Origin of the sequence: Cupriavidus neocaledonicus, from assembly GCF_000372525.1 — a bacterium.
Lineage (GTDB): Bacteria > Pseudomonadota > Gammaproteobacteria > Burkholderiales > Burkholderiaceae > Cupriavidus > Cupriavidus neocaledonicus.
This window is the reverse complement of record NZ_AQUR01000089.1, coordinates 1-56,162: the sequence shown is the minus strand read 5'-3', so window position 1 is coordinate 56,162 and position 56,162 is coordinate 1. Positions and strand designations below refer to the sequence as shown.

At 67.1% G+C, this 56,162-nt stretch carries 54 protein-coding genes, 1 tRNA gene and 1 riboswitch (1 of these 56 running past the window's edge); of the genes, 22 read left to right on the top strand and 33 right to left on the bottom strand.

The genetic code is table 11. The annotated features are described in order from the left end of the window. The 18 genes from nuoK to A3AG_RS0110940 all read right to left on the bottom strand — a co-directional run. A protein-coding gene (nuoK, locus tag A3AG_RS0111025) for an NADH-quinone oxidoreductase subunit NuoK (protein ID WP_018005450.1) crosses the window boundary here: on the bottom strand, positions 1–244 show its 5' portion. Its footprint begins 62 nt before the window's first position; 244 of the gene's 306 nt are visible here — the first part of the coding sequence; its start codon is at positions 242–244; its stop codon lies off the left edge, out of view. A 17-nt stretch (positions 245–261) separates the two neighbouring features. Beyond that, positions 262–906 carry an NADH-quinone oxidoreductase subunit J gene (locus A3AG_RS0111020; protein WP_026164102.1) on the bottom strand — a complete coding sequence of 215 codons (645 nt, stop codon included), beginning with the start codon at positions 904–906 and terminating at the stop codon, positions 262–264. A 199-nt stretch (positions 907–1,105) separates the two neighbouring features. After that, positions 1,106–1,597 carry an NADH-quinone oxidoreductase subunit NuoI gene (nuoI, locus tag A3AG_RS0111015; RefSeq protein WP_018005448.1) on the bottom strand — a complete coding sequence of 164 codons (492 nt, stop codon included), beginning with the start codon at positions 1,595–1,597 and terminating at the stop codon, positions 1,106–1,108. Positions 1,598–1,668: 71 nt separating this feature from the next. Next, positions 1,669–2,733, bottom strand: a complete 1,065-nt coding sequence (nuoH, locus tag A3AG_RS0111010) for an NADH-quinone oxidoreductase subunit NuoH (protein WP_018005447.1) — start codon at positions 2,731–2,733, stop codon at positions 1,669–1,671. Between the two features lie 20 nt (positions 2,734–2,753). Further along, positions 2,754–5,117 (bottom strand): NADH-quinone oxidoreductase subunit NuoG, encoded by a 2,364-nt coding sequence (nuoG, locus tag A3AG_RS0111005; protein WP_018005446.1) that lies wholly within the window; start codon positions 5,115–5,117, stop codon positions 2,754–2,756. A gap of 12 nt (positions 5,118–5,129) precedes the next feature. Next, positions 5,130–6,425, bottom strand: a complete 1,296-nt coding sequence (nuoF, locus tag A3AG_RS0111000) for an NADH-quinone oxidoreductase subunit NuoF (RefSeq protein ID WP_018005445.1) — start codon at positions 6,423–6,425, stop codon at positions 5,130–5,132. Between the two features lies 1 nt (position 6,426). Then, the gene (nuoE, locus tag A3AG_RS0110995; RefSeq protein ID WP_026164101.1) at positions 6,427–6,924 is read right to left on the bottom strand and encodes an NADH-quinone oxidoreductase subunit NuoE; all 498 of its coding nucleotides are present in this window, start codon (positions 6,922–6,924) and stop codon (positions 6,427–6,429) included. Positions 6,925–7,108: 184 nt separating this feature from the next. Continuing rightward, positions 7,109–8,362 carry an NADH-quinone oxidoreductase subunit D gene (locus tag A3AG_RS0110990; RefSeq protein WP_018005443.1) on the bottom strand — a complete coding sequence of 418 codons (1,254 nt, stop codon included), beginning with the start codon at positions 8,360–8,362 and terminating at the stop codon, positions 7,109–7,111. Positions 8,363–8,371: 9 nt separating this feature from the next. Further along, a complete protein-coding gene (locus A3AG_RS0110985; RefSeq protein ID WP_018005442.1) occupies positions 8,372–8,971 on the bottom strand; it encodes an NADH-quinone oxidoreductase subunit C in 600 nt (199 codons plus the stop codon). Between the two features lies 1 nt (position 8,972). Continuing rightward, positions 8,973–9,455: a NuoB/complex I 20 kDa subunit family protein gene (locus tag A3AG_RS0110980; protein ID WP_011297145.1), complete on the bottom strand. Its 483-nt coding sequence runs from the start codon at positions 9,453–9,455 to the stop codon at positions 8,973–8,975. Positions 9,456–9,461: 6 nt separating this feature from the next. Further along, on the bottom strand, positions 9,462–9,821 hold the full coding sequence (locus A3AG_RS0110975) for an NADH-quinone oxidoreductase subunit A (protein ID WP_010809131.1): 360 nt from the start codon (positions 9,819–9,821) through the stop codon (positions 9,462–9,464). Positions 9,822–9,987: 166 nt separating this feature from the next. Further along, a tRNA-Leu gene (locus A3AG_RS0110970) sits at positions 9,988–10,072 on the bottom strand. Between the two features lie 187 nt (positions 10,073–10,259). Next, positions 10,260–10,634 carry a preprotein translocase subunit SecG gene (gene secG, locus A3AG_RS0110965; protein WP_018005441.1) on the bottom strand — a complete coding sequence of 125 codons (375 nt, stop codon included), beginning with the start codon at positions 10,632–10,634 and terminating at the stop codon, positions 10,260–10,262. A gap of 51 nt (positions 10,635–10,685) precedes the next feature. Further along, positions 10,686–11,429 (bottom strand): triose-phosphate isomerase, encoded by a 744-nt coding sequence (gene tpiA / locus A3AG_RS0110960; RefSeq protein WP_018005440.1) that lies wholly within the window; start codon positions 11,427–11,429, stop codon positions 10,686–10,688. A gap of 69 nt (positions 11,430–11,498) precedes the next feature. Then, positions 11,499–12,503: an NAD(P)H-quinone oxidoreductase gene (locus tag A3AG_RS0110955; protein ID WP_018005439.1), complete on the bottom strand. Its 1,005-nt coding sequence runs from the start codon at positions 12,501–12,503 to the stop codon at positions 11,499–11,501. A gap of 144 nt (positions 12,504–12,647) precedes the next feature. Then, a complete protein-coding gene (pnp, locus tag A3AG_RS0110950; RefSeq protein WP_018005438.1) occupies positions 12,648–14,822 on the bottom strand; it encodes a polyribonucleotide nucleotidyltransferase in 2,175 nt (724 codons plus the stop codon). A gap of 443 nt (positions 14,823–15,265) precedes the next feature. Further along, entirely contained in the window at positions 15,266–15,535 is a 270-nt protein-coding gene (gene rpsO, locus A3AG_RS0110945; RefSeq protein WP_010809136.1) for a 30S ribosomal protein S15, read from the bottom strand. A 160-nt stretch (positions 15,536–15,695) separates the two neighbouring features. Beyond that, a complete protein-coding gene (locus A3AG_RS0110940; RefSeq protein WP_018005437.1) occupies positions 15,696–16,952 on the bottom strand; it encodes a branched-chain amino acid ABC transporter substrate-binding protein in 1,257 nt (418 codons plus the stop codon). A 205-nt stretch (positions 16,953–17,157) separates the two neighbouring features. Here A3AG_RS0110940 and A3AG_RS0110935 point away from each other — a divergent pair, with 205 nt between their 5' ends. Continuing rightward, a complete protein-coding gene (locus A3AG_RS0110935) occupies positions 17,158–17,688 on the top strand; it encodes a hypothetical protein (protein ID WP_018005436.1) in 531 nt (176 codons plus the stop codon). Positions 17,689–17,812: 124 nt separating this feature from the next. Here A3AG_RS0110935 and A3AG_RS0110930 read toward each other — a convergent pair whose 3' ends face one another. From A3AG_RS0110930 to A3AG_RS0110900, 7 genes are all read right to left on the bottom strand, one after another. Further along, positions 17,813–19,354, bottom strand: coding sequence for a 2-isopropylmalate synthase (locus tag A3AG_RS0110930; protein ID WP_018005435.1), 1,542 nt, complete (start codon positions 19,352–19,354; stop codon positions 17,813–17,815). A 323-nt stretch (positions 19,355–19,677) separates the two neighbouring features. Then, on the bottom strand, positions 19,678–20,181 hold the full coding sequence (lysM, locus tag A3AG_RS0110925; protein ID WP_018005434.1) for a peptidoglycan-binding protein LysM: 504 nt from the start codon (positions 20,179–20,181) through the stop codon (positions 19,678–19,680). A 119-nt stretch (positions 20,182–20,300) separates the two neighbouring features. Beyond that, on the bottom strand, positions 20,301–21,182 hold the full coding sequence (gene pssA, locus A3AG_RS0110920; protein ID WP_018005433.1) for a CDP-diacylglycerol--serine O-phosphatidyltransferase: 882 nt from the start codon (positions 21,180–21,182) through the stop codon (positions 20,301–20,303). A 24-nt stretch (positions 21,183–21,206) separates the two neighbouring features. Then, positions 21,207–21,857, bottom strand: coding sequence for a phosphatidylserine decarboxylase (locus tag A3AG_RS0110915; protein WP_018005432.1), 651 nt, complete (start codon positions 21,855–21,857; stop codon positions 21,207–21,209). 260 nt (positions 21,858–22,117) lie between these two features. Then, entirely contained in the window at positions 22,118–23,134 is a 1,017-nt protein-coding gene (gene ilvC / locus A3AG_RS0110910; RefSeq protein ID WP_018005431.1) for a ketol-acid reductoisomerase, read from the bottom strand. A 121-nt stretch (positions 23,135–23,255) separates the two neighbouring features. Beyond that, entirely contained in the window at positions 23,256–23,747 is a 492-nt protein-coding gene (gene ilvN, locus A3AG_RS0110905; protein WP_012352317.1) for an acetolactate synthase small subunit, read from the bottom strand. Then, on the bottom strand, positions 23,747–25,510 hold the full coding sequence (locus A3AG_RS0110900; RefSeq protein WP_018005430.1) for an acetolactate synthase 3 catalytic subunit: 1,764 nt from the start codon (positions 25,508–25,510) through the stop codon (positions 23,747–23,749). Before A3AG_RS0110900 ends, ilvN begins: the two co-directional genes overlap by 1 nt. Positions 25,511–25,891: 381 nt before the next feature. Here A3AG_RS0110900 and A3AG_RS0110895 point away from each other — a divergent pair, with 381 nt between their 5' ends. The 10 genes from A3AG_RS0110895 to A3AG_RS0110850 all read left to right on the top strand — a co-directional run bounded on the left by A3AG_RS0110895 (position 25,892) and on the right by A3AG_RS0110850 (position 33,450). Next, the gene (locus A3AG_RS0110895) at positions 25,892–26,461 is read left to right on the top strand and encodes an RNA polymerase sigma factor (protein WP_018005429.1); all 570 of its coding nucleotides are present in this window, start codon (positions 25,892–25,894) and stop codon (positions 26,459–26,461) included. Then, positions 26,458–26,889 (top strand): DUF3619 family protein, encoded by a 432-nt coding sequence (locus A3AG_RS0110890; protein ID WP_018005428.1) that lies wholly within the window; start codon positions 26,458–26,460, stop codon positions 26,887–26,889. Before A3AG_RS0110895 ends, A3AG_RS0110890 begins: the two co-directional genes overlap by 4 nt. A 1-nt stretch (position 26,890) precedes the next feature. Further along, positions 26,891–27,691 carry a DUF3106 domain-containing protein gene (locus tag A3AG_RS0110885; protein WP_018005427.1) on the top strand — a complete coding sequence of 267 codons (801 nt, stop codon included), beginning with the start codon at positions 26,891–26,893 and terminating at the stop codon, positions 27,689–27,691. Positions 27,692–27,813: 122 nt separating this feature from the next. Beyond that, positions 27,814–28,350: an RDD family protein gene (locus A3AG_RS0110880; RefSeq protein WP_018005426.1), complete on the top strand. Its 537-nt coding sequence runs from the start codon at positions 27,814–27,816 to the stop codon at positions 28,348–28,350. Beyond that, complete coding sequence (locus A3AG_RS0110875) at positions 28,347–29,327, top strand: esterase/lipase family protein (RefSeq protein WP_018005425.1); 981 nt, start codon at positions 28,347–28,349, stop codon at positions 29,325–29,327. The genes A3AG_RS0110880 and A3AG_RS0110875 overlap by 4 nt, the downstream gene beginning before the upstream one ends. Before the next feature lie 117 nt (positions 29,328–29,444). Next, a complete protein-coding gene (locus tag A3AG_RS0110870) occupies positions 29,445–30,422 on the top strand; it encodes a UDP-2,3-diacylglucosamine diphosphatase (protein ID WP_018005424.1) in 978 nt (325 codons plus the stop codon). 86 nt (positions 30,423–30,508) lie between these two features. Next, positions 30,509–31,648, top strand: a complete 1,140-nt coding sequence (locus A3AG_RS0110865; protein WP_018005423.1) for a glycosyltransferase family 4 protein — start codon at positions 30,509–30,511, stop codon at positions 31,646–31,648. Continuing rightward, the gene (locus A3AG_RS31575) at positions 31,575–32,060 is read left to right on the top strand and encodes a diacylglycerol kinase (protein WP_081610720.1); all 486 of its coding nucleotides are present in this window, start codon (positions 31,575–31,577) and stop codon (positions 32,058–32,060) included. The genes A3AG_RS0110865 and A3AG_RS31575 overlap by 74 nt, the downstream gene beginning before the upstream one ends. Positions 32,061–32,170: 110 nt before the next feature. Then, positions 32,171–32,869, top strand: a complete 699-nt coding sequence (locus A3AG_RS0110855) for a TetR/AcrR family transcriptional regulator (RefSeq protein WP_018005421.1) — start codon at positions 32,171–32,173, stop codon at positions 32,867–32,869. After that, on the top strand, positions 32,866–33,450 hold the full coding sequence (locus tag A3AG_RS0110850; RefSeq protein ID WP_018005420.1) for an LOG family protein: 585 nt from the start codon (positions 32,866–32,868) through the stop codon (positions 33,448–33,450). The genes A3AG_RS0110855 and A3AG_RS0110850 overlap by 4 nt, the downstream gene beginning before the upstream one ends. Before the next feature lie 46 nt (positions 33,451–33,496). On the opposite strand, the gene A3AG_RS0110845 is transcribed toward A3AG_RS0110850, so the two are convergent. From A3AG_RS0110845 to A3AG_RS0110825, 5 genes are all read right to left on the bottom strand, one after another. After that, entirely contained in the window at positions 33,497–34,093 is a 597-nt protein-coding gene (locus A3AG_RS0110845; RefSeq protein ID WP_018005419.1) for a DUF924 family protein, read from the bottom strand. Between the two features lie 44 nt (positions 34,094–34,137). Next, complete coding sequence (locus A3AG_RS0110840) at positions 34,138–34,554, bottom strand: group II truncated hemoglobin (protein WP_018005418.1); 417 nt, start codon at positions 34,552–34,554, stop codon at positions 34,138–34,140. Positions 34,555–34,590: 36 nt separating this feature from the next. Next, positions 34,591–37,206 carry an ABC transporter permease gene (locus tag A3AG_RS0110835; protein ID WP_018005417.1) on the bottom strand — a complete coding sequence of 872 codons (2,616 nt, stop codon included), beginning with the start codon at positions 37,204–37,206 and terminating at the stop codon, positions 34,591–34,593. A gap of 86 nt (positions 37,207–37,292) precedes the next feature. Further along, positions 37,293–37,892, bottom strand: coding sequence for a DUF4126 domain-containing protein (locus tag A3AG_RS0110830; RefSeq protein ID WP_018005416.1), 600 nt, complete (start codon positions 37,890–37,892; stop codon positions 37,293–37,295). A gap of 151 nt (positions 37,893–38,043) precedes the next feature. Beyond that, positions 38,044–39,141 carry a substrate-binding domain-containing protein gene (locus tag A3AG_RS0110825; protein ID WP_018005415.1) on the bottom strand — a complete coding sequence of 366 codons (1,098 nt, stop codon included), beginning with the start codon at positions 39,139–39,141 and terminating at the stop codon, positions 38,044–38,046. 144 nt (positions 39,142–39,285) lie between these two features. On the opposite strand from A3AG_RS0110825, the gene A3AG_RS0110820 reads away from it, so the two are divergent. Then, complete coding sequence (locus A3AG_RS0110820; protein WP_018005414.1) at positions 39,286–40,107, top strand: ABC transporter substrate-binding protein; 822 nt, start codon at positions 39,286–39,288, stop codon at positions 40,105–40,107. Between the two features lie 24 nt (positions 40,108–40,131). On the opposite strand, the gene A3AG_RS0110815 is transcribed toward A3AG_RS0110820, so the two are convergent. Then, on the bottom strand, positions 40,132–41,079 hold the full coding sequence (locus A3AG_RS0110815; RefSeq protein ID WP_010809162.1) for a LysR substrate-binding domain-containing protein: 948 nt from the start codon (positions 41,077–41,079) through the stop codon (positions 40,132–40,134). 219 nt (positions 41,080–41,298) lie between these two features. Between A3AG_RS0110815 and xdhA the strand changes: the two genes are divergently transcribed. The 7 genes from xdhA to A3AG_RS0110780 all read left to right on the top strand — a co-directional run bounded on the left by xdhA (position 41,299) and on the right by A3AG_RS0110780 (position 51,092). After that, on the top strand, positions 41,299–42,801 hold the full coding sequence (xdhA, locus tag A3AG_RS0110810; RefSeq protein WP_018005413.1) for a xanthine dehydrogenase small subunit: 1,503 nt from the start codon (positions 41,299–41,301) through the stop codon (positions 42,799–42,801). Positions 42,802–42,827: 26 nt separating this feature from the next. Beyond that, positions 42,828–45,188 carry a xanthine dehydrogenase molybdopterin binding subunit gene (xdhB, locus tag A3AG_RS0110805; RefSeq protein WP_018005412.1) on the top strand — a complete coding sequence of 787 codons (2,361 nt, stop codon included), beginning with the start codon at positions 42,828–42,830 and terminating at the stop codon, positions 45,186–45,188. A 155-nt stretch (positions 45,189–45,343) separates the two neighbouring features. Further along, complete coding sequence (gene xdhC / locus A3AG_RS0110800) at positions 45,344–46,333, top strand: xanthine dehydrogenase accessory protein XdhC (protein WP_018005411.1); 990 nt, start codon at positions 45,344–45,346, stop codon at positions 46,331–46,333. Positions 46,334–46,388: 55 nt separating this feature from the next. Further along, positions 46,389–47,444 carry an adenosine deaminase gene (locus tag A3AG_RS0110795; RefSeq protein WP_018005410.1) on the top strand — a complete coding sequence of 352 codons (1,056 nt, stop codon included), beginning with the start codon at positions 46,389–46,391 and terminating at the stop codon, positions 47,442–47,444. A gap of 76 nt (positions 47,445–47,520) precedes the next feature. Beyond that, positions 47,521–48,843, top strand: a complete 1,323-nt coding sequence (gene guaD / locus A3AG_RS0110790; RefSeq protein ID WP_018005409.1) for a guanine deaminase — start codon at positions 47,521–47,523, stop codon at positions 48,841–48,843. Between the two features lie 187 nt (positions 48,844–49,030). Next, positions 49,031–50,203, top strand: coding sequence for a fatty acid desaturase (locus A3AG_RS0110785; RefSeq protein WP_018005408.1), 1,173 nt, complete (start codon positions 49,031–49,033; stop codon positions 50,201–50,203). Positions 50,204–50,252: 49 nt separating this feature from the next. Further along, positions 50,253–50,489: riboswitch (yybP-ykoY riboswitch) on the top strand. A 27-nt stretch (positions 50,490–50,516) separates the two neighbouring features. Beyond that, a complete protein-coding gene (locus tag A3AG_RS0110780; RefSeq protein ID WP_026164100.1) occupies positions 50,517–51,092 on the top strand; it encodes a TMEM165/GDT1 family protein in 576 nt (191 codons plus the stop codon). 165 nt (positions 51,093–51,257) lie between these two features. Here A3AG_RS0110780 and A3AG_RS0110775 read toward each other — a convergent pair whose 3' ends face one another. Continuing rightward, complete coding sequence (locus tag A3AG_RS0110775) at positions 51,258–52,463, bottom strand: urate hydroxylase PuuD (RefSeq protein WP_018005406.1); 1,206 nt, start codon at positions 52,461–52,463, stop codon at positions 51,258–51,260. A 31-nt stretch (positions 52,464–52,494) separates the two neighbouring features. After that, positions 52,495–52,848 carry a hydroxyisourate hydrolase gene (uraH, locus tag A3AG_RS0110770; protein WP_012352291.1) on the bottom strand — a complete coding sequence of 118 codons (354 nt, stop codon included), beginning with the start codon at positions 52,846–52,848 and terminating at the stop codon, positions 52,495–52,497. A 298-nt stretch (positions 52,849–53,146) separates the two neighbouring features. Here uraH and A3AG_RS0110765 point away from each other — a divergent pair, with 298 nt between their 5' ends. The 3 genes from A3AG_RS0110765 to A3AG_RS0110755 all read left to right on the top strand — a co-directional run. After that, complete coding sequence (locus tag A3AG_RS0110765; protein WP_018005405.1) at positions 53,147–53,935, top strand: GntR family transcriptional regulator; 789 nt, start codon at positions 53,147–53,149, stop codon at positions 53,933–53,935. Positions 53,936–54,105: 170 nt separating this feature from the next. Continuing rightward, complete coding sequence (locus A3AG_RS0110760) at positions 54,106–55,512, top strand: nucleobase:cation symporter-2 family protein (RefSeq protein ID WP_018005404.1); 1,407 nt, start codon at positions 54,106–54,108, stop codon at positions 55,510–55,512. A 123-nt stretch (positions 55,513–55,635) separates the two neighbouring features. Continuing rightward, positions 55,636–56,162, top strand: a 527-nt coding sequence (locus A3AG_RS0110755) for a polysaccharide deacetylase family protein (protein ID WP_018005403.1), incomplete at its 3' end; no start/stop codon positions are given.

The following is a 56,162-nucleotide window of genomic DNA, read 5'->3' as shown; positions in this document are numbered from 1 at the left end:
CCAGGATGGCGAGACCGATTGCCGACTCGGCGGCGGCCACCGTGAGGATGAAGAAAACGAAAACCTGTCCTGCCAGGTCGCCCAGGTAATGCGAGAAGGCGACGAAGTTGATGTTGACCGCGAGCAGCATCAGTTCGAGCGCCATCAGCAGCACGATCACGTTCTTGCGGTTCAGGAAGATGCCGACGATGCTGATCGCAAACAGGATCGCACCGAGCACGAGGAAATGAGCGAGAGAGAGCACAGCGATTTCTCCGGGCTTTAGTTCTTATTGGCGGCAGCCGCGGCTTCCGTCTGCTGGGTCGGGTCTTCGGCGGTCATCGGCACCAGGCGCACGCGCTCGTCGCGGCGGGTGCGCAGCTGCGCCGACACGTCCTGGGCCTTGACGTCCTTGCGGCGGCGCAGCGTCAGCGCGACGGCGGCGATGATCGCCACCAGCAGGATGATGCCGGCCACTTCGAAGGCGTAGATGTAGTCGGTGTAGATCAGCTTGCCCAGCGCCGCGGTGTTCGTGTAGCCAGGCTCCTGCGAGCCGCCCGGTGCCACCGGCGTGGTGGTGCCGATGAAGTTGCGCACCAGCACGATCGCCATCTCGGCGATGATCAGCGCGCCGACGATCGAGGCCATCGGCACGTAGGTCCAGAAATCACGGCGCAGGTGCTCGATGTCGATATCGATCATCATCACCACGAACAGGAACAGCACCATCACCGCGCCGACATAGACCAGCACCAGCAGGATGGCGAGGAATTCCGCCTGCAGCAGCATCCAGATCGCCGCGGCCGTGAAGAACGACAGCACGAGGAACAGTGCGGAGTGCACCGGGTTCTTCGCGGTGATGACTTTCAGTGCGGAGAGCACCAGCACCAGCGCAAAGACGTAGAAGATGGTGGTCGTGAGTTCCATGGTCCCTATCGGATCCTCTCTGGGCCGTCCGGCACAAGCCAACCCCTCGGGTGGCCCGCTCCTGCGGCATCCTTGCATTGGCCCCTTGCATTGCAGGGGCCGCATTTCGATTCGGTGGCGGCGGCTGCCAGGTCTGCTGCTTGCGGCAGCCGCCAACCGGCGTTACGTCTGCGGCCGGGACTTCCGGCCGTCATCCGGCTTAGCGGTACTTCGCGTCGGCCGCCTTGGCCGCGGCGATCTGCGGCTCGTAGCGGTCGCCCACGGCCAGCAGCATGTCCTTGGTGAAGTACAGGTCGCCGCGCTTTTCGCCGTGGTATTCCAGGATCTGCGTCTCGACGATGGCGTCGACCGGGCAGGCCTCTTCGCAGAAGCCGCAGAAGATGCACTTGGTCAGATCGATGTCATAGCGCGTGGTGCGGCGCGTGCCGTCGGCGCGCGCGTCGGACTCGATCGTGATGGCCAGCGCCGGGCACACCGCCTCGCACAGCTTGCAGGCGATGCAGCGCTCTTCCCCGTTGGGGTAGCGGCGCAGCGCGTGCAGGCCACGGAAGCGCGGCGAGATCGGCGTTTTCTCTTCCGGGAACTGGACGGTGACCTTGCGCGCGAAGAGATAGCGGCCGGTCAGCGCCATGCCCTTGAAGAGTTCCTTCAGGAGCAGGCTGTTGAAGAAGTCCTTGATGGCGAGCAGCATGACGATTGCTTCCTAGTATTTCCACGCGGTGCGCGCTGCCACCTTGCAGCGCCGCACCGTCGTTTGGCTGTTCAGTGCCAGATGTTCCACGGCGACTTGATCCAGATCGCCACGATGATCAGCCATGCCACGGTCAGCGGAATGAAGACCTTCCAGCCCAGGCGCATGATCTGGTCATAGCGGTAGCGCGGGAACGAGGCACGGATCCAGATAAAGACCGACAGCAGCAGGAATACCTTGATCAGCAGCCAGAAGAAGCCCGGGACCGCGTTGGTGACCACGCTCGAGAACGGAGGCGCCCAGCCGCCCAGGAACATCAGCGCGGTCATCGTCGAGATGATGATCATGTTGATGTACTCGGCCAGGAAGAACAGCGCGAACGCCATGCCCGAGTATTCGATCATGTGGCCGGCCACGATTTCCGACTCGCCTTCGACCACGTCGAACGGGTGGCGGTTGGTTTCGGCCACGCCCGAGATGAAGTAGACGCCGAACATCGGCAGCAGCGGCAGCCAGTTCCACGACAGGATGTTGATGCCCATGTCGGCGAAGTAGCCGGTGTTCTGGCCGTTGACGATGGCCGACAGGTTCAGGCTGCCGGCAACCATCAGCACCGTCACCAGCGCGAAGCCCATGGCGATTTCGTACGACACCATCTGTGCCGCGGCACGCATGGCGCCGATGAAGGCGTACTTGGAGTTCGAGGCCCAGCCGGCCAGGATCACGCCGTAGACGCCGACCGAGCTGATCGCCATCACGTACAGCAGGCCGGCGTTGACGTCGGCCATCACCACTTCAGCCTGGAACGGAATCACCGCCCAGACTGCGACAGCAGGCATCAGCACCATCAGCGGCGCGATCAGGTACATGCCGCGGCTGACCTGCGTCGGCATCATGACTTCCTTGAGCAGCAGCTTCAGCACGTCGGCGATCGGCTGCAGCAGGCCGAGCGGGCCGACGCGGTTCGGGCCCAGACGCACGTGCATCCAGCCGATCAGCTTGCGCTCCCACAGGATCAGGTAAGCCACGCACAGCAGCAGGGGCACCACGATCAGCACGGCGCGGATCAGGATCCACAGCGGCGTCCAGTACGCGCCCAGTACGCCCTGCCCTTGCGAGGTAATCCAGTCAATCATGTCTTTTCTCGCTCTTGTTCTTACGCCGTGGCCATGGCGCCGGTAGCCGGTGCCAGGTCGATGGCCTTCTCAACGGTGACCGTGCCGAACATGCCGCCCAGGCCCATGGCCGCCGGCGTTGCCGCCGGCACGCGCACGGTGTTGGCCGGCAGCGTGGCTTCCAGCACGGCCGGCAGCACCACGCTGCCCTGGCCTTGCGTGACGCGGACCGGGTCGCCCGACTGGATGCCCAGGCGCGCAAACAGGTCGGCCGGCAGCGCGATCTGCATGGCGCGGCGCGCGGCGGCGGTCAGCTGCAGCGAGTCGGCGCGGCGCACGATCGGGTCGGCGTGGTAGATCGGCACGTCGGCGATGCGTTCGATGCCGTTGGCGGCAGCGGCGGCAACGCGGATCGACGCGTCGGTGGCGTTGTTCAGCTGTGCCTCGACCGATGCCGACAGCACTTCGGCGCGGACCGACTCGGCGGTTTCGTAGTCGAAGCCGGCGACGTCCAGCAGGTTGCCCAGCACGCGCAGCACCTTCCAGCCCGGACGCGATTCGCCGAGTGCGCGGACCACGCCGTTGAAGCTCTGTGCCTTGCCTTCGCAGTTGACGAAGGTGCCGGAGGTTTCCGTGAACGGCGCCACCGGCAGGATCACGTCGGCGTACTGCATGGCCGCTTCCGAACGGAACGGCGACAGCACCACCACCGTGCTGGCCTGCGACAGCGCGGCCAGGGCCTTGCCCGGATCGGCGGTGTCGAATTCCGGCTCGGTGTTCAGCAGGATGTAGGCCTTGCGCGGCGCGTCCAGCATCGCCTGCGCGTTGGCACCGCCTTGCTGCGGCAGCGCGCCGGCGATGTAGCCGCCGACGGTGTTGGCCGCTTCGGTCAGGAAGCCCAGCGTGGCGCCGGTTTCGGTGGCGATCCACTGTGCCAGCGCGTGCAGCGCCGAGAACTGCGGATGACGCACGGCCTCGTTGCCGAGGAACACGGCACGGCGCTCGCCCGACAGCAGCGCTTCGGCGGCCTTGGCGGCAACGTCGCCACCGTCGAAGCCTTCGGTGCCGGCCGGGGCGGCAACGCCCTTGGCCGCGGCCACGGCACGGGCCACGCCGGCCAGCGCGGCGGTCCAGCCCGACGGGGCCACGTCGATACGGGTGGCGGGCATCAGCAGGTCTTCACCGCCGGCACCCAGCACGGTCACGCGGGCGCCCTTCTTGGTCGCCTGGCGCAGGCGCGAGGCCAGCAGCGGATGGTCCTTGCGCAGCGACGAGCCGATCACCAGCGCGCGTTGCAGCGTGGTCACGTCGGCCACCGGCATGCCCAGCCAGGGCGCGCCCTTCAGCGCGGCCGAGAAGTCGGACTGGCGCAGGCGGAAGTCGACGTTGTCGCTGCCCAGGCCACGCATCAGCTTGCCCAGCAGGAACAGCTCTTCCAGCGTGCTGTGCGGGCTGGCCAGCGCGGCGATCTGGTCGGCGCCGTGTTCGCGCTTGATGCCGGCCAGGCCATTGGCGACGTATTCGAGCGCGGTCTGCCAGTCGGTTTCCATCCATTCGCCGCCCTGCTTCAGCAGCGGGCGGGTCAGGCGGTCGGCGCTGTTCAGGCCTTCATACGAGAAGCGGTCCTTGTCGGAAATCCAGCACTCGTTGATGTCTTCGTTTTCGAGCGGCAGCACGCGCATCACGCGCTGGTTCTTGGTCTGCACGACCAGGTTGGCGCCCAGGCCGTCGTGCGGCGACACCGACTTGCGGCGCGCCAGTTCCCAGGTACGGGCCGAATAGCGGAACGGCTTGCTGGTCAGCGCGCCGACCGGGCACAGGTCGATCATGTTGCCCGACAGTTCCGAGTCGACGGTCTTGCCGACGAAGGTGGTGATCTCCGAATGCTCGCCGCGGTTGAGCATGCCCAGCTCCATCACGCCGGCCACTTCCTGGCCGAAGCGCACGCAGCGGGTGCAGTGGATGCAGCGGGTCATCTCTTCCATGGAGATCAGCGGGCCCACGTTCTTGTGGAACACCACGCGCTTTTCTTCCTTGTAGCGCGACTCCGAGGCACCGTAGCCCACGGCCAGGTCCTGCAGCTGGCACTCGCCGCCCTGATCGCAGATCGGGCAATCCAGCGGGTGGTTGATCAGCAGGAATTCCATCACGGACTTCTGCGCCTTGACTGCCTTCTCCGAATTGGTGAAGACCTTCATGCCGGGGGTCACCGGCGTGGCGCAGGCAGGCAGCGCCTTCGGGGCCTTCTCGACCTCGACCAGGCACATGCGGCAGTTGGCCGCGATGGACAGTTTGCGGTGGTAGCAGAAGTGCGGGATGTAGGTGCCCAGCTTGCGGGCGGCTTCCATCACCAGGCTGCCCTCAGCAACCTCAACCTTCTTGCCGTCGATCTCTAGTTCAACCATGTTCTGCCACGCTTAGATGTAGGCCGGAACCATGCACTGCTTGTGTTCGACGTGATATTCGAACTCTTTCCAGTAGTGCTTGAGCATGCCGCGGACCGGCATCGCCGCGGCATCGCCGAGCGCGCAGATGGTGCGGCCCATGATGTTTTCCGCGACGTTGTTGAGCAGGTCCAGGTCTTCCTGGCGCCCTTCTCCGTGTTCGATGCGATTGACCATGCGGTACAGCCAGCCGGTGCCTTCGCGGCACGGCGTGCACTGGCCGCACGATTCCTCAAAGTAGAAGTACGACAGGCGCAGCAGCGAGCGGACCATGCAGCGCGTCTCGTCCATCACGATCACCGCGCCCGAGCCCAGCATCGAGCCGGCCTTGGCGATCGAGTCGTAGTCCATGTCGGACGCCATCATCAGGTCGCCCGGCACCACTGGCGCCGACGAGCCGCCCGGGATCACCGCCTTGATGCGCTTGCCGCCGCGCATGCCGCCGGCCAGTTCCAGCAGCTTGGCGAACGGCGTGCCCAGCGGGATCTCGTAGTTGCCGGGACGCTCGACGTCGCCCGAGATCGAGAAGATCTTGGTGCCGCCGTTGTTCGGCTTGCCCATCTTCAGGTAATTCTCGGGGCCGACCGCCAGCAGGAACGGCACCGCGGCGAAGGTCTCGGTGTTGTTGATGGTGGTCGGCTTGCCGTACAGGCCGAAGCTGGCCGGGAACGGCGGCTTGAAGCGCGGCTGGCCCTTCTTGCCTTCCAGCGATTCCAGCAGCGCGGTTTCCTCGCCGCAGATGTAGGCGCCGTAGCCGTGGTGGGCGTGCAGCTGGAAGCTGAAGCCCGAGCCCAGGATGTTGTCGCCGAGGAAGCCCGCGGCACGCGCTTCTTCGAGGGCTTCCTCGAAGATCTTGTATTCGTTCCAGATCTCGCCGTGGATGTAGTTGTAGCCCACGGTGATGCCCATCGCGTACGCGCCGATGGCCATGCCCTCGATCAGCGAGTGCGGGTTGTAGCGGATGATGTCGCGGTCCTTGAACGTGCCAGGCTCGCCTTCATCGGTATTGCAGACCAGGTATTTCTGACCCGGGAAGGTGCGCGGCATGAAGCTCCACTTCAGGCCGGTCGGGAAGCCCGCGCCGCCGCGGCCGCGCAGGCCCGAGGCCTTGACGTCGGCGATCACCTGCTCGGGCGGGATCTTCTCGGTCAGGATGCGCTTCAGTTGCTGGTAGCCGCCACGCTTGACGTAGTCTTCCAGGTGCCAGTTCTTGCCGTCCAGGCCGGCCAGGATCAGCGGCTGGATATGGCGGTCGTGCAGACAGGTCATGTTACTTGCCCCCCTTGGCAGCCTCGGCCTTGAGCTCTTCGACCAGGGCGTCGAGCTTGTCGTCGCTCATCCAGCTGCACATGCGGGTGTTGTTGACGATCATCACCGGGGCGTCGCCGCAGGCGCCCATGCACTCGCCTTCCTTCAGCGTGAAGCAGCCGTCCGCGGTGGTTTCGTTGTAGTCGATGCCGAGCTTGCGCTTCAGGTAATCGCCAGCCCGCTCGCCGCCCGACAGGGCGCACGGCAGGTTGGTGCAGACGGTGAGCTTGTACTTGCCCACCGGCTTGGTGTCGTACATGTTGTAGAAGGTCGCCACCTCTTCCACCCACACGGGCGGCATCTCGAGGTAGTTGGCGACGAACTGCATGACTTCGGGGGAAACCCAGCCCACCTCGCCCTGCGCCACGGCAAGCGCCGCCATCACAGCCGACTGCTTCTGGTCGGCCGGATACTTCGCGATCGCGCGATCGATTTCCTTGAGAGCTTCTGCTGATAGCATGGTCATTGCAGTAAAACGCCGGAGACAGCGCCACCGGGCGTCTCTCCGCAGGTTTGCAGCCGTCGCTGCCGTTCCGCCGGCGGGCCTGAGGCCGTGCCGGTCCGCCGCGGGTCTTCCGGGCCGCTCCGCCCGGCGGAGCCCCTCGGAAAGCGCCCGGATCGTCGTCCGGGCCGGCGGTCCGTGATTAGCGGTCGATCTCGCCGAAGACGATGTCTTGCGTGCCGATGATCGTTACCGCGTCAGCAATCATGTGTCCCTTGGCCATTTCGTCCAGCGCGGCCAGGTGGGCAAAGCCGGGGGCACGGATCTTCAGGCGGTACGGCTTGTTCGCGCCGTCCGAGATCGCGTAGATGCCGAACTCGCCCTTGGGGTGTTCCACCGCCGCGTACGCCTCGCCTTCGGGCACGTGGATGCCTTCGGTGAAGAGCTTGAAGTGGTGGATCAGTTCTTCCATGTTGGACTTCATGTCCACGCGCGAGGGCGGCGCCACCTTGTGGTTCTCGGTGATCACCGGGCCCGGGTTGCGGCGCAGCCAGTCCACGCACTGCCGGATGATGCGGTTGGACTGGCGCATCTCTTCCACGCGCACCAGGTAGCGCGCGTAGCAGTCGCCGCCCACGCCCACCGGCACGTCGAAGTCCAGCTTGTCGTACACCTCGTAGGGCTGCTTCTTGCGCAGGTCCCACTCGATGCCCGAGCCGCGCAGCATCGGACCGGTAAAGCCCATCTGCAGCGCGCGCTCCGGGCTGACCACGCCGATGTCCACCAGGCGCTGCTTCCAGATCCGGTTGTCGGTCAGCAGCGTCTCGTATTCGTCGACGTACTTCGGGAACCGGTTGGTGAAGTCCTCGATGAAATCCAGCAGCGAGCCCGAACGCGCTTCGTTCATGGCCTTGATGGCGCGCTCGTTGTGTACCTTGGACGCGCGATATTGCGGCATCGTGTCAGGCAGGTCGCGGTACACGCCGCCCGGACGGTAGTAGGCCGCGTGCATGCGCGCGCCCGACACCGCCTCGTACATGTCGAACAGGTCTTCGCGCTCGCGGAAGGCGTACAGGAACACCGCCATCGCGCCCACATCGAGAGCGTGCGCACCGATCCACATCAGGTGGTTCATGATGCGGGTGATCTCGTCGAACATCACGCGGATGTACTGCGCGCGCACCGGCACCTCGAGGCCCAGCAGGCGCTCGATCGCCATCACGTAGGCGTGCTCGTTGACCATCATCGACACGTAGTCGAGGCGGTCCATGTACGGCACGCTCTGGATCCAGGTCTTCTGCTCGGCCAGCTTCTCGGTGGCACGGTGCAGCAGGCCGATATGCGGATCGGCGCGCTGGATGACTTCGCCGTCCAGTTCCAGCACCAGGCGCAGCACGCCGTGCGCGGCCGGGTGCTGCGGGCCGAAGTTCAGGGTGTAATTCTTGATGTCTGCCATGACGCGTTCTCAGTACTCCACGCCGCCGTACTTGTCCTCGCGGATCACGCGCGGCGTGAGTTCGCGCGGCTCGATCGTGACCGGCTGGTAGATGACCCGTTTCTGGTCGGGGTCGTAGCGCATCTCGACGAAGCCGGAAACCGGGAAGTCCTTGCGGAACGGGTGGCCGACGAAACCGTAGTCGGTCAGGATGCGGCGCAGGTCCGGGTGGCCGTCGAACACGATGCCGTAGAAATCGAAGGCTTCGCGCTCGAACCAGTTGACCGAGTTCCACACGTCGATCAGGCTGGCCACCACCGGGAAATCGTCATCCAGGGCGAACACGCGCAGTCGCAGGCGCCAGTTGTGGGTGATCGACAGCAGGTGCGAGACGGCGGCAAAGCGCGGGCCGTCCCAGGCGCCGTCGCCGAATTCGGAATAGTCCACGCCGCACAGGTCGATCAGCTGCTCGAAGCGCAGCGAGGGTTCGTCGCGCAGGATGCGGGCAGCTTCGAGGTAGTCTTCGGCCTTGACGACCAGCGTCAGTTCGCCGGTCGCCTCGATCAGTTTCTGCACGCGCTTGCCGAGAGCCTTCTCGAGCGCGGCCTTCAGGGTGTCGAGCTTCGCCATTTCAGCCCTTGCGCGCGATGGTGTTGGTACGCTTGATCTTGTTCTGCAGCTGGATCACGCCGTAGATCAGCGCCTCGGCCGTCGGCGGGCAGCCAGGCACGTAGATGTCCACCGGCACGATCCGGTCGCAGCCACGCACCACCGAGTACGAATAGTGGTAGTAGCCGCCGCCGTTGGCGCACGAGCCCATCGAGATCACCCAGCGCGGTTCCGCCATCTGGTCGTAGACCTTGCGCAGCGCGGGGGCCATCTTGTTGCACAGCGTGCCGGCCACGATCATCACGTCCGACTGGCGCGGCGACGGGCGGAACACCACGCCGAAGCGGTCCAGGTCGTAGCGCGCCGCGCCGGCATGCATCATTTCCACGGCACAGCAGGCCAGGCCGAAGGTCATCGGCCACAGCGACCCGGTGCGGGTCCAGTTGATCAGCTTGTCAGCGGTAGTCGTGACGAAGCCTTCGTTGAGAACGCCTTCGATTGCCATTTCACATCACTCCCAATCGAGCGCGCCCTTTTTCCAGATGTAGACGAAGCCCACGATGAATTCCAGCAGAAACACGCCCATGGCGATGAAACCCGGCCAGCCGATATCCCTCAGGGCAACACCCCAGGGAAAGAGGAAGGCGGTTTCGAGATCGAACAGGATAAACAGGATGGCGATGAGGTAATAGCGCACGTCGAACTTCATGCGCGCGTCCTCGAACGCTTCGAAGCCGCACTCGTACGGAGACAGCTTCGCGGGATCGGGCTTGTTCGGACCGAGGATCCGACCGATCGACATCAGTGCCACGCCAAGCACGACACCGAAGATGATGAAGATGAGAACGGGGAAGTAGGCTTCGAGATTCAAGGTACGGCCAGCCTTATCTGGAATGTTGTCAACAGCACCAGCTGAAGCGGCGTCCTGTTGCCCACCCCAGGCGCTAAGCCACGAGAATCATGGCGCGCCGCCTTGCGGACTGCCGGAGCCCCATGCGCGGGTGCATTGCCCGGCCAGGGACTCCGATCAAGTTGTTTGGTGCCGACGGCGAGACTCGAACTCGCACAGCTTTCGCCACTACCCCCTCAAGATAGCGTGTCTACCAATTTCACCACGTCGGCTGGGGGAGAAACAATATTGCCTGGCGCCGGGTTTTCAGGCCCTTCAGGTCCGTTGCAGAGGCTTTCGTCTTTGCGCGGAACCCCTCGCTGGGGAATCGTTTCAAGCCTTGCATTCTAACCCAAATTTCTTGCTTTGTTCAACGCACAACTGCAAAAAAACTCAGGAATCCGCCGCAAGGCAAACGGATTATTTCGGTACTGCAGGGGCTGCCGGCGCCGAGGCGTCCGCGGCGGCGGCCGGGGCTGCGGCGGCTGCCGAGGCACCGGCCACGGCGGGTGCCGAGGCCGGCGCCGCACCCATCACGCCCAGCGAGGCGGCGGGCTTGTAATTGCCCAGCAGCGTCAGCGCCAGCGTGCAGACGAAGAACAGCGTGGCCAGCACGGCGGTGGTGCGCGACAGGAAGTTTGCCGAGCCGGTGGCGCCGAACAGGCTGCCGGAGGCGCCCGAGCCGAAGGCCGCGCCCACATCGGCGCCCTTGCCATGCTGGATCAGCACCAGGCCGATTACGCCCAGCGCCGACAACACCTGCAGCACCACCAACAAAGTCTTGAAGATTGCCATTTGATTTAAATAAGCTTACTTGCCTGATCGGTCGATCGGAACGGCCGGCATTCAGGCGTTGCCGATCGCGAGAAAATCTTCCGACTTGAGCGAGGCGCCGCCAATCAGGCCCCCGTCGATATCGGTCATCGAAAACAGTTCGGCCGCATTGTCGGGCTTGACGCTGCCGCCGTACAGGATTGCCATGCGCTCGGCCACGCCCGCGTCGCGCGCGGCCACCTGGCCGCGCAGGAAGGCATGCACCGCCTGCGCCTGCGCGCTGGTGGCGGTCTTGCCGGTGCCAATGGCCCACACCGGCTCATAGGCCAGCACCACGCGACCCAGCTGCTCCACCGTCAGCGCTTCCAGCACCGCCTGCAGCTGCCGGCCGACCACGGCCTCGGTCTCGCCCGCCTCGCGCTGGGCCAGGGTCTCGCCCACGCACACCACCGGGACGATGCCGAACTCGAGTGCCCGCAGCGCCTTGGCGGCGACGGCCTGGTCGGTCTCGCCATGGTAGGTGCGGCGCTCGGAGTGGCCGACCAGCACATAGGTGCAGCCGAACTCGCCCAGCATGGATGCCGCGACTTCGCCGGTGAAGGCGCCGCGCGCCTCCGCGGACACGTCCTGTGCACCCCATGCCACTTTGGAGCCATTCAGCAGCGCCTGGCATTGTGCAAGATAGGGGAACGGCGCGCAGACCGCCAGCGTCGCGCCGGTCACACCGGCGCCAGCCTGGATGCCTTCCAGCAGTGCCGCGTTGGCAGCCAGGCTGCCGTGCATCTTCCAATTGCCGATGACGAGCTTTTGTCTCACGAGGTGCCCCTCCCAAATCAAACCCGCTATTGTAGCGTGTGGCAGGGGCAAGGCGCTACGCCCGCCGATTTACCAGGTCAGCACGATCTTGCCGATATGCTCGCTCGACTCCATCAGCCGGTGCGCGTCGGCCGCCTGCGCGGCCGGGAACACCTGGTGGATCACCGGCTTGATCTTGCCGGCCGCCAGCAGCGGCCACACCTGCTCGTGCAGCGCCGCGGCGATCTTGCCCTTGAACGACGCCGGGCGCGGGCGCAGCGTCGAGCCGGTCACGGTGATGCGCCGGCGCAGGATGTCGCCCAGCGGGATCTCGGCCTTGGCGCCGCCCAGCAGCGCGATGATGACGATGCGGCCATCGTCGGCGATGCACTTGAGCTCGCGCGCCAGGTAGGGGCCGGCGACCATGTCGAGGATCACGTCGACGCCCTTGCCGCCGGTCAGCGCCGCCACTTCGGCAACGAAGTCCTGGGTCTTGTAGTTGATGGCGCGGTCGGCGCCGAGGTCTTCGCAGGCCTTGCATTTTTCATCGGTGCCGGCGGTGACGAATACCTTGTAGCCGAGCGCCTTGGCGATCTGGATCGCAGTGGTGCCGATGCCGCTGGAACCGCCCTGGATCAGCAGCGTTTCGTCCTTGCCGCGCGGCCCCTGGCCCAGGTAGCCGCGGTCGAACACATTGCTCCACACCGTGAAGAAGGTTTCCGGCAGCGCCGCGGCCTCGATGTCGCTGAGGCCGTCCGGAGCCGGCAATACCTGCGCCAGCGGCGCAGTGCACAGCTGCGCGTAGCCGCCGCCCTGCACCAGCGCGCAGACGCGGTCGCCCACCTTGAGACCGAAGCGGTTGTCGGCATGCGCCAGGTCGCCGCCGACCACCACGCCCGCCACTTCCAGGCCAGGCAGGTCCGATGCGCCGGGCGGCACCGGATAGTTGCCGGTGCGCTGGAACACGTCCGGCCGGTTCACGCCGGCGGCCGCCACGCGGATCAGCACCTCGCCCGCGGCGGGCACCGGATCGGGCCGCTCGGTCAGCTGGAGGACTTCGGGGGCACCGTATTCGCGGATCTCGATGGCTTGCATGCTTGTTTGCTCCTTGTCTTTTGCTCGGTGTGAGCCTTGGCTCGATGGGTTGCCGCAGTGTAAACAAAAAAACGGCCGGGCATCGCCCGGCCGTTTTTCCGCGGCGCCGCCTTCCGGCGGCGCCGCTGGGACACGCTGTCCCGCTTATTGCTGCTGTTCCGAGCCGCCGGCCGGTGCCGCCGGGGCAGCGCCTTCGCCAGCGTTGATCGGGCTGATGCTGCCGCCCTCTTCGGCCAGCGCGGCCTTCAGCGACAGGCGCAGGCGGCCCTTCTCGTCGGCCTGGATCAGCTTGACGCGGACCTGCTGGCCTTCCTTCAGCCAGTCCTTGATGTCCTTGACACGCTCGTTGACGATTTCCGAGATGTGCAGCAGGCCATCCTTGCCCGGCAGGATGTTGACGATGGCGCCGAAGTCCAGCAGCTTCAGCACGGTACCGGCGTAGATCTTGCCCACTTCGGCTTCCGCGGTGATGCCCTCGATGCGGCGCTTGGCTTCGGCCATGCCTTCGGTCGAGGTCGAGGCGATGGTGATGGTGCCGTCTTCCTGGATGTCGATGGTGGTGCCGGTTTCCTTGGTCAGCGCCTGGATGGTCGAGCCGCCCTTGCCGATCACTTCGCGGATCTTGTCCGGATGGATCTTCATGGTGATCATGCGCGGCGCGTGCGCCGACAGCTCGGTGCGGGCGTGACCCATCGCTTCCTGCATGTTCGACAGGATATGCAGGCGGCCTTCCTTGGCCTGCGCCAGCGCGACCTGCATGATCTCCTTGGTGATGCCCTGGACCTTGATGTCCATCTGCAGCGCGGTGATGCCGTTATCGGTACCCGCCACCTTGAAGTCCATGTCGCCCAGGTGATCTTCATCGCCCAGGATGTCGGTCAGCACCGCGAACTTGTTGCCTTCCAGGATCAGGCCCATGGCCACGCCGGCCACGTGCGCCTTGACCGGAACGCCGGCGTCCATCAGTGCCAGGCAGCCGCCGCACACCGAAGCCATCGACGACGAACCGTTGGACTCGGTGATTTCCGACACCAGGCGGATGGTGTAGGCAAATTCATCTTCCTTCGGCAGCACCGGGATCAGTGCGCGCTTGGCCAGGCGGCCGTGGCCGATTTCGCGGCGCTTGGGGCTGCCCACGCGGCCGGTTTCACCGGTGGCGAACGGGGGCATGTTGTAGTGGAGCATGAAGCGGTCGCGGTACTCGCCGGCGAGCGCGTCGATGATCTGCTCGTCGCTCTTGGTGCCCAGCGTGGCCACCACCAGCGCCTGGGTCTCGCCGCGGGTGAACAGCGCCGAGCCGTGCGCGCGCGGCAGCACCGACGAACGGATCTCGATCGGGCGCACGGTGCGGGTGTCGCGGCCGTCGATGCGCGGCTCGCCGTTCAGGATCTGGCCGCGCACGATCTTGGCTTCCAGGTCGAACATGATATTGCCGACTTCCACCTTGTCGGCTTCGACGCCGGCCTCGGCCAGCGCGGCGGCCACGTTGGCCGACACTTCCTTCAGCTTCTGGCTGCGCGCCGACTTCTGGCGCAGCTGATAGGCTTCCTGCAGCAGCGGCAGCGCGACGTCGGTGACCTTGGCGATCAGCGGCTCGTTCTTGGCCGCCGGGGCCCAGTCCCACTCCGGCTTGCCGCCTTCGCGCACCAGTTCATGGATGGCGTTGATGGCGGTCTGCATCTGCTCGTGGCCATAGACCACGGCGCCCAGCATCACGTCTTCGGACAGCTGGTTGGCTTCCGATTCGACCATCAGCACGGCGCGCTCGGTGCCGGCGACCACCAGGTCCAGGTCCGAGGTGGCGATCTGCGAGCGGGTCGGGTTAAGCAGGTACTGGCCATCCTTGTAGCCCACGCGCGCGGCCCCCACCGGGCCGTTGAACGGGATGCCCGACACGGCCAGCGCGGCCGAGGCACCGATCAGCGCGGGGATGTCGGCGGGGACTTCCGGGTTCAGCGAGACCACGTGCACGACCACCTGCACGTCGTTGTAGAAGCCTTCCGGGAACAGCGGACGCAGCGGACGGTCGATCAGGCGCGAGGTCAGGGTCTCGTTTTCAGACGGACGGCCTTCGCGCTTGAAGAAGCCGCCGGGGATCTTGCCGGCGGCGTAGGTCTTCTCGATGTAGTCGACGGTCAGCGGGAAGAAGTCCTGGCCCGGCTTCGGGCTCTTGGCGGCGACCACGGTCGCCAGCACCACGGTGTCTTCCACATCGACCAGCACGGCACCGCCGGCCTGGCGGGCGATTTCGCCGGTTTCCATGCGGACCGTGTGCTGGCCCCACTGGAATTCCTTGACGACCTTGTTGAACATGGACATGTGCATTCCTTGACTTGCGTGCTGGCCGCGCGATCTACGCAATGACACGCGCGCGGCCGGCGACGCCTGCGTTCTCAGCCGCAGGCAAACTGCCGGGTTGCCGGTCGCGGTCGCAGGGAAGTGCTATGCCATTCCAGCGCGGCACCGGCATCGCCGATGCCGTGCTGGAATGACACAAAGCCCTGTTTCCTTGCCCGATCCCGGGTGTTGGATAAAAAAGAACAACTTACTCCGTTGCGCGGCTTGCCGCAACGGCGCCCGCGCCATCGACATGGCCCGGGGGGCGTGAAGCGAAAATCACTCCATATACAGCCCGCACCCTGGCGGCATGGATTCTTCCCCGCCAGAAATGCAAAATGCCTGCCCAGCAGTGCTGAAGCAGGCATCGAGGCCTCACGCGAAACCGTGCAAACCCTGGAATCGCGCTGCCATCGGACGCAACCTTACTTGCGCAGACCCAGCTTTTCGATCAGGGCGCGGTAACGGTCGGCATCGTTGGACTTGAGGTAGTCCAGCAGGCGGCGACGACGGCTCACCATGCGCAGCAGGCCGCGGCGGCTGTGGTGATCCTTCATGTTGGCCTTGAAGTGCGGGGTCAGTTCGTTGATGCGGGTGGTCAGCAGGGCCACTTGCACTTCGGGGCTGCCAGTGTCGTTGGCGCCACGTGCGAACTGCTTGATGACTTCGGACTTGTTGATATCGGCGACTGCCATGATGATTTCCTTTCACTTGCGAACGCCACAGCGCGGGATGCGCCGCATGCGTCGTGCCATGTAATTGACTGGCTATTGCCGCCACCGGACCGGGGCCAGGTAACGACAGCCGCGGATTATAGCCGAAAAGCCGGTGCAGGAGTACCCGGCGCCGCGCCGCTCACGGTCGTTCCATCCTGCAGGTGGTCGGCAGCGTGGTCTGCGCGGCCTTGAGCTTGCGCACCGTGCGGAAGCCATAGCCCGAGCCCTCGTTGTCGAAGCGCACCGCGCCGCCCTGGCGCTCCATCACCGACACGTACAGCGGCTGCAGCACCTGGTGGTCGTCGGCCCGGACCGTGGCTTCGTGGAAGTCGTTGACGTAGCGCATGTGCTCCAGCGCGCGCGCCACCCTGACCGCGTCGGTGGAGCCCGCCTGCGTGATCGCGCGCGCCAGCATCTCGACCATCATCTGCATGCGCAGGTGGACGTAGTCGTCCTTCGGCTCCGGATAGCGCGCGCGGAATTCCTGGTAGAACGCGTCGGACGCCGCCCCGCCCACGTTGGGATGCCACTCCGCCACCGCCAGCACGCGCCCGACCCCGGCATCGCCCATCGCCGCCGGCGCGCCCAGGCCATTGCCATAGAAGGTATAGAACTTGGCCCGCAGCCCGCCCTCGCGCGCGGCCTTGACCATCAGCGTCAGGTCGTTGCCCCAGTTGCCGGTGATGACGGCGTCCGCCCCGCTGGCCTTGATCTTGGCGATATAGGGCGCGAAGTCCTTGATCTTGCCGATCGGGTGGAAGTCGTCGCCGACGATCTGGATGTCGGGCCGGCGCGCCGCCAGCATCTCCCGCGCCGAACGCGCCACCTGGTGGCCGAAGCTGTAGTCCTGGTCGATCAGGTACACGCGGCGCACTGCCTGGTCCTGGCGGATGACTTCGGTCAGCGCCTGCATGCGCATGTCGGCGCTGGCATCGAAACGGAAATGCCAGAAGCTGCAGTTCTCGTTGGTCAGGCTGGGATCGACCGCCGAATAGTTCAGGAACAGCACGCGCGCGTCCGGCTGGCGGGCGTTATGGCGGTTGATGGCCGACACCAGCGCCCCCGCCACCGCCGAGCTGTTGCCTTGCAGCACAAACGGGATGCGCTTGTCGGTCAGCGCACGCAGCTGGATCAGGCTTTCATCGACATTGCCCTTGCTGTCGAAGGTGACCAGCTCCAGCGGCCGTGCGCCTTCGGCGGTCCTGACGCCGCCGCGCGCGTTGATGCGCTCGATCGCCAGGCGCAGGTTGCGCGCCACCGCTTCGCCGGCATTGGCGAAGGGACCGGACAGGCCGTCGATCATGCCCAGCCGGATCGGCTCCTGTGCCGAGGCGCCCGCCGCTGCCACCAGCAACAACCCGCCCAGCCATCCCCGCCACCGCGCCGCAACCGTCATTCGTCTCTCCTGGAAAGCGCTGGATAGTAAGGCACCGTCCGGTTGCGGGCAAATCGCGGCGCGGACCGCACCCGCAGCGCCAATTCCAGGAGAACTGCCCGGTTTATCGGCAGATCCGCACAAAAGCAGCGTCCGAGGCACACACCGCCCGCCGCCGCACTACACTTGCGGTATCGACACCCCATCCATCGATCGAGGTCCAGCCATGCATTCCATCATCGCCAAGGGTGTGCGCCGCCTCGTGCTGGCGCTGGGCGTCGCCATGCTGTCGGCCTGCGCCACGCTGATGCCGGTGCAGGAAGGCAACCGGCTGGTGGGCCAGCCCCAAGGCGCGGTACAGGCCATGTTCGGGCCGCCCACCGATGTGTTCCCGCTGCGCGACGGCACCATGCGCTGGATCTACTCGAAGCAGCCGATGGGCCAGTATGCCTACGGCGCCGACTTCGACCGCAACGGCAACCTGACCGTGTTCCGCAACATGCTGTCGACGCCGGAGCTGTACAAGGCGCAGGTCAACACCTGGACCAAGCGCGACGTGGCCGAGCACTTCGGCATGACGCGGCTGCCGGTCAGCTACTACCCGCGCATGCGCAACGAGGTCTGGTCCTACCGCTTCCTCCACGAAGATGTCTGGCCGTCGCTGTTCCACTTCTATTTCGACGATGCCGGCGTGCTGCGCCGGACCCAGATCACGCCCGATCCGCTCTACGACCCCGACGAGCGCCGCTTTTTCTGACGCGCATGCGGTGTACCCCGCTGCGTGCCCATGAAAAAGCCCGCCATCCCCGGGTCGGGAATGGCGGGCCTGGTCCGTACGTTCAGGCTGGGTAGGCCTTCCGCCGTCTGCGCAGGAGTCGGGGTCAGATCTGCGGGTTGATCTTCTGCACGGCCTTGTCGTGCAGCTTGTTCAGCGCGGCCAGGTAGGCCTTGGCCGAAGCCGCGACGATATCCGGGTCGGTACCCACGCCGTTGACGATGCGGCCGGCCTTGGACAGGCGCACCGTGACTTCGCCCTGGGCCTCGGTGCCGCCGGTGATGGCGTTCACCGAATACAGCACCATCTCGGCGCCGCTGGCCACGCGCGATTCGATCGCATGCAGGGTGGCGTCGACCGGACCGTTGCCCTCGCCCTCGCCGCTCTGCTCCTGGCCGTCCATGCTGAACACCACACGCGCATGCGGACGCTCGCCGGTCTCGGAGCGCTGCGACAGCGAGATAAAGCGGAAGTGTTCGTTGGCGTCATGCTGGGCCTCGTTCGAGACGATGGCCATGATGTCCTCGTCGAAGATCTCGGCCTTCTGGTCGGCCAGCTCCTTGAAGCGCGTGAAGGCGGCGTTGACCTCGCTCTCGCTGTCGAGCTCGATGCCCAGTTCCTGCAGGCGCTGCTTGAAGGCATTGCGGCCTGACAGCTTGCCCAGCACGATCTTGTTGGCGGTCCAGCCCACGTCTTCGGCGCGCATGATCTCGTAGGTGTCGCGCGCCTTGAGCACGCCATCCTGGTGGATGCCGGAGGCGTGCGCGAAGGCGTTGGCACCGACCACGGCCTTGTTCGGCTGCACCACGAAGCCGGTGATCTGCGACACCAGCTTGGACGCCGGCACGATCTGCGTGGTATCGACGCCGACGTCGAGGTTGAAATAGTCGCGGCGCGTCTTCACCGCCATCACCACTTCCTCGAGACTGGTGTTGCCGGCGCGCTCGCCCAGGCCATTGATGGTGCATTCGATCTGGCGCGCGCCGCCGAGCTTGACCGCCGCCAGCGAATTGGCCACCGCCATGCCCAGGTCGTTATGGCAGTGCACCGACCACACCGCCTTGTCCGAATTGGGAATGCGCTCGCGCACCGAGCGGATCAGCTCGGCATAGCCTTCCGGCACGGCATAGCCGACGGTATCGGGCAGGTTGATGGTGGTGGCGCCCTCGGCGATCACGCCTTCGAGCACGCGGCACAGGAAGTCCATGTCCGAGCGGCTGCCGTCTTCCGGCGAGAACTCGATGTCGTCGGTGAACTGGCGCGCAAAGCGCACCGCCAGCCGCGCCTGCTCGTACACCTGGTCCGGCGTCATGCGCAGCTTCTTCTCCATGTGCAGCGCCGAGGTGGCGATGAAGGTGTGGATGCGGAACGAGTTGGCGGGCTTGAGCGCCTCGGCGGCGCGGGCGATGTCCTTGTCGTTGGCGCGCGCCAGCGAGCAGATGGTTGAATCCTTGACCACCTGCGCGATCGAGCGGATCGCCTCGAAGTCGCCGTTGGAGCTCGCGGCGAAGCCGGCCTCGATCACATCGACCTTCAGGCGTTCCAGCTGGCGCGCAATGCGGATCTTTTCCTCGCGGGTCATCGAGGCGCCGGGCGACTGCTCGCCGTCACGCAAGGTGGTGTCGAAAATGATGAGTTTGTCAGACATGGTGTGGAGCTCCTGATTGCTTATGGTGTGCTGTCCCCGGCATGCTGCGTCCGGGGCTTTACCGCCTGTTCCGCGCTCCACGGCTGTGGAATGCAAAACGCCCCGGCGTGCATGGAGCAGGCCGGGGCGTTGGAAAATTCCTTGCGGATTCCGCGCTAAGGGGTAAGTCCGTCCTTAGCGCGCGCGCGTCCCGACCTGATGGCCTAGTAGGCCACCTAGGGTGGTGCGGGCGATTAGGACTTGGCGCGAAATCATGGCTGCGACTATAGCGGACTTGGCGCGCACGCGCAACACAGGGTTTTGCCGCACGCGCCGGCGCTGGCTCAGCCCTTGGGCGGAATGCGCAGCTTCTGCCCCGGATAGATCTTGTCGGGGTGGCTCAGCATCGGCTGGTTGGCCTCGAAGATCTTGTTGTACTCGGCGCCGTTGCCGTAGGCGGCCTGCGCGATCGCCCACAGCGTGTCGCCCTTGACCACGGTATGCCATTGCGACTCGGCCGACTCGACGTTGACCGACATCTTGTCCTCGACTTTGTCGACGCCCTCGACATTGCCCGCGCACAGGATGATCTTCTCGCGCGTGGCCTGGTCGGGTGCCACGCCAAACACGGTAACGAGGCCCCGCGAGCCATCGACCTGCACCATCAACCCGGTTGCGTCCAGCCCCATCTTCCTGATATACGCCTCGATCGCGTCGCCGGCGGCGCGATTGGCGGCATCGACCTTCTCCGCCGATGCGTCCGCCGCGGCCGCTGCCTGCGCAGCCTTGGCCTCGCCGGTGCCGAACAGCTTTTCTCCCGCTTCCTTGATGAAGTCGAACATGCCCATGACATCCTCCTGACGGTGGGTGGAAAACACTGCAGAGTGCCACGGACGGATGGCCGCGGCATGAAAACAATGGTGAATTCCGCAATGCATGAAGGGCGCCTGGGCGCCCTTCTGTCGATTTATTCCCGCGGTTTCTTCTCGATCGCCGGCTTGCCATGCATGGCCCGCCAGGCCCACAGCACATAGCCCGAGATCGCGTAGGCCACGAACAGCCCGAACAGCGCCACCGGCGGATCGGTCGAGACCACCACGAACAGCACCAGGACCAGCACCATCATCCCGAACGGCACGCGGTAACGCACGTCGAGCGCCTTGCCGCTGTAGAACGGCGCATTGGACACCATCGACAGCCCCGCGTACAGCGTGATGCCGAACGCCACCCACGGCATCCACAGTTCCTTGACCGGCAGCTTGTTGTCGATCACCAGCCAGACGAAGCCGGCCACCAGCGCCGCCGCGGCCGGGCTCGGCAGGCCCTGGAAGAAGCGCTTGTCGATGACGCCGATATTGGCGTTGAAACGCGCCAGCCGCAGCGCCGCGCAGGTGCAGTAGACAAAGGCTGCGATCCAGCCCCACTTGCCCAGGTCGTGCAGGATCCATTCGTACATCACCAGCGCCGGCGCGACGCCGAACGAGGTCATGTCCGAGAGCGAGTCATACTGCTCGCCGAACGCGCTTTGCGTATTGGTGATGCGCGCCACGCGCCCGTCCATGCCATCGAGCACCATGGCAGCGAAGATGGCGATGGCAGCCGCGTCGAAGCGCATGTTCATCGCCTGCACGATGGCGAAGAAACCGGCGAACAGCGCCGCGGTGGTGAAGGCATTGGGCAGCAGGTAGATGCCGCGCCGGCGCGGGCGCTGGTAGGCGATGTCCTGGTCGTCGGCGGCTTCGTCGTCGAAGCCGTCGTCGGCGCCGCGCAGCTGGTTGTGGCGGAACGGCCGCAGGTGGGTCACGTTGCCGCCGTTGCTGCGCTTGTTACGTCGATGGAAGGCAACCATCACAGTCCTCCGTCAGGCCGCCGCTTACTGCACGTCGAGTTCGGCGAGGATGGTCGACGAGGCCGACACCTTCTCGCCGATGGTCACGCGCGGGCGTGCGTCGAGCGGCAGGTACACGTCGACGCGCGAGCCGAAGCGGATAAAGCCGTAGCGCTGGCCGCGCGAGAGGTTGTCGCCGGGCTTGGTGTAGCACAGGATGCGGCGCGCCACCAGGCCGGCCACCTGCACCAGCGTCACCAGCTGGCCGTCGGCCGCGCGCCGGATCAGCACCGCGTTGCGTTCGTTTTCGGTCGAGGCCTTGTCCAGGTCGGCATTGACGAACTTGCCGGGAAAGTATTCGACCTTCTCCACCGCGCCGTCGACCGAGACCCGGTTCGAGTGCACATTGAAGACGTTCATGAAGACGCTGATCTTCAGCGCCTCGCGGTTGGCGTACGGGTCCATGGTCTTCTCGACCACGACGATGCGGCCGTCGGCCGGGGCCAGCACCGCGTTGGGCGCCGACGGGATCGGGCGCGGCGGATCACGGAAGAACTGCAGCACGAACACCGTGATGATCCACAGCGGCAGCGCCCACCAGAAGCCCGCGCTGGCGTGCACCAGCAGCGAAATGACAAAGGCGCCGGCCAGGAACGGCCAGCCTTCACGGGCGATCAGCGGATGAGGATAGTTCATGCAGTAGGTGTTTCGGTGAAGTCAAGATCAGGGCGAGGCTGGTGCAGCGGCGGCGATCGCCGGGCCACGCTGGCCGGCTCGGCCGGTTCATGCCGCAGGGCAGCATCCGGCGCACGCCTTGCCCGAAAAGTTCGACAAGGATAACAAAAAGCCGTTCAGGTCCCGGCAATCCCCTTCCGATGATAGAAGGGCAAGGCACGGAACGCTGAACGGCTTCGACCCGCCGCCGTGCGGCGCGGGCCATCAGGCAGCGCTGCCGATCAGTTCTTCGACTGGTCGACCATCTTGTTCTTGGCGATCCACGGCATCATCGCGCGCAGCTTCTCGCCCACCACTTCGATCTGGTGCTCGGCATTCAGGCGGCGGCGCGAGATCAGGGTCGGGGCGCCGGCCTTGTTCTCGAGCAGGAAGCTCTTGGCGTATTCGCCGGTCTGGATGTCCTTCAGGCACTGCTTCATCGCCTTCTTGGTCTCCTCGGTCACCACGCGCGGGCCGGTGACGTACTCACCATATTCGGCGTTGTTGGAGATCGAGTAGTTCATGTTGGCGATGCCGCCTTCGTAGATCAGGTCGACGATCAGCTTCAGCTCGTGCAGGCACTCGAAGTAGGCCATTTCCGGCGCGTAGCCGGCTTCCACCAGGGTCTCGAAGCCGGCCTTGATCAGCTCGACGGTACCGCCGCACAGCACGGCCTGCTCGCCGAACAGGTCGGTTTCGGTTTCTTCGCGGAAGTTGGTCTCGATGATGCCGGCACGGCCGCCGCCGTTGGCGGTGGCGTACGACAGCGCGATGTCACGGGCGGCGCCGGACTTGTTCTGGTGCACGGCGATCAGGTGCGGCACGCCGCCACCTTGCGTGTAGGTGGCGCGCACGGTGTGGCCCGGGGCCTTCGGCGCGATCATGATCACGTCCAGGTCGGCGCGCGGGATCACGGCACCGTAGTGCACGTTGAAGCCGTGGGCGAAGGCCAGCGCGGCGCCTTCCTTGATGTTGGCGTGCACTTCGTTCTTGTACACGTCGGCGATCTGCTCGTCCGGCAGCAGGATCATGACCACGTCGGCGTTCTTGACGGCCTCGGCCACTTCCTTGACCTGCAGGCCGGCGTTGACGGCCTTGTTCCACGACGCGCCGCTCTTGCGCAGGCCGACCGTCACGTTGACGCCCGAATCCTTCAGGTTCAGCGCGTGGGCATGGCCCTGCGAGCCGTAGCCGATGATGGTGACGTTCTTGCCCTTGATCAGGGAGAGGTCGGCGTCCTTGTCGTAAAACACTTTCATGATGATTCCTTCAATCTCTGTCTTTTGTATGAGAGGGGCGGCATCCTCGCGCGCATCGTGTGCGCGCAGATCGCGCCGCCCCGGGGATACTGCGTGAAGCCGTTGGGTGAGCCGGGGCCGCTCAGACCTTCAGGATGCGCTCGCCGCGGCCGATGCCCGAGCCGCCGGTGCGGACGGTCTCGAGGATGGCGGTACGGTCGATGGCGTCCAGGAACGCATCGAGCTTGACGCCGTTGCCGGTCAGCTCGATGGTGTAGGTCTTCTCGGTGACATCGATGATGCGGCCGCGGAAGATGTCGGCGGTGCGCTTCATTTCCTCGCGCTCCTTGCCCACCGCGCGCACCTTGACGAGCATCAGCTCGCGTTCGATGTGCGCGCCTTCGGTCAGGTCGACCACCTTGACCACTTCCACCAGCCGGTTCAGGTGCTTGGTGATCTGCTCGATCACGTCGTCCGAACCGGTGGTGACGATGGTCATGCGCGACAGCGAGGAGTCCTCGGTCGGCGCCACGGTCAGCGTCTCGATGTTGTAGCCGCGGGCCGAGAACAGGCCCACCACGCGCGACAGCGCACCGGCTTCGTTTTCCAGCAGGACCGAAATGATGTGTCGCATTACAGGTCCTCCGCGCCGAGCAGCATTTCGGAAATGCCCTTGCCCGCCTGGACCATCGGCCAGACGTTTTCGGTGGGATCGGTCTGGAAGTCCAGGAACACGGTACGGTCCTTCAGGCGGAACGCCTCGCGCAGCGCCGGCTCGACGTCGGAGGTCTTTTCGACGCGCATGCCGATATGCCCGTAGGCCTCGGCCAGCTTGACGAAATCGGGCAGCGCGTCCATGTAGGAATGCGAGTAGCGGTTGTCGTACTCGATCTCCTGCCACTGGCGCACCATGCCCAGGTAGCCGTTGTTGAGCGAGCAGATCTTCACCGGGGTGTCGTACTGCAGGCAGGTCGACAGCTCCTGGATGCACATCTGGATCGAGCCCTCGCCGGTGATGGTGACGACTTCCTTCTCCGGGAATGCCTTCTTGATGCCCATCGCGTACGGCAGGCCCACGCCCATCGTGCCCAGGCCGCCGGAGTTGATCCAGCGGCGCGGCTCGTTGAACTTGTAGAACTGCGCGGCCCACATCTGGTGCTGGCCGACGTCGGAGCAGATAAAGGCGTCGCCGTGGGTCAGTTCCCAGATCTTTTCCACCACGTATTGCGGCTTGATGATCTCGGAGCTGCGGTCGTACTTCAGGCAGTCGACCGAGCGCCATTGCTCGATCTGTTCCCACCACCTGGCCAGCGCCTCGCGCTTGGGCTTGACGTCGCTCGCCTTGATCTGCGCGATCAGTTCCTGCAGCACGTCCTTGACGTTGCCGACGATGGGGATGTCGACCTTGACGCGCTTCGAGATCGACGACGGGTCGATATCGATATGGATGATCTTGCGCGCCTGCGAGGTGAAGTGCGAGGGGTTGCCGATCACGCGGTCGTCGAAGCGGGCACCGATGGCGATCAGCACGTCGCAGTTCTGCATGGCCATGTTGGCTTCATACGTGCCGTGCATGCCGAGCATGCCGACGAACTGCTTGTGGGTGCCGGGGAACGCGCCCAGGCCCATCAGCGTGTTGGTCACCGGGTGGCCGGTCAGCGCCGCCAGCTGGCGCAGCTCGTCGCTGGCATTGGCCAGCACCACGCCGCCGCCGCTGTAAATGTACGGACGCTCGGCGTTCTGCAGCAGTGCCACGGCCTTGCGGATCTGGCCCGAGTGCCCCTTGTTGACCGGGTTGTACGAGCGCATGTCGATCGACTTGGGGTACTCGTACTTGCAGGCATTGCGCGAGACATCCTTGGGGATGTCCACCACCACCGGGCCGGGACGGCCGGTCGAGGCGATGAAGAACGCCTTCTTGATGGTCGCGGCGAGGTCGCGCACGTCCTTCACCAGGAAGTTGTGCTTGACGATCGGGCGGGTGATGCCGACCGTGTCGCACTCCTGGAAGGCGTCCTGGCCGATGGCGTGGGTCGGCACGTTGCCGGTGATCACCACCATCGGGATCGAGTCGAGGTACGCGGTGGCGATGCCGGTGACGGCATTGGTCACGCCGGGACCGGAGGTCACCAGGGCGACGCCCACCTTGCCGGTGGCGCGTGCGTAGCCGTCCGCGGCATGGACCGCGGCCTGCTCGTGGCGCACCAGGATGTGCTCGAACTTGGTTTGCTTGTGGAGCTCGTCGTAGATGTACAGCACTGCGCCGCCGGGATAGCCCCAGACGTATTCGACGCCTTCTTCGGCAAGTGCGTGAACGAGAATTTCCGCCCCGATCATTTCGGGTGCGGCAGATGAATTGCTGTCGGCGTGGGAGAATTCCGCGCTGGGCATGTTCATTTCAGTCCTTTGCAATTTTCGGCAAAAAATTGTTTGGATGCTCTCTGCCGAACTTGTGGCTCGGGTTCAAGCGGTGCGCGTCTGCATGGAAGACCGCCTCATAAGCGGCCGGATGAGACAACCACTGATGTCGTGTGAACCGTCAATGATACTGCAATGCACCAGCGCGGTCTACGGTTGTTTTACGCCGCCGGAGTCGGCAAGTTCCCGGGGCTCTGGAAAAAAGTTTTCCGCACTGCCATGTATGTCGTGCCATACAAAACGGTACAGCGCGGCCAAATTTTGCTAGCATCCCAGCACATTGGGGCGTCGCGCGCCCCCGGCAGCACATTCACCAGAACCGGGCATTGGTCCCGGCGCAACAAGCCCCAAACCGCCTGAATGGCCACCGACCAGGAACTGTCCGCCTTTCTTGCCAGCGTCGAGCGGCGCGCCTTCAAGCAGGCCGTGTTCGCCGTCCGCGACGACGAGGCGGCGCTGGACATCGTCCAGGACGCCATGATCAAGCTGGCCGAAAAGTATGGCGACAAGGGCGCCGCCGAGCTTGCGCCGCTGTTCCAGCGCATCCTGCAGAACACCATCCATGACTGGTTCCGGCGCCAGAAGGTGCGCAATACCTGGGTGTCGCTGTTTTCCAGCCTGCGCGACGACCGCGACGGCGGCGACGACAACGACCTGCTGGAGACGCTCGAGGCACAGGCCGGCTCGGAATCGGCCGAAAGCAGCGCCGACAAGGTCGAGCGCGCCCAGGTCATGCATATCATCGAGCAGGAGATCCAGCGCCTGCCGACGCGTCAACGCCAGGCATTCCTGATGCGTTACTGGGAAGATATGGACGTTGCCGAAACCGCGGCCGTGATGGGCTGCTCCGAAGGCAGCGTCAAGACGCACTGTTCCCGTGCCACGCATACCCTTGCGCAGGCCCTGCGCGCGCGGGGGGTTCGACTATGAGCAGAAACGACAAAGAAATCCGCGAGCGCCGGTTTGCGCATGAGGTTCGCGCGGCACTCGACGCCGGCGCCGAAGCCTTGCCGGCGGACATTTCCGAACGGCTCGCCGCCGCGCGCCGGATGGCGGTCGCCCGCAAGAAGGCCGAGGCGCCCGTGCTGGTGCCGCAGCTGGCCATGCCGGGCGCGCACGCGCCGCTGTTCGACGACGACGCCTCGACGCTGCACCGCGCCGGCGCCTGGCTGCGCCGGCTGGGGCTGGTCTGGACGCTGGTGGCGCTGGGCGCCGGCCTGGTGGGCATCTACCACTGGCAGGAGCAGAAGCGCATCGAGGAGCTGGCCGATATCGACGCCGCCATGCTGCTCGACGACCTGCCGCCCACGGCCTATGCCGACGAGGGCTTCCACGTATTCCTGAAGCGCGGCCAGTAGCATGACGCGCCCGTTCCTCCGCCCCGACGCCGTGCGCCGCCGGCTGGCCGCCCTGCTGGCCGGCGCCGGCGCAGCCGCCTGCTGGGCGCTGCTTCCCGCCCCGGCACAGGCACAGGGGGCTTCCGCGGTGGACGCAGGCGCCGCCCCCCATCCGGTCCAGCCGGTCGGCGCCAAGCCCGCCTGGTCCGACCTCAGCCCCGTCAACCAGCGCATCCTGGCACCGCTGCAGCCGCTGTGGGACAGCCTGCCAGAGCTGAATCGCCACAAGTGGCTGCGAATCGCCGCGCGTTATCCGAAGTATTCGCCGGCCGAGCAGGCCCGGCTGCAGGCGCGCATGGCGGAGTGGGTCAGGATGACCCCGCAGCAACGCCGGCTGGCGCGCGAGAACTACCAGATCACCCGCTCCCTGCCGACCGAGAAAAAGACCGAGGCTTGGGACAAGTACCAGCAGTTGCCTGAAGAGCAGAAGAAGAAGCTGGCCGCCGCCGACCACGTGCCGCGCCGCCCCGGCGCGGTCAGCGCATTGCCCAGCGGCAAGCGCCTGCCCAGCGACACCAGTCACCAGTTGCGCCACCCCGCCCGGAGCGCTACCGGAACCGCGGGCCAGGGCAGCCGGGCAGTCGCCAGGCCCGCCAGCGAAGCCCAGGCGCAAGCCGCCTCGGCGGCGCCCGTAGCCGCAGCGCCCGCTGCATCCGCCCCCGCCTCCGCCTCCGCCGCCACGCCGGCCACTGCCGCCGCCGCGGCGCCGGCCGAGGTCGCGACCGAGGCGGCCGCCGCCTCCGACGCCACCGTGCGCCAGTAATTCGCGGGCCATTTGGCATAATGGCCGCCTGACGCCGGCCCGCGCACGCGCGCCGGCCCCTGCCAGGCCCGCACCGGCATCGGCATGCCCGCGGGCCGGTGCCATGTTCCCGAACGCCATCGATGCCCGCTGCCACCCTCGACCCCGTCCCCCCCGCCGCAACTGCCGCGCCGGCCGCCCCGCCGCTGCGCCGCCGCATCGCCTGCATGCTTTATGAGGGCGTGCTGCTGTTCGGCGTGCTGAGCGCCTCGACCGCGGCCTACCTGCTGGTGCGGCCGCTGCTGCAGAAACTGGGCGTGGACGGGCCGCTGGTGCTCCAGCTGTGGAGCTTCCTGGTGATGGGGCTGTATTTCACCTGGTTCTGGCAGCGCAACGGCCAGACCCTGGCGATGCAGACCTGGCGCATGCGTGTCGAAAACGCCGCGGGCGTGCCGCCGCGCTGGCCGCAGGCGGCGCTGCGCTACGTGCTGGCGTGGCTGTGGCTGCCGCCGTCGGCCGCCGTCGGCCATCTGCTGGGGCTGGTCAAGGGGCCGTTCGTCGGCGTACTGGGCGCCGGGCTGCTGCTCTGGGTCCTGCTGGCCTGGCTGGACCCGCGCCGCCAGTTCCTGCATGACCGCCTGGCCGGCACGCGCCTGACCGACCTGCGCCCCAAGCCATGAGCCTGGGTGCCGCCGGCATTCGCCGCGTCGCGGTGACCGTGCAGGCGGCCGCGGCGCTGGGGATTGCCGCGGCGCTGGTGCGCACCGCCGCCTGGCCGTGGCCCGGCGCGCTTGCCGCCGGCGCGGGACTGATCCTGGGCGGCATTGCCGCCGGCATTGCCATCGCCTTCGCGCTGAGCGGACGGGGCTTGTGGGTCGGCCGCGCCGACCACCCGCCCGCTCCGCCCGCTGAACTTGCCGCCACGCGCAGGCCGCTGCGGCTGGCGCAGGCGCTGCGCTGCTACGGCGCCGAATGCCTGGCGGTGCTGCGCATGTTCGACTGGCTGCAACCCTTCCGCGCGCGGGCACCCTTTGTGCCGGCCGACCCTGCCCGGCCCGGCCGCGATGCCCCGCCGGTGCTGCTGGTCCACGGCTACGCCTGCGGCCAGGCGATCTGGCTCGACATGCAGCCGGCACTGGCCGCCGCCGGCTACCGCTGCCAGGGGATCGACCTGGAACCCGTGTTCGGCGACATCGACGACTACGCGCGCGCACTGCTGGCGGCGATGCGGCGCATCCGCGCCGACACCGGGCGCGCGCCGCTGTTGCTCTGCCACAGCATGGGCGGACTGGCCGCGCGCGCCGCGCTGCGGCTGGCCGGCGACGAAGACCTCTGCGCCGGCATCGTGACGCTGGGCAGCCCGCACCACGGCAGCGCGCTGGCGCGCTTTGGCGGCGGCCACAATGCGCGCCAGATGCGTTGCGGCAGTCCCTGGCTGCGCGCGCTCTCGGCCGCCGAAACGCCCCGGTTGCGCGCGCGCATGATCTCGATCTTCAGCTGGCACGATTCGATCGCGGGCCCGCCCTGCACCGCGTGGCTCGACGGTGCCGGCCATATCGCGCTGTCCGGCATCGGCCATGTGTCGTTGCTGCGCCATCCCGCCGCGGTGCGTGCCGTGCTCGACGCACTGGCCGAGCTGTCCGCGCGCGGCCGCTGAGGCGATCGCGGCCCGGCTGTGCCGCGGCCGCAACGATTCATATGTCAGTCATGTTTTCGTCACCGTCGCGTCACCGCGGGCTGGCTGAATGCAGCCATCGCCGCAACCGGGACTGGCATGGTGCAAGCAATCCGATCTGCCCGCGGGTATCTGTCGAAGGCCTCGCAACTGGCGCCATGGCTGCGCCGCAGCGCTGACAGCGGCCCCGCCGCGCCGGTGACCGCCTTCATGGCGCCGGCGCTCGATGGCGCCGCGCTGGCGCCGCCGCGCGAAGCGCAGGAAACCTATCCCCCCGAGCCACACCCGATCCAGCGCTACCGCGCCATCTGGCTGTCGGACATCCACCTGGGGACGCCCGGCTGCCAGGCCGACTACCTGCTGGATTTCCTCAAGCACAACGAATCCGACCAGCTCTACCTGGTCGGCGACATCATCGATGGCTGGCAGCTGCGCCGCGGCTGGTACTGGCCGCAAAGCCACAACGACGTGGTGCAGAAGCTGCTGCGCAAGGCGCGCAAGGGCACCGAGGTGATCTACGTGCCCGGCAACCACGACGAAGCCGCGCGCCAGTTCGACGGCATGGCCTTCGGCGACATCACCGTGCGCGAAGAGGCGATCCACGTCACCGCCAGCGGGCGCCGCCTGTGGGTGGTGCACGGCGACCTGTTCGACGGCGTGGTGCAGCACGCGCGCTGGCTGGCCTACCTGGGCGATTCGCTCTACACCATGATCCTGGCGCTCAACCGGCACTTCAACCGGCTGCGCGCGCGCCTGGGCTTTCCGTACTGGTCGCTGTCGCAGTACCTGAAGCACCAGGTCAAGAACGCGGTCAACTACATCGGCGCGTTCGAGAGCGCGATGGTGGACGAGGCGCGCCGCCGCGGCTGCGACGGCGTGGTCTGCGGCCATATCCACAAGGCCGAGATCCGCGAGGTCAACGGCCAGCTCTACTGCAACGACGGCGACTGGGTCGAAAGCCTGTCGGCGCTGGTCGAAACCCTGGAAGGCGAACTGAAGATCGTCTACTGGACCACGCTGCTCGACGCACCCGCGCCCGCCATGCGCCGCCGGCGCCGCGCTGCCGTGGCCGGCTGAGCCGCGCCGGCCCCGCTTCTTTTTTGCATGGCGCCCTCCGCCTGGCGCCATCCGCATTGCCCTTTCACCGCGCCCAAGGAGGCTGCATGAAGATCCTGATCGTCACCGATGCCTGGGAACCGCAGGTCAATGGCGTGGTGCGCACGCTCAAGTCGACGCGCCGCGAACTGGAAGCGATGGGCCACACGGTCGACATGATCACCCCGCTGGAATTCCGCACCGTGCCATGCCCGACCTACCCCGAGATCCGGCTGTCGCTGCTGCCGGGCGCGCGCGTGCGGCGGCGCATCGAGGCCTTCGGCCCCGACGCGCTGCACATCGCCACCGAAGGGCCGCTCGGGCTGGCCGCGCGCAGCCACGCGCTGCGCCGCAAGCTGCCCTTCACCACCGCCTACCACACGCGCTTCCCGGAATATGTGCAGGCCCGCTTCGGCATTCCGCTGGCGTGGACCTACCGTTTCCTGCGCTGGTTCCACGGCCCCGCGCAGGCGGTGATGGCGCCGACGCCGGTGGTGCTGGACGACCTGCGCCGCTACGGCATTACCAACGCGGTGCTGTGGACGCGCGGCGTGGACCTCGACGTGTTCACGCCGCAGCGCGCCAACGTGCTCAACACCGCCCACCCGATCTTCCTGTACGTGGGCCGCGTGGCGGTGGAGAAGAACGTCGAGGCGTTCCTGGCGCTGGACCTGCCCGGCTCCAAATGGGTGGTCGGCGACGGCCCGGCGCTGCCGGCGCTGCGCGCGCGCTATCCCGGCGCCAACTACCTTGGCGTGCTGAGCCAGCCCGAGCTGGCGCGGGTGTATGCTTCCGCTGACGTGTTCGTGTTCCCGAGCCGCACCGACACCTTCGGGCTGGTGCTGCTGGAAGCGCTGGCCAGCGGCCTGCCGGTGGCCGCGTATCCGGTCACGGGCCCGATCGACGTGCTCGGCGACAGCCCCGCCGGCGTGATGCACGAAGACCTGCGCGACGCCTGCCTGGAAGCGCTGCGCATCGACCGTGCCACCGCCCGGGCCCATGCCGAGCGCTTCTCGTGGCGCGCCGCGTCCGAGCAGTTCCTGGCCCACCTGCGGCCGTTCGCCGCCGCCAGGCCGGGCCGGGGCGGCGCAGCGGTCCCACCCGTCACAGCCAAGCCTTCCGCCCCGCAAACCCATGCCGAAACCGCATCCGGAACTGCCGTCCGACCCGCCAATGCAGAGGCCGCCGCCCGCCATGCAGAGCGCTGACTACTCGATCGACCAGAATCCGCACAAGGGCAACCGGGGCCTGGCGCGCGCCTGGCATGCGGCCATCAATTCGCTGTCGGGGCTGCGCTATGCGGTGCTGGAGGAGAGCGCGTTCCGCCAGGAGCTGACCCTGGTGGTGATCCTGACGCCGTGCGCCCTGCTGCTGCCGGTGACGGCGGTCGAGCGCATCCTGCTGCTCGGCACGCTGCTGGTGGTGCTGATCGTCGAGCTGCTCAATTCCAGCGTCGAGGCCGCGGTCGACCGCATCTCGCTGGAGCGGCACAGCCTGTCCAAGCGCGCCAAGGACTTCGGCAGCGCCGCGGTGATGCTGGCGCTGGTGCTGTGCGGCGGCACCTGGATCACCATCGCCGGGCCGCACGTGGTGCGGTGGGTGCAGGCGCTGGCGGGCTGATCCAGCCCGGGGCGGGCGGAGGCGGGGCACAGAATGGGCACGGCAGGCCGATTGCTTATAATCGCTACCCTGCCCCCGACTTACCGATCGCACCGATCGCCCGGACGCCCATGGAACCGAAACCGCAAACCGGACCCCGCCGCACCAGGGACCGCATCCTCGACGTCTCGCTGCGCCTGTTCAACGAAGTCGGCGAGCCCAACGTCACCACCACCACGATCGCGGAAGCGATGGAGATCAGCCCCGGCAATCTCTACTACCACTTCCGCAACAAGGACGACATCATCAACTCGATCTTCGTGCGCTTCGAGCAGGAGATGGAGCGCCGCCTGAAGATGCCGGACGACCACAAGGCCACGCTCGACGAAAGCTGGGGCTACCTGCAGTACATGTCCGAGTTCCTGTGGAACTACCGCTTCCTGTACCGCGACATCAACGACCTGCTGGCGCGCAACCGGATGCTGGAGACCAACTTCAAGCGCATCGTCGAACAGAAGCAGCGCTTTGCGCACGAGATCTGCCGCCAGTTCATCGAGGACGGCGAGATGGAAGCCACGCCCGAGCAGGTCGAGGCCATCTGCACCAACATGGTGGTGGTCGCCACCTACTGGCTGTCGTTCCAGTTCGTGCAGCACCCGCGCCAGTACAACGACCCCGAGCAGATCCGCGGCTACCTGCACGGCTCGAGCTACCACATCTTCTCGATCCTGGCGCCGTACCTGCGCGGCCGGGCGCGGGAGGCATTCGACCAGCTGGCGCGCGACTACGCGGCAGCCAAGGCCGCCGGCGCGGCAAAGGAAACGAAGTGAAATCCGTCTGCGTGTATTGCGGCTCCAGTCCCGGCAACCGCCCCGAATACGCCGAGGGCGCACGCCTGCTTGGCCGCACCCTGGCCGAAAGCGATCTGACACTGGTGTACGGCGGCGGCAAGGTGGGCCTGATGGGCATCGTCGCCGATGCCGTGCTGGAACATGGCGGCAGGGCCATCGGCATCATCCCGGAAGCGCTGATGCAGAAGGAAGTCGGCCACCGCGGCCTGACCGAGCTGCACGTGGTGCGCAACATGCACGAGCGCAAGCAGATGATGGCCGACCGCGCCGACGCCTTTATTGCCATGCCCGGCGGCGTGGGCACGTTCGAAGAGCTGTTCGAGACCTTCACCTGGCTGCAGCTGGGCTACCACGCCAAGCCGGTGGGCCTGCTGAACCTGGCCGGGTTCTACGACGGCATGCTGGGCTTCCTGTCGCACGCGGTGCGCGAAGGCTTCCTGAAGCAGGTGCACGCCGAACTGCTGCACGTGGGCGACACGCCCGCCGGCCTGCTGGCGCAACTGGCGGCCGCGCCGCGCGTGCGCGTCGACAAGTGGGAGCAGGCGCGCGACCAGACCTGAGCGCGCCACGCAGACCGCCACCAGCCCGGGCCTCGCCGGGCCCGGCTCAGAACGACGAGCCCGGCTGCCGCAGGAACGCCTGTTCCTCCGTGGTACTGTGCCGGCCCAGCACCGCGTTGCGGTGCGGGAAGCGGCCAAAGCGCGCGATGATCACGCGGTGCTTCTCGGCCCACTCGACCGCATCCACCACCCCGCCGCTGGCTTCGCGCAGCTGCGTCATCAGGCGCACCGCCTCGTCCTGGTCTTCCAGCGACTCCGAATGCTCGAACGGCATGTAGCAGAACATGCGGTGGTAGTCGGTCGGCAGCGCGCGGTCCATGCCGCTGGCGACGATGCGCCGGGCCAGTGCCAGCGCCTGGGCATCGGTGCCGAAGCTGCGCGGATCGTTGCGGAACATGTTGCGCGGGAACTGGTCCAGCAGCACCACGCGCGCGCACGCGCCCTCCGGCGTCACCGACCAGTCGTCGGGCGCCCCGTCGCAGGCGACCTGCCAGTCGGACAGGAAGTTCGCGCGTATCTGCGCATCGAACGCATCCGACTTGGTGAACCATTGCGGGCGTGCCGTATTCCAGGCGGCCGAACCGGGCTGGTCGAACCAGAAATGCAGCACACGCAGGGCGTCTTCAGGCAGTTGGGCTGTCATCGGCGGGGGAAACCTTTCGGGGGAGAAACGGGAGCGTTGGCGCCTCAGCGCGCCACGTTGCGCATCCAGTCGGCGGTCTGGAAGAAAGCCTGCATCAGGTGCAGCTGCAGGTCTTCGGGCAGGCCGATGTCCTGCATCGCCAGCGCCATGCAGCGCATCCACTGGTCGCGCTCGCTGACGCCGATCTCGAACGGCATATGGCGCGCGCGCAGGCGCGGATGGCCGAAGCGCTCGATAAAGTGGTTGGGGCCGCCCAGCCAGCCGCACAGGAACCAGAACAGCTTGTCGCGCGAGCCCTCCAGCGACGGCGGATGCAGCGCGCGCAGGCCGGCGAACTGCGGCTCCAGGTCCATCAGGTCGTAGAAGCGGTCGACCAGTTCGCGCACGCGCGCCTCGCCGCCCACCAGTTCAAAGGCAGTGACCTCGGCATTGCCGGGCTTGTCGTCGGATTCAGTACTCATCACACACTCGGTCTGCGGCGGCGCCGGCACGCGGGGTCAGGCATCGCGCAAGGTCGCCAGCGCGGGCTGGCGCAGCACTTCGCGCAGGCCCAGCCAGCCGCCGGCAAAAGCGCACAGCATGCCAGAAACCACGCCGACCGGCACGATCCACGCATTGAAGCGGTACGGAAAGTCGAACACGAACTGCGACAGCCCCCAGCCCACCGCGATCGCGCCGAGGCTGGCCAGCAGGCCGGCGAGGCCGCCCACCACCAGAAACTCGGCATACTGCGTCTGCCGCACCAGCGCGGCCGAGGCGCCCAGCGCCTTGAGCAGGCCGGCGTCGCGCATGCGCTCGTCGCGCGCGCCGGACAACGCCGCGTACAGCACCGTCACCCCGGCGGCCAGCGTGAACACGAACAGGAATTCCACCGCCGCGATCACCTGGTCCAGGATGTCCTGGATCTGGCGCAGGATCATGTCGGTGTTGACCACGGTGATGTTGGGAAAGGCCGCGATCAGCCGGTTGCCCAGCGCAGCGCTGGCGGGCGGCAGGTGGAACGAGGTGATGTAGGTTTCGGGCATGCCCTGCATCGCCCGCGGCGGCAGGATCACGAAGAAGTTGACCCGCATCGAGCCCCAGTCGAGCTTGCGCAGCGAGGTCACGCGCGCCTGCACCGGCTGGCCGGCCACGTCGAAGCGCAGCGTGTCGCCGAGCCGGATGCCCAGGGTCTTGGCGATGCCCTCTTCCACCGACGCGCCCGCCTCGGCACCGTCGGACCCGTTCGACCAGCGCCCGGCGATCACGCGGTTGCCCTCCGGCAGCGCGTCGGTATAGGACAGGTTGAACTCGCGCTCGACCAGGTTGCGCGCGCGCCCGTCCTCGAAGCTGTCGCCGCGGATGGTGCGCTCGCCGATATGGGTCAGGCGCCCGCGCACCATCGGGTAAAGCAGGTCGGTGATGCCGGCGGCGGCCAGCATCTGGCGCAGCGGCTCGCGCTGGTCCGGCTGGATATTGATGATGAAGCGGTTGGGCGCGTCGGCCGGCGTGGCGTTGCGCCAGGAATCGACCAGGTCGTTGCGGGTCATGCCGAGCAGCAGCAGCGCCATCAGCCCCACCGCCAGCGCCACGGTCTGCAGCACCGTGACCGCGCGGCGGCGCTCCAGCACCGCCAGCGCAAAGCGCCATCCCATCGCCGCGCGCCCGCGCAGGCGCCCCCGCAGCAGCCGCGACAGCAGCGTCAGCAGGCCCAGCGCCAGCACCCCGAACACCACCCCCGCGGCGACAAAGCCGCCGGCGGTGGTCAGGCCCAGCCGCAGGTCGCGTGCGGCCACCAGCAGCAGCGCGACAAAAGCGCCCAGCCCGAGCGCGTAGGCCACCCAGGCCGACACCGGCGGCAGCCCGATATCGCGCCGCAGCACCCGCAGCGGCGCCACCCGCGTCAGCGCCAGCAGCGGCGGCAGCGCAAACCCGGCCAGCAGCACCAGCCCGGCCAGCACGCCCACCAGCGCCGGCAGCAACGACGGCTGCGGCAGCGACACCTTGAGCAGCCCGCCCAGCGACAGCAGCAGGCCATAGTGCGCCAGGTAGCCGAGCAGCACGCCGGCGAGCGCGCCGCCCGTGCCGACCAGCAGGAATTCCAGTCCGAAGGCGCGCAGGATCTGCGCGCGCGACAGCCCCAGGCACTTGTAGACCGCGCACGCATCGGTGTGACGCTGCATATAGCGGCGCGCCGACATCGCGATCGCCACCGCCGCGATCATCGACGACAGCACCGCCACCAGCGACAGGAAGCGTTCGGCGCGGTCCAGCGTGGCACGCATCTGCGGCTGGCCGGATTCCAGCGACTCGACCCGCGTATTGCGCAGCTGGCGGCGTTCGATCTCGTCCTGCGCCCATTTCTGGAAGGCCGCGCCGGCGGCGTCGGGACCGGCCACCAGCAGGCGGTAGGTGACGCGGCTGCCCCAGCCGATCAGCCCGGTGCTGTGCAGGTCCGACAGCGGCATCAGCACGCGCGGCGCGAAATTCATGAAGCCGGTGCCGCGGTCGAGTTCCTGCGTGATGATGCGGTCGATGCGGAAGCTGCGGCTACCCAGGCGCAGGCTGTCGCCCACCGCGACGCCCAGCGCGCCCAGCAGCGCCTCGTCGACCCATACCGTGCCCGGCGCGGGAATGCCGTCGGCGGGCGCGTCCGGCCCGCCCGGCGTGCCGCTCACCCTGAGCCGGCCGCGCAGCGGATAGCCGCCGGTCACCGCCTTGAGCGCGGCCAGCTGGCTGGGCGGCTCGGCCCCGGCCTGGGCCTTGCCCTCGGCAGTGGCCATGCTGGGGAAGGTGACGGTCTGCGCCACCGCCAGGCCGGCGGCGCGGGCGCGCTGTGCGAACGCGGCGTCGAAAGGCTGGTCGGCCACCAGCAGCACATCCGAGGCAATCATCTGCCGCGCATCGCGCTCCAGGCCCAGCCGCATGCGGTCGGCCATGAAGCCCACGCTGGTCAGCGCGGCCACGGCCAGCACCAGCGCAAACAGCAGCAGGTAGAGCTCGCCCGCCAGCCAGTCGCGCCGGGCCATGCGCAGCGCCTGGCGCCAGGCGGAAAATTGGCCGCCGGTGGCGGCGTGCAGGCCGGCGGGCTGGGCGGCAGTGGCCGGGACGTCGATGGCGGACTCGGAGGGCATCGGTTGGCGGTTCTTGGTTGCTGGCGCCGGTGCGCCTCGGGTCAGTCGGGCAATGCAAAAAAAAGCTGGCAGGAACGGCCGCGGCGCTACCGCGGCGCGTCGCGCCGGGCCCCGCCGCGCACGCTGGCGTGGAGGCGACGCACTCCGCGCCACAACTTCGGCAGCAGCCACACCGCGCCCAGCAGGAACACCGCCAGCAGCACCAGAAACAGCGCCGGCACGAAGAACGCCAGCAGCAGGCTGCCGGTCGCGGTCAGGTCTTCAGTGAATGAGGCCGTCCAGTTGGAAAACGGTTCCGGCGACACGTTGATCAGCGCGCGCGTGCCGGCCTTGACCGCGTGCGCGGTGCCGGCCAGGGTGCCGCCGATCAGCCCCGCGGCCACCACCCATTGCGGATCCAGCTGGCCGAACGCGGCGGCCGCCAGGATCGCCCCGGCCGGAATGCGGATGAAGGTATGAATGCCGTCCCAGACGGTGTCGAAGGCCGGCACCTTGTCGGCGACGAACTCGGCCACGGCCAGGCCCGCGGCCACGCCGATCACCCACCAGGACTCCAGCGGCTGCAGCCCCGGCGGCAGTTCCAGCCAGCCCAGCCGCGCCAGCACCCCGGCGGCCAGTACGGCCAGATACAGGCGAAATCCGCTGGCCCAGGACATGCCCGCGGCCAGCGCGGCGGTTTCCAGCATGGCGCTCCTTGCAAGGGTCCGGCGCTGCGCGGCATAAACCGGCGTGCCTTTGGCAGGGAGTGTAATACGGACCAGGCGGACCGAGCGGACCGAGCGGACCGGGCGGATCGGGCGGACCGGGCGGACCGGCCTGAGACGGGCCGGCCGGCGCTCAGCTGCCCTCCTTGCCGTCCGGGCCGAACCACGGCAGCGCCTCCTGCGGCGTCAGGATGCCTGCCGGCTCGGCCATGGCATAGCCGGGCAGCGCCTCGATGCGCCGGGCAAAGGCCGGATCGGCCAGCAAGGCCAGCAGCGCGGCCATCCAGCCGGCGGTCTGGTCGTTCTTGCGCAGTGCCAGGTAATAAGCTTCGCGCGTCAGCGGCACGAACGCCAGGCCGTGGGCCTCGGCGTTCATGCGCAGCCCGAAACCGGCCTGGGCGCGGCCGCTGTGCACGGCTTCCGCCACTTTTTCATTGCTGAACTCGGTCTCGTCGTAGCCGTTGACCAGGTCGGGATACAGGCCCTCGGCGGCCAGCAGCTGGTCGAACAGCATGCGCGTGCCCGAACTGCGCTGCCGGTTGACGAAGCGCGCCTGGCTGCGCGCCAGGCCGCGCAGGTCGTGCACCTCGCGCGCCAGCTCCGGCGCCAGGATCAGGCCCTGCTCGCGCCACGCCAGCCGCAGCAGCCGCACGGCGCCTGGCCGCAGCCATTTGCGCAAGGTCACGTGCGCCACCGAGCCCGCGGTCTGCACCGGCGAGACATAGAACCCGGCCAGCTCCGACTGGCGCTCCTGCAGGCAGATCAGCCCTTCCACGCTGCCGCAGAAAACCGTGTCGAGCTGCAGCGGACTTCCCGCCGCGCCCAGCGCCGCGGCCAGCACTTCCACCGCCGGGTCATGACTGCCGGTGAAATGCACGCACGACTGCGGCTGCTGGGCGTCGTCGAGCTCGGCAATGAACTCGGCCAGGGCACGCTGCACCGCCGGCTCGATCGACTCGCGCAGGCGCAGCTCGGCGCGCAGCAGGCGCTCGCCGAAGCGCGTCAGCGAGGCCCCGCGCCCGCGCTCCATATCCAGCATGCTGCGGCCAAGCATCTCTTCCCACGACCGCATCACCCCCCAGGCATGGCGGTACGACAGCCCGATCTCGCTCGCGGCGCGGTGCAGCGATCCGGTTTCGCGCACCGCCTTGAGCAGCTGGAATACCTTGGCATTGGCACGCGGATTGTCGTCCGGGGCGATCACCGGAAACAGGTCGAAGCGGAAGCTCATAGGTTCTCCGCTACATATTTACTTGTCGATCTGGGCTGGACCACAATGAATACCCCATTCTTATGTTGTTTTGCCGCATTCTCGCTGAGAGCGGAAGGCAAAATCAATTATGTCCGTAAGAACATAATATCGAGGAGATAGCCCATGTCCCGCCATGACCTGCCCTGGCGCCACCTGGTCGCGCCGCTGCTCTGCGTCGGCCTGCTGTCGGTCGCGCAGGCCGGCGAGCTGAAGCTGGCCACCACGACAAGCACCGAGAACTCAGGCCTGCTGAAGTACCTGCTGCCGCGCTTCGAGCAGAAATCGGGCGTCACGGTGAAAGTCATCGCCGTGGGCTCGGGCAAGGCCATGAAGATGGGCGAGATGGGCGATGTCGACGCGCTGCTCGTGCACGCGCGCAAGATGGAAGACGCCTTCGTCGCCGCCGGCTACGGCGTCAACCGGCGCGACGTCATGTACAACGATTTCATCGTGGTCGGGCCGGCCAGCGATCCGGCTGGGGTCAAGGGCGGCAAGGACGTGCTGGCCGGCTTGCGCAAGCTTGCCGCCAGCGGCAGCAAGTTCATCTCGCGCGGCGACAATTCCGGCACCGACGTGATGGAAAAGGACTACTGGAAGCAGCTCGGGATCGAGCCCAAGGGCCAGTCGTGGTACGTCAACGCCGGCCTGGGCATGGGCGAGGTTCTGACCATGGCGGCGCAGATGCCGGCCTATACGCTGTCGGACCGTGCCACCTACGGCGCCTACCGCGCCAAGACCGGGCTGGCGGTCGCCATCGAGGGCGATCCGAAGATGTTCAACCCGTACGGAATCATCGCGGTCAACCCGGCCAGGCATCCGGGCACCAACTACAAGGATGCGATGAAGCTGGTGGACTGGATCACGTCACGGGAAGGACAGGACGCGATCGCGGGGTACAAGGTGGAGGGTGAACAGCTGTTCTTCCCCACCGCCCACGCAAAGTAGCGTCGCGACCGCGCTCGTCCCGGCTCAACCCGCCTCGGCCTCGAGCCGGGGCAACTGGGGCAGATCCGCCGCCACCTCGGCGATCATGCGCCGGATCCACATCACGTCGGGCGCGGCATGGCAGCGCTCGTGCCAGAGCTGGTAGAAACGCATGCGCGGGAACGACACCGGCGACGGCACCATGCGGATCGGCAGGTATTGCGCGTAGTGCGCGGCAAACTGCCGGCCGGTGGTGAAGACCATGTCGGTCTTCATCAGCACATACGGCACCAGGCCGAAGTACGGCAGCGTGACCTGGATATTGCGCTTGTAGCCCTGCTCGGCAAGCGCCTGGTCGATCATACTGCGCTGCATCGACGCATAGGGCGCAGGGGCCAGGTGCGGCATTTCCAGGTAGTGCTTGAGCGTCAGCCCCTTGCGCGCCAGCGGGTGCTGCGCGCCCAGCATGCACACCACCTCGTCGTCGAACAGCGGCGAGATATGCAGGTGTTCCGGCGGCGACAGCCAGTTGCCGACCACGATATCGAGCTGTCCCTGCTCGAGGTCGTCGAGGAAGTCCGACGACGACGTCATCGGGTGCACGAACAGCTTGGCGCCTGGCGCCAGCCGGCGCACGCGCTCGACGATATTGGGCAGGAAGAAGGCGTCCAGGTAGTCGGGAGCGCCGAGGTGGAAGGTGCGCGTGGTGGTGGCCGGGTCGAACTGCTGCGGCGGCCGCGCGATGCGGTCCATCGCCGCCAGGCTCTGCTCGGCCAGCGCCAGCAGCTCGCGGCCGCGCTCGGTCGGCACCATGCCGTTTTTGCCCCGCACCAAAATGGCGTCGCCGGTAATCTCGCGCAGGCGCTTCAGGGTATTGCTGATGGCGGGCTGCGACTGGCCCAGGCGCACGGCGGTGCGGGTCACGCTCTGCTCGGTGAGCAGGGTGTGGAGCACCCGCAGCAAATAGGTATCGAGATGGTCGCGTCCGTGCATGGCGATGGCGGCCCTCCGGCGGGGGCAGGATGGGTGGCGTGGGGGATGGGAACGGCGCATAGTGTATGACAGGCAGCCCACAATCGGTCAAATCCGCATGCCGCTCAGTGCGGCCGGGCACCGACCGGCGTGCCCGCTGATGGCGCATATCACCTGGGTCGAATATTGCATGAAACGTAGCGATGCTATGTTTCCGCCATCCCCAAGAGAGAGAAGACCATGGAGACGCAAACCATCCGCTTTTTCCATCGCGGCCAGGTCAAGGAAGTATCCGACGCCCCCATTACCCGCACCGTGCTGCAGTACCTGCGTGAAGACGCCCGCTGCACCGGCACCAAGGAAGGCTGTGCCGAAGGCGACTGCGGCGCCTGCACCGTCGTGATCGGCGAGCTGCAGGACGGCGGCGACGTCGAATTCAAGGCAGTCAACGCCTGCATCCAGTTCCTGCCCACGCTCGACGGCAAGGCCCTGATCACGGTCGAGGACCTGCGCCAGGCCGACGGCAACCTGCACCCGGTGCAGGAGGCCATGGTCGAGTGCCACGGCTCGCAGTGCGGCTTCTGCACCCCCGGCTTCGTGATGTCGCTGTGGGCGCTGTACCAGCAGCACACGCCGGGCGGCGCGGCGCCGTCGCGCCAGACCATCTGCGACGCGCTCACCGGCAACCTGTGCCGCTGCACCGGCTACCGCCCGATCATCGATGCCGGCGAACGGATGATGGCCCTGCCCGCGCCCAGCGCGGACAAGCTCGACCCGCGCCAGATCGCCGACACGCTGCGCAATCTCAAGCGCGGCGAAACCTTCCGCTACCGCGCCCAGGGCCAGGAGTTCCTCGCCCCGCGCACCGCGGCCGAATTCGGCGCGATCAAGGCGGCGCAGCCCGATATCCGCATCCTTGCGGGCAGCACCGACGTCGGCCTGTGGGTCACCAAGCAGTTCCGCGAGCTGGGCAACCTGCTCTACGTGGGCCAGGTCGAGGACCTGAACCAGGTCGAGCAACGCGACGGCATGATCGAGGTCGGCGCCGCGGTGACGCTGGAAAAGGCCTACGCCGCACTCAACGCCGCGCATCCGGAGCTGGAAGAACTGTGGAAGCGCTTTGCCTCGCTGCCGATCCGCAACGCCGGCACGCTCGGCGGCAATATCGCCAATGGCTCGCCCATCGGCGACTCGATGCCGGCGCTGATCGCGCTGGGCGCCGAAGTGGTGCTGCAGCACGGCGAGACGCGCCGCACACTGCCGCTGGAAGACCTGTACCTGGCGTACCAGAAGACCGCGATGCAGCCGGGCGAGTTCGTCGCCGCGCTGCGCGTGCCGGTGGCCGGCCCGCAGCACTTCCGCACCTACAAGCTGTCCAAACGCTTTGACGAGGATATTTCCGCCGTGTGCGCCGCGTTCGGCATCACCGTGCAGGACGGCATCGTCACGCAGGCCCGCATCGCCTTCGGCGGCATGGCCGCGACGCCCAAGCGCGCCGCCGCGACCGAGGCGGCGCTGACCGGCCAGCCGTGGAACGAGGCCACCGCCCGCGCCGGCATGGCCGCGCTGGCGCAGGACTACACGCCGCTCACCGACATGCGCGCGACCGCGTCGTACCGCAGCCGCGGTGCCGCCAACCTGCTGTACCGGTTCTGGCTGGAAACCAACGCCGACGCGCTGCCCGCCGCAGCCGTCAATGTCCGCGCCCCTGGCGCCGGCATCAACGAAACCGCCACGGCCTGAGCCGGAGAACAAGGAACGAAATCGGCATGAACAAGCAAACCGAACCCTTCCTGCTCGACGCCGCCGCCGAACAGGTACCGCAGGTCGGCATCTCGCGTCCGCACGAATCCGCCCACCTGCATGTGGCCGGCACCGCGACCTACACCGACGACATCCCCGAGCTGGCCGGCACGCTGCACGCCGCGCTCGGCATGAGCACGCGCGCGCACGCGCGCATCAAGTCGGTCGCGCTCGACAAGGTGCGGGCCGCGCCCGGCGTGGTCGACGTGCTGACGGTGGACGACATCCCCGGCACCAACGACTGCGGCCCGATCATCCATGACGACCCCATCCTCGCGCGTGGCGTGGTGCAGTTCGTCGGCCAGCCGGTCTTTATCGTGGTGGCGACCTCGCATGACGCCGCCCGCCGCGCCGCCCGCCTCGGCGTGATCGACTACGAAGACCTGCCGCCGGTGCTTTCGCCGCAGGCCGCGCACGAGGCCGGCAGTTACGTGCTGCCGCCGATGCACCTGACGCGCGGCGAACCGGTCGCGCGCATCGCCGGCGCGGCCCACCAGGACAGCGGCACGATCCACCTGGGCGGCCAGGAGCAGTTCTATCTCGAAGGCCAGATCTCGTACGCGGCGCCGCGCGAGAACGACGGCATGCACGTGTGGTGCTCGACCCAGCACCCGACCGAGATGCAGCACGCGGTCGCGCATATGCTGGGCTGGCATGCGCACCAGGTGCTGGTCGAGTGCCGCCGCATGGGCGGCGGCTTCGGCGGCAAGGAATCGCAGTCGGCGTTGTTCGCCTGCTGCGCCGCGCTGGCGGCGTGGAAGCTGATGTGCCCGGTCAAGCTGCGCCCGGACCGCGACGACGACATGATGATCACCGGCAAGCGCCATGACTTCGTCTTCGACTACAGCGTCGGCCACGACGACGACGGCCATATCGAAGGCGTCAAGGTCGAGATGGTGTCGCGCGCCGGCTTCTCGGCGGACCTGTCGGGGCCGGTGATGACCCGCGCCATCTGCCACTTCGACAACGCCTACTGGTTGCCGAACGTGCAGATCTACGGCTACTGCGGCAAGACCAACACGCAGAGCAACACCGCCTTCCGCGGCTTCGGCGGCCCGCAGGGCGCGTTCGCGGTCGAGTACATCCTGGACAATATCGCCCGCACGGTCGGCAGGGATTCGCTCGACGTGCGCCGCGCCAACTTCTACGGCAAGACCGAGAACAACGTCACGCCCTACGGCCAGACCGTGGAAGACAACGTCATCCACGAGCTGATCGACGAACTGGTGGCCAGCAGCGAATACCGCGCCCGCCGCGACGCCACGCGCGCGTTCAACGCCACCAGCCCGGTGCTGAAGAAAGGCATCGCCATCACCCCGGTGAAGTTCGGCATCTCGTTCAACGTGGCGCACTACAACCAGGCCGGCGCGCTGGTGCACGTCTACAACGACGGTTCGGTGCTGGTGAACCACGGCGGCACCGAAATGGGCCAGGGCCTGAACACCAAGGTGGCGATGGTGGTGGCGCACGAACTCGGCATCCGCATGGAACGCGTGCGCGTGACCGCGACCGATACCAGCAAGGTGGCCAATACCTCGGCCACCGCGGCCTCGACCGGCGCCGACCTGAACGGCAAGGCCGCGCAGGACGCCGCGCGCCAGATCCGCGAGCGCCTGGCCGCGTTTGCCGCGCGCAAGGCCGGCGTGGCGCCGTCCGAGGTGCGCTTCAACGACGACCTGGTCAGCGCCGGCGAGCTGCGCCTGTCGTTCGGCGAGCTGGCGCGCGAAGCCTACGTGGCACGCGTGCAGCTGTGGTCCGACGGCTTCTACACCACGCCCAAGCTGCACTGGGACCAGAAGGCGCTGCAGGGCCGCCCGTTCTACTACTTCGCCTACGGCGCCGCGTGCTCCGAGGTGCTGGTGGACACGCTCACCGGCGAATGGAAGCTGCTGCGCGCCGACGCGCTGCACGACGCCGGCCGCTCGCTGAACCCGGCGATCGATATCGGCCAGGTCGAGGGCGCCTTTATCCAGGGCATGGGCTGGCTGACCACCGAGGAACTGTGGTGGAACAAGGACGGCAAGCTGATGACGCACGCCCCGTCCACCTACAAGATCCCGACGGTCAATGACTGCCCGGAAGCCTTCAACGTGCGCCTGTTCCAGAACCGCAACGTCGAGGACAGCATCCACCGCTCCAAGGCGGTGGGCGAGCCGCCGCTGCTGCTGCCGTTCTCGGTGTTCTTCGCGATCCGCGACGCCGTGGCCGCGCTGGGCGACTACCGCATCAACCCGCCGCTGAAGGCTCCGGCCACCAGCGAGGCGATCCTCGACGCCGCGGACGCCGTGCGCGCGGCGGCGGCGCAAGAGGCTGCGCAGGCAGCCTGAACGGTGGCAAGGAAGCGCGTGCCTGCGGACGCCCCGGACTTTCCCCCCTCGACTGCATTGACAGGCGAGGGGCCGGTGGCAGAAGCAGGCGCGCGCCACCACTGACGCAAGCGATTGAACAAGCAGTACCACGCATCACCACAAGGCCCCCGACCATGCAGGACGCACCGCTCAAACCCTTCCGCTTCGCCGACGCCGCCCGCATGGTGCGTGCCGGCGTGCCGGTGGCGATGGTCACCATCGTCGAGGTCAAGGGCTCGGCGCCGCGCGAGGCCGGCATCCGCATGCTGGTCGGCGCCGACGACCTGGTCGGCACCATCGGCGGCGGCCACCTGGAATGGCGCGGCATGGACATCGCCCGCGAGATGCTGGTGCGCGGCGAGCCGCGCCGGATCGAGCGCATTCCGCTGGGCCCGGCGCTGGGGCAGTGCTGCGGCGGCGTGGTGCAGCTCGCCTTCGAAGTGCTGGGCCAGGCCGACCTGGCCTGGCTCGATGCGGTCGAGCGCAATTTCGCCGCGCAGCGCGCGCTGCAGCGCCGGGTGCCGGCCAGCGGCGCGGTGACCTTTGGCGACAGCCGCGCGGTGCTCGCCGGCGTGGAGCTGGAAGCGGACGGCAGCTGGACCGACACGCTGGTGCCCGACACCATGCACGTGGTGCTGTTCGGCGCCGGCCACGTCGGCCATGCGCTGGTCAAGGTGCTGGCCACGCTGCCGTGCCGCGTGCACTGGGTCGACGAGCGCGACACGCTGTTCCCGGCCGGCCTGCCCGACAACGTCGAGGCCGAGGCCAGCGACACGCCCGAGGCGGTGGTGGCGCAGGCGCCCGCGGGCAGCTACTTCCTGGTGATGACGCACAGCCATGCGCTCGACCAGACCCTGTGCGAGGAAATCCTCAAGCGCACCGATTTCGCCTACTTCGGCCTGATCGGCTCCAAGACCAAGCGCGCGCGCTTTGAACACCGCATGGCCGAGCACGGCATCGACCCGGCCCGGTTTGCGGAAATGACATGCCCCATGGGGGTTCCCGGGATCACCGACAAGGCTCCGGCTATGATTGCGGTTGCCATCGTCGCCCAGCTGCTCCAGGTCCGCGAACAGCGCCTTGCCGCGCTGCGTGCGGGCCGTACGGAGACGGTGCATCCCTGAACCCGTGCCGCCGGCGCTGCCGGACGGCGCAGAAAAGCCCAGAAACGAGGCCCCCATGACCATCGATGCCGCGCTCGCGGAACAGATCCGCCGCACCCCCAAGGCCGAACTGCATGTGCATATCGAAGGCACGCTTGAGCCGGAACTGATCTTCCGGCTGGCGCAGCGCAACCAGGTGGCGCTGCCCTACCCCAGCGTCGACGCGCTGCGCGCCGCCTATGCCTTCACCGACCTGCAGTCGTTCCTGGACATCTACTACGCCGGCGCCAGCGTGCTGCTGACGGAGGAAGATTTCTTCGACATGACCATGGACTACGTCAAGCGCGCCGTCGCCGACAACGTCCGCCACGCCGAGATCTTCTTCGATCCGCAGACCCATACCGCACGCGGCGTGCCGATCGGCGTGGTGATCGACGGCATTGCCGATGCGCTGGCGCAGGCGCGCACCGAGTACGACTTCTCCAGCAGCCTGATCCTGTGCTTCCTGCGCCATTTGTCGGAGGAGGACGCGTTTGCCACGCTGGACGCGGCGCTGCCCTATCGCGACCGTTTTGTCGGCGTCGGGCTCGATTCGTCGGAAAAAGGCAACCCGCCGGAGAAATTCGCGCGTGTGTTCGCGCGGGCGCGCGAGCTTGGCCTGCACCTGGTGGCGCACGCGGGCGAGGAAGGTCCGGCGCAATACGTGACCGATGCGCTCGACATCCTCAAGGCCGAGCGCATCGACCACGGCGTGCGCGCCATTGACGACGCCGCGCTGGTCGAGCGCCTGGCGCGCGAGCGCGTGGCGCTGACGGTGTGCCCGCTGTCGAACGTCAAGCTCAAGGTCTACCCCGACCTGTGCGACCACCCGCTCAAGCGCATGCTGGACGCGGGCGTGGCGATCACGCTGCATTCGGACGACCCGGCCTACTTCGGAGGCTATATGAATGCGAACTGGGAAGCCACCTTCGACGCGCTGCCGCTGGACGCGGCCGACGCGCACAAGCTGGCCCGCAACAGTTTTGAAGCGGCCTTCCTGCCTGCCATGCAGAAGGCCGAGTTCCTGGCGGAGGTCGACCACTTCTGGTCCGCTCCGCCCAAGTCCCCGCCCGCGACGGCCCCCGCGGCCTGAACCCGGCGCATGCCAATAGACCGGCCTGCAGCTTGCACCATGCGGTGCCGCGCGGGCCGGCCACGAGAGACAAACCATGACGACCCGCCCCACCACTGACTCCCGTACCCGCGCCATCCGCGGCCGCGTGCTGCATTTCCTGCGCGACCCGCAATTCCATGAGGACGCGTATCAGTATTGGGATGACGGGGTGCTGATCGTCACCGACGGGCATATCGCGGCCGCCGGCGACTACGCGCAGCTGGCCGCGCGCATCCCAGCCGGCGCCGAGGTCGTCGACCATCGCGGCAAGCTGATCGTGCCCGGCTTTATCGACACCCACGTGCACTTCCCGCAGACCGACATGATCGCGTCGCCGTCACCGGGCCTGCTGCACTGGCTCGACACCTACACCTTCCCCGAAGAGCGCCGCTTCGCCGACCCCGACTACGCGCGCGGCGTGGCCGGCTTCTTCACCGAGGAACTGCTGCGCAACGGCACCACCAGCGCCGTAGTCTGGAGCACGGTGCACAAGGCCTCGGCCGACGCGCTCTTTGCCGAAAGCGAGGCCCGCAACCTGCGCATGGTCACCGGCAAGGTGATGATGGACCGCAACTGCCCCGAATTCCTGCGCGACACCGCCGAAAGCGGCGCCCGGGATTCCGCCGACTTGCTGTCGCGCTGGCATAACAAGGGACGGCTGTCGTACGCGATCACGCCGCGCTTCGCGCCGACCTCGACCGAGGCGCAGCTGGCCGCCTGCGGCGAACTGGCGCGCGCCTACCCGGACGCCTTTATCCAGACCCACGTGGCCGAGAACCGCGACGAGGTCAAGTGGGTGGCCGAGCTGTTCCCGGACGCACGCAGCTACCTCGACGTCTACGACCGCTACGGCCTGCTGCGCCCCGGCGCGATGTACGGCCACGCCATCTACCTGGACCAGGATGACCGCCGCCGGCTGGCCGACAGCGGCGCCGCGGTGGCGCACTGCCCTACCTCCAACCTGTTCCTGGGCAGCGGCTTCTATGACTTCCACCAGTCCGATGCCAACCGCCTGAACGTCACGCTGGCCACCGACGTGGGCGGCGGCACCTCGTTCTCGATGTTCCGCACCATGAACGCCGCGCACAAGGTGGCGCGCATGGGCGGCTACTACCTGACCGCGCTGCGCATGTTCTACCTCGCCACCCGCGCCGCGGCGGAGGCGCTGGGCTGGACCGGCCGCGTCGGCAGCTTCAGCGAAGGCTGCGAGGCCGACTTCATCGTGCTCGACCCCAGGGCCACGCCGCTGATCGCACGCCGCAGCAACCGCTCGGAAACGCTGGAAGAAGAGCTGTTCGCCTTTGCCATGCTGGGCGACGACCGCGTCATCGACAGCGTCTACGTGATGGGCGAGCCGGCCAGCGTCCCGGCAGCCTGATCCGCCACACCTCCCACTCGTGGCCCGCCGCGCCCGCGGCGGGCGCGCCCTTACCGCTTCCGCCGTCTCACCGGCTTGACGACCGTCAAGACTGCCTTCGACAAAGCCTTCTAACCTTGCGGTTCCGCCGCGGCCACTCTGCCTTGCCGCGCACCGATATCCATCGACCGCAATCAGAAGGTTCTGCATGACCGCATATCAATCCGCTCAATCCGTCGAGCCCGCCGCCGGGCACGCCCGGGCGCATGCCGGCGCACGCGCCCATGCCCCGCACCAGGCGCCGCTGCCCGAACCGATCGCGCCGGACGCGCCGCTGCCGTCGCGCAAGATCATCCGCGGCTGGCTGATCCCGCTGGGCCAGCGCAGCACGCCGCGCGCGCTGATGCTGTTCGGGTTCGACTACCTGCTGTTCGGCGCCGTGCTGGCCGGCGTGGTGCTGGCGCCGCACTGGGCTGCCAAGCTGGCGCTGGGGGTGCTGGCGGGGCTGGTGATCGCGCGCCTGTTTATCATCGGCCACGATGCCTGCCACCAGAGCCTGACCCCGCGCCGTGGCCTGAACAAGTGGCTGGGCCGGCTGACCTTCCTGCCGTCGCTGACGCCGTACAGCCTGTGGGAAGTCGGCCATAACGTGGTGCACCATGGCTACACCAACCTGAAGGGCTTCGACTTCGTCTGGGCGCCGTATTCGCTCGAGGAATTCAACGCGCTGCCGCGCTGGCGCCGCGTGATGGAGCGCATCTACCGCACCGGCTTCGGCCCGGGCCTGTATTACCTGGTCGAGATCTGGTGGTGCAAGCTGTTCTTCCCCAGCAAGCGCCAGATGGCCACGCGCCGCCCGATCTTCACCGGCGACTGCGTGCTGGTGGCCGCGTTCGGGCTGGCCTGGATCGGCGCGCTGGTTGGCCTGGCGCTGGCAACGCAGCAGTCGGTGTCGATGCTGGTCGGCGCAGGCTTCGTGCTGCCCTTCCTGGTGTGGAACATCACCGTCGGCTTCGTGCTGTACGTGCACCATACCCACACCAGCGTCGCCTGGTACGACACCAAGGCGATGTGGGCCAGGGCCCAGCCCTTCGTCTCGACCACCGTGCACCTGCGCTTCCGCCATGGCATCGGCGCGGCGCTGCACCACATCATGGAACACACCGCGCACCACGTCGACATGAGCGTGCCGCTGTACCGCCTCAAGCGCGCGCAGGCACTGCTTGAGCACGCACTGCCGGGCCGCATCATCATCGAGAACTTCTCGTGGCGCTGGTATTTCGACACGGCCCGCCGCTGCAAGCTCTATGACTTCAAGGCGCTGTGCTGGACCGATTTCCGCGGCCGCCAGACCAGCGAGAACGCCCCGGTACCGGCCTGATCGCCGTGCCGGCCGCGGCGGCGGTGGACGCGCCACCGCCGCCGCGGTTATAATCGCCGCTTCCATTGGGGAGTAGCCGCCCTGCTCTCACCGCGCCGCGCAATGCGGACTCCGGGGGACAGGGGCGTACGTCAACAGACTTGACCGCTTGCGGTTATGGCGTGCGCAGCTCGGGACCCGCCTGGCCAGACCGGCCCGGGCAGCGTCCATGCCTGGCGAGACCGATGACCAACCCTTTCTGGCCGGGCCGGGAAAGGGTTGTGTCATTGGCATCTCGCGATGCATTGCGGCCCGGTTACCCCACAAGACCAATATGGAAGCCTTCCTCGTCTCCACAGGCATCGTCGCCCTCGCAGAAATGGGCGACAAGACGCAACTGCTGTCGCTGGTGCTGGCCGCGCGCTACCGCAAGCCGGTGCCCATCATCCTCGGCATCCTGATCGCCACGCTGTTCAACCACGGCTTCGCCGGCGCGCTCGGCGGCTGGATCACGCACGTGGTCGGCGAAAGCCTGCTGCGCTGGATCCTGGGCCTGGGCTTTATCGCGATGGCCGCGTGGATGCTGATCCCCGACAAGTTCGACGATGCCGAGCAGGCCAAGCCCGTCAAGGGCTTCATCGGCATCCTCGGCACCACCCTCGTCGCCTTCTTCTTTGCCGAAATGGGTGACAAGACCCAGATCGCCACGGTGGCGCTGGCGGCGCGCTTCAGCGACGCGGTGCTGGCGGTGGTCATGGGGACGACCTTCGGCATGATGATCGCCAACGCACCGGCCGTATTGCTGGGCGACCGGTTCGCCAACAGGATGCCGATCGGCCTGGTGCACAAGGTTGCCGCCGGCATCTTCCTGGTGCTGGGCGTGCTGGCGCTGCTGAATATTGGCGGATAAGCGCCAGACAAAAAAAAACGGGGCACAAGGCCCCGTTCAAACCCTCGCCGGTCCGGTACTGACGGCTGCAAACCGCACAACCCTCCGGACCGTCGATCACCGATGCTCGGATTTCGCGGACTGGCTCGGCAAGAGCCAGCCCCAATGCTTCTCAGTTCAGAACCGTCAATTCGTAGTCTTGGCACCGCCTTCGAACCACTGCCCCAGCAGCGCGCGTTCGTCGTCGGTGATCTGCGTCACGTTGCCCAGCGGCATCGCCTTCTGCTGCACCGCCTGCTGGTAGATCAGCTGGGCGTGGGCCTTGATGTCCTCGGGCGTCTCGAGCTTGATGCCCTTGGCCGCGGTCGGCATCATCTTCGGCTGCTCGGCGTGGCACTGCACGCATCGTGCGTTCATCACTTCCTGCACCTTGGCGAAGCTGACCGTCGCGGCTGCCTCGCCATCGGCCTTGGCCACGGCCGGGCGCGGCTGCGGCGCGATCATGACCGCGACCACGGCCAGCGCGGCGACGCCGGCGGCAGGCCATAGCACGTTGATCTTGCCCTTGTGCTTCAGGATGAAGAACTGGCGGATCAGCACGCCGGACAGCATGATCAGGATCAGCACCACCCAGTTGTACTTGTGGGCGTAGGTCATGCTGTAGTGGTTCGACAGCATCGCGAACAGCACCGGCAGCGTGAAGTAGGTGTTGTGCACGCTGCGCTGCTTGCCGCGCTTGCCGTGGATCGGGTCCACCGGCTGGCCGGCCTTCAGTGCCGCCACCACCTTGCGCTGGCCCGGGATGATCCACGCCAGCACGTTCGCGCTCATGATGGTCGCGATCATCGCGCCGGTCAGCAGGAACGCCGCGCGGCCCGAGAAGATATGGCACGCGACGTAGGCGGCGGCGGCGATGTAGATCGCCACCAGGATGCCGACCAGGCGGTCGTTCTTGTTGAACAGGCGGCAGATGCTGTCATAGACGATCCAGCCGATCAGCAGGTACGACACCGCAAAGCCGACCGCCGCGCCGGGCGACATGTCGAACACGTTCTTGTCGATCAGGAACGTGCTGGCGTTGAACAGGTACAGCACCACCAGCAGCGCAAAGCCGCTCATCCAGGTCGAATACGACTCCCAGTAGAACCAGTGCAGGTTCTCCGGCAACTGCTTGGGCGCGGTCAGGTACTTCTGCGGGTTGTAGAAGCCGCCGCCGTGCACCGCCCACAGCTCGCCGTCGACACCCTTCTCCTTCAGGTCGGGCGCGGTGGGCTTGGTCAGGCTGTTGTCCAGCCATACGAAATAGAACGAAGAGCCGATCCATGCGATGGCGGTGATGACGTGCACCCACCGCAGCAGCATATTGGCCCAGTCGAGGATATAGCCTTCCATGTCTTGTCTCCTGTTTCCCTATGCCACCGCTTCAGCTGCCGCGGTAGGTCGAGTACGACCAGGGCGAAACCAGGAGGGGCACGTGATAGTGCGCGTTGACGTCGGCAATGCCGAAGCGCAGCGGCACCACGTCCAGGAAGGCCGGCTCGGGCAGCTTCACACCCTGGGCGCGGAAGTAGTCGCCGGCGGCGAATTCCAGCTCGTACACGCCCGCGGCGAGGTCGGCGCCTTCCAGCAGCGGCTGGTCGCAGCGGCCGTCGTGGTTGGTGACCACGGTTTTGAGGGTTTCGCGACGATTGTCGACAATTTTATGGAGAGTAATCGACATGCCCTGCCCGGGCGTGCCGGCAGCGGTGTCGAGAACATGGGTGGTCAAGCGTCCCATCGTATTTGTCCTTTTGCGATTGGGTTGTGAGGGGCGCCGCTGCCTTCACTAGCACCATGTGTGGGATGGTGCCCGCTCGGTACGTCTGGTAACGCATCCCGGCGCTGGGTTGGTGCGTGGCGACAATGCGCCAGCACTTCCCCGTTGGCAATTCAGGGATTTCCCTGAGTTGTCGAAAACCTGAGTTGGTTTTGTTGACAATATTGAGGCCGTAACCAAATAATTGTCAACAATTTTTGGATCACCGTACCCTGATACCCAGGATTTACGGTGCCCTGCCTGACCTGCCGGTGCCACGATGTCCAAGAGCCTGAAGCTGATTGCCGCCAACGCCGAATCCAAGGCCGAATCCAAGGCCCGCCACGAGCCCGGCGAGCCGACCGAGATCCCGGGCAAGCCCGCCAAGCCCGCGCGCAAGGGCTCGGTCGAGGAGCGCATGTACCACGAGATCTACGACGCGATCATGGAGCACCGGCTGCCGCCGCGCACCAAGCTCACCGAGCATTCGCTTTGCGAAATCTATGCCACCGCGCGCCACACCGTGCGCAAGGTGCTGTCGCACCTGGCTGCCGACGGCATGGTCGACCTGGAGCCCAACCGCGGCGCCTTCATCGCCAGCCCGTCGACCGACGAAGCGCACGACATGTTCGAGCTGCGCCAGATGCTGGAGCGCGCGGTACTCGAAAAGCTCGCCGCCATGCCCGACGTCAAGGCCGTGATCGCGCCGCTGCGCAAGATGGTGGCCGACGAGCGCCAGGCCTTCCTGACGCACGACCGTCCCAAGTGGATCCGCCTGTCCGCCGAGTTCCACACCGCGCTGGCGGAACTGTCGGGCAATGCGCTGCTGGTCAACATGATGCGCCGCCTGGTGTCGCGCACCACGCTGATGATCGCCAGCGTGGAAGCGCCGGGCAACAACGCCTGCTCGTTCGACGAGCATGAAGAAATCCTCGACGCCCTCGAACAGGGCAACGCCGCACTGGCCCAGTCGCGCATGGCGCACCACCTTGGCGCCTGCGCCGACCGCGTGCAGCCGGACGAACCGGGCAGCTTCGATCTTCGCAGCGTGCTGGGCCGCTCCACCTAGCACGGTGTTCCCGTCACGCCCCCGCAAGAAGAAGGCAGCAGGCCCGTCGTCAGTACCGCGCCCAGGCAGTGCAAACGAGAGCGCGGCGACGGCGAGCCCATAACAACACCGACCAAACTGCCGGCACGGACGTGGCGTTCCCATCAAACCAAAGGAGAGGAGACGCACCAATGAATTCCGCAAGCACCACGGTCCCGACGGACCTCACCAACGAGCGTTTGCCTTCCGGGCGCCTGCTCGCGCTCGGGTTGCAGCACGTTCTGGTGATGTACGCCGGCACGGTTGCCGTGCCACTGATCGTGGGTGGCGCGCTCAAGCTGCCCAAGGACCAGCTGGCCTTCCTGATCAACGCCGACCTGTTCGCCGCCGGCCTGGCCACGCTGATCCAGGCCATCGGCTTCTGGAAGTTCGGCATTCGCCTGCCGGTGATGATGGGCGTGACCTTCGCCTCGGTGGCGCCGATGATCGCCATCGGCACCGATCCCAATGTCGGCCTGCTCGGCATCTATGGCGCGGTGATCGCGTCAGGGATCTTCGGCATCCTGATCTCGCCGATGATGGGGCGCATGCTCGGCCTGTTCCCGCCGGTGGTGACCGGCACGGTGATCACGCTGATCGGCGTGTCGCTGATGCGCGTCGGCATCAACTGGGCGGCCGGCGGCCAGCCCACCACGCGCGCGGTGATCGACGGCGTGGCCAAGGAAGTGCCCAACCTCGCCTACGGTGACCTGACCAACCTCGGCATCGCCGGGCTAACGCTGGTGACCATCCTGCTGCTGACCAAGTACGGCCGCGGCCTGGTCGCCAACTGCGCGGTGCTGCTCGGCATCATCATCGGCACGCTGGTGGCGATGGGCATGGGCAAGGTGTCGTTCGAAGGCCTGGACGAAGCCAGCTTCGTCGCCGTCATCACGCCGCTGCACTTCGGCATGCCGACCTTCGAAGTGACCGCGATCCTGTCGATGTGCATCGTCATGCTGATCACGCTGGTGGAGTCGACCGGCATGTTCCTGGCGCTGTCGGACATCACCGGCAAGAAGCTGAGCAACGACGACCTGACCCGCGGCCTTCGCGCCGACGGCCTGGGCACGGTGATCGGCGGCATCTTCAACACCTTCCCCTACACCTCGTTCTCGCAGAATGTGGGCCTGGTGACGGTCACCGGCGTGCGCTCGCGCTACGTCGCGGCAGCGGGCGGCATCATCCTGATCGCCTTCGGCCTGTTCCCCAAGATGGCCCACGTGGTGGCCTCGGTGCCGCAGTTCGTGCTAGGCGGCGCCGGCATCGTGATGTTCGGCATGGTCGCCGCCACCGGCATCCGCATCCTGGGTTCGTGCGACTTCAACCGCAACCGCCACAACCTCTTCATCGTCGCCATCTCGATCGGCTTCGGCATGATCCCGACGCTGGCGCCGACGTTCTTCCAGTACCTGCCCAAGTGGACCAGCCCGTTCACCCACAGCGGCATCGTGCTCGGCACCATCGTCGCGGTGGCGCTGAACCTGTTCTACAACGGCATCCAGTCGCGCGAAGAGGCCATGCGCAACGCCGCGGCCAACTCGCACGGCACCGAGTAATCGAAGTACCGGCAACGCAGGGCCGGCACCGCCGCCGGCACCACTGGCATGCTCATTGCATGACGGTCGGCGCCTGCGGCGGGACGGCGGTGCCGGGTGGTTTCCTGAAGCAAGCAACGACACATGACAAACGATAACTATCCACGCGATCTCATCGGTTATGGCGCCCGCCCGCCGCACGCCCGCTGGCCGGGCGGCGCGCGCGTCGCGCTGCAGTTCGTGCTCAACTACGAAGAAGGCGGCGAGAACTGCGTGCTGCACGGCGACGCCGCTTCCGAGCAGTTCCTGTCCGAGATCGTCGGCGCCGCGGCCTACCCCGACCGCCACATGAGCATGGAGGGCATCTACGAATACGGCGCGCGCGCCGGCGTCTGGCGCATCCTGCGCGAGTTCGAAAAGCGCGGCCTGCCGCTGACCATCTTCGGCGTGTCGATGGCGCTGCAGCGCCATCCGGAACTGACNCGCGCCTTCGTCGANCTGGGCCACGAGATCGCCTGCCACGGCTGGCGCTGGATCCACTACCAGAACATCGACGAAGCCACCGAGCGCGAGCACATGCGCATCGGCATGCAGATCATCAAGGACCTGACCGGCGAGCTGCCGCTGGGCTGGTACACCGGCCGCGACAGCCCCAACACGCGCCGCCTGGT

Bases quoted from the DNA above. Each gene is read 5' to 3' on its own strand.
- rpsO (WP_010809136.1), bottom strand. From the start codon at position 15,535: ATGGCAGTCGCCGATATCAACAAGTCCGAAGTCATCAAGCAGTTCGCA.
- A3AG_RS0110780 (WP_026164100.1), top strand. From the start codon at position 50,517: ATGGAAGCCTTCCTCGTCTCCACAGGCATCGTCGCCCTCGCAGAAATG.
- A3AG_RS0110870 (WP_018005424.1), top strand. From the start codon at position 29,445: ATGGTGCAAGCAATCCGATCTGCCCGCGGGTATCTGTCGAAGGCCTCG.
- nuoH (WP_018005447.1), bottom strand. From the start codon at position 2,733: ATGATTGACTGGATTACCTCGCAAGGGCAGGGCGTACTGGGCGCGTAC.
- A3AG_RS0110830 (WP_018005416.1), bottom strand. From the start codon at position 37,892: ATGCTGGAAACCGCCGCGCTGGCCGCGGGCATGTCCTGGGCCAGCGGA.
- guaD (WP_018005409.1), top strand. From the start codon at position 47,521: ATGACGACCCGCCCCACCACTGACTCCCGTACCCGCGCCATCCGCGGC.
- A3AG_RS0110990 (WP_018005443.1), bottom strand. From the start codon at position 8,362: ATGGCAGACATCAAGAATTACACCCTGAACTTCGGCCCGCAGCACCCG.
- A3AG_RS0110930 (WP_018005435.1), bottom strand. From the start codon at position 19,354: ATGTCTGACAAACTCATCATTTTCGACACCACCTTGCGTGACGGCGAG.
- xdhC (WP_018005411.1), top strand. From the start codon at position 45,344: ATGCAGGACGCACCGCTCAAACCCTTCCGCTTCGCCGACGCCGCCCGC.
- A3AG_RS0110760 (WP_018005404.1), top strand. From the start codon at position 54,106: ATGAATTCCGCAAGCACCACGGTCCCGACGGACCTCACCAACGAGCGT.
- nuoI (WP_018005448.1), bottom strand. From the start codon at position 1,597: ATGCTGCTCGCCATCAAGGACTTCTTCAACAGCCTGCTCCTGAAGGAA.
- A3AG_RS0110820 (WP_018005414.1), top strand. From the start codon at position 39,286: ATGTCCCGCCATGACCTGCCCTGGCGCCACCTGGTCGCGCCGCTGCTC.
- A3AG_RS0110785 (WP_018005408.1), top strand. From the start codon at position 49,031: ATGACCGCATATCAATCCGCTCAATCCGTCGAGCCCGCCGCCGGGCAC.
- xdhA (WP_018005413.1), top strand. From the start codon at position 41,299: ATGGAGACGCAAACCATCCGCTTTTTCCATCGCGGCCAGGTCAAGGAA.
- lysM (WP_018005434.1), bottom strand. From the start codon at position 20,181: ATGGGCATGTTCGACTTCATCAAGGAAGCGGGAGAAAAGCTGTTCGGC.
- A3AG_RS0110835 (WP_018005417.1), bottom strand. From the start codon at position 37,206: ATGCCCTCCGAGTCCGCCATCGACGTCCCGGCCACTGCCGCCCAGCCC.
- A3AG_RS0110875 (WP_018005425.1), top strand. From the start codon at position 28,347: ATGAGCCTGGGTGCCGCCGGCATTCGCCGCGTCGCGGTGACCGTGCAG.
- ilvN (WP_012352317.1), bottom strand. From the start codon at position 23,747: ATGCGACACATCATTTCGGTCCTGCTGGAAAACGAAGCCGGTGCGCTG.
- A3AG_RS0110900 (WP_018005430.1), bottom strand. From the start codon at position 25,510: ATGAACATGCCCAGCGCGGAATTCTCCCACGCCGACAGCAATTCATCT.
- ilvC (WP_018005431.1), bottom strand. From the start codon at position 23,134: ATGAAAGTGTTTTACGACAAGGACGCCGACCTCTCCCTGATCAAGGGC.
- A3AG_RS0110855 (WP_018005421.1), top strand. From the start codon at position 32,171: ATGGAACCGAAACCGCAAACCGGACCCCGCCGCACCAGGGACCGCATC.
- A3AG_RS0110840 (WP_018005418.1), bottom strand. From the start codon at position 34,554: ATGAGTACTGAATCCGACGACAAGCCCGGCAATGCCGAGGTCACTGCC.
- A3AG_RS0110885 (WP_018005427.1), top strand. From the start codon at position 26,891: ATGACGCGCCCGTTCCTCCGCCCCGACGCCGTGCGCCGCCGGCTGGCC.
- A3AG_RS0110895 (WP_018005429.1), top strand. From the start codon at position 25,892: ATGGCCACCGACCAGGAACTGTCCGCCTTTCTTGCCAGCGTCGAGCGG.
- nuoG (WP_018005446.1), bottom strand. From the start codon at position 5,117: ATGGTTGAACTAGAGATCGACGGCAAGAAGGTTGAGGTTGCTGAGGGC.
- A3AG_RS0110795 (WP_018005410.1), top strand. From the start codon at position 46,389: ATGACCATCGATGCCGCGCTCGCGGAACAGATCCGCCGCACCCCCAAG.
- A3AG_RS0110845 (WP_018005419.1), bottom strand. From the start codon at position 34,093: ATGACAGCCCAACTGCCTGAAGACGCCCTGCGTGTGCTGCATTTCTGG.
- A3AG_RS0111020 (WP_026164102.1), bottom strand. From the start codon at position 906: ATGGAACTCACGACCACCATCTTCTACGTCTTTGCGCTGGTGCTGGTG.
- nuoE (WP_026164101.1), bottom strand. From the start codon at position 6,924: ATGCTATCAGCAGAAGCTCTCAAGGAAATCGATCGCGCGATCGCGAAG.
- A3AG_RS0110825 (WP_018005415.1), bottom strand. From the start codon at position 39,141: ATGAGCTTCCGCTTCGACCTGTTTCCGGTGATCGCCCCGGACGACAAT.
- pssA (WP_018005433.1), bottom strand. From the start codon at position 21,182: ATGGTTGCCTTCCATCGACGTAACAAGCGCAGCAACGGCGGCAACGTG.
- A3AG_RS0110985 (WP_018005442.1), bottom strand. From the start codon at position 8,971: ATGGCGAAGCTCGACACCCTGAAGGCCGCGCTCGAGAAGGCTCTCGGC.
- A3AG_RS0110880 (WP_018005426.1), top strand. From the start codon at position 27,814: ATGCCCGCTGCCACCCTCGACCCCGTCCCCCCCGCCGCAACTGCCGCG.
- xdhB (WP_018005412.1), top strand. From the start codon at position 42,828: ATGAACAAGCAAACCGAACCCTTCCTGCTCGACGCCGCCGCCGAACAG.
- secG (WP_018005441.1), bottom strand. From the start codon at position 10,634: ATGGCAATCTTCAAGACTTTGTTGGTGGTGCTGCAGGTGTTGTCGGCG.
- A3AG_RS0110955 (WP_018005439.1), bottom strand. From the start codon at position 12,503: ATGCAAGCCATCGAGATCCGCGAATACGGTGCCCCCGAAGTCCTCCAG.
- A3AG_RS0110915 (WP_018005432.1), bottom strand. From the start codon at position 21,857: ATGAACTATCCTCATCCGCTGATCGCCCGTGAAGGCTGGCCGTTCCTG.
- uraH (WP_012352291.1), bottom strand. From the start codon at position 52,848: ATGGGACGCTTGACCACCCATGTTCTCGACACCGCTGCCGGCACGCCC.
- A3AG_RS0110890 (WP_018005428.1), top strand. From the start codon at position 26,458: ATGAGCAGAAACGACAAAGAAATCCGCGAGCGCCGGTTTGCGCATGAG.
- A3AG_RS0110775 (WP_018005406.1), bottom strand. From the start codon at position 52,463: ATGGAAGGCTATATCCTCGACTGGGCCAATATGCTGCTGCGGTGGGTG.
- nuoF (WP_018005445.1), bottom strand. From the start codon at position 6,425: ATGACCTGTCTGCACGACCGCCATATCCAGCCGCTGATCCTGGCCGGC.
- A3AG_RS0110865 (WP_018005423.1), top strand. From the start codon at position 30,509: ATGAAGATCCTGATCGTCACCGATGCCTGGGAACCGCAGGTCAATGGC.
- A3AG_RS0110765 (WP_018005405.1), top strand. From the start codon at position 53,147: ATGTCCAAGAGCCTGAAGCTGATTGCCGCCAACGCCGAATCCAAGGCC.
- pnp (WP_018005438.1), bottom strand. From the start codon at position 14,822: ATGTCCATGTTCAACAAGGTCGTCAAGGAATTCCAGTGGGGCCAGCAC.
- A3AG_RS0110815 (WP_010809162.1), bottom strand. From the start codon at position 41,079: ATGCACGGACGCGACCATCTCGATACCTATTTGCTGCGGGTGCTCCAC.
- A3AG_RS0110980 (WP_011297145.1), bottom strand. From the start codon at position 9,455: ATGGCAATCGAAGGCGTTCTCAACGAAGGCTTCGTCACGACTACCGCT.
- A3AG_RS0110940 (WP_018005437.1), bottom strand. From the start codon at position 16,952: ATGACGGTTGCGGCGCGGTGGCGGGGATGGCTGGGCGGGTTGTTGCTG.
- A3AG_RS31575 (WP_081610720.1), top strand. From the start codon at position 31,575: ATGCCGAAACCGCATCCGGAACTGCCGTCCGACCCGCCAATGCAGAGG.
- A3AG_RS0110935 (WP_018005436.1), top strand. From the start codon at position 17,158: ATGCATTCCATCATCGCCAAGGGTGTGCGCCGCCTCGTGCTGGCGCTG.